We start from the raw sequence: 46,893 nt of genomic DNA, 5'->3' as shown, positions 1-46,893 counted from the left end.
CGCGAACCCGCCCTACAGCTGGCTCACACCCCCATCACCAACTGGTCCCCTCTCCTCCATGGGAGGAGGGTTAGGGAGAGGAGGTCGCCGCCACTGTCGAGGTCGCGGGCAACCTCCTCCCCTCGCCCTCCTCCCACTGGAGGAGGGAAATCAGGTTTGTTGGCGTAGGGGCCAGGCTCACGAGAGCAAGCTCGTCGCCGGCGACCCCGCCCCGCGCGTGAGCGAGGCCTAGAACCCGCTTTCCCGGATCACCACGGCGGCGGCGCTGCGCCAGGCGCGGGCGAGCAGGCTGCGCGCTTCGCCCGCGACCATCACCGTGCCGGGCACGACTTGGGCGGGCGCGGGCAGCGGCGTGGCCGGGCTGAGCTCGACGCGGTAGACCGGGGTGCGCGGGACCAGGCCGAAGCCCGCGATCTGGGCGGCGCTGTCGCCGGCCTGGCGGGTCTGCGTCTATCCGCCGCCGTACGCCGCGGCGAGGTAGGGCAGGTCCAGGCGGCGGGCGTTGACCGTCTCGCGCGCGGTGACCGTGACGTCGAGCGGCGGGCGCGCCGAGTACTGCGGCCGAAGCGGCCGTGCGCGCCCACCGCGAAGCGGCTGAGGTCCGCGCCGCGGACGTAGCCGCGCAGGCGCGCCGGCTGGTCGCCGACGACCCGGCCGACGGCTGGGTCACGGCGATCCACTGCCCGGCCCGCAGCTCCGGCGGCACGTCTCTCAGCCGGCCCGCCTTGGGCGCGCGCACGGTCAGGCGCGCCTGCTGGGCCTGCAGGCCGGCCAGCCGGGTGCGGTCGGCGGCGAGCTCCTCTTCCAGCACGCTCAGCCGGTCCAGGGCCTCCGCGCTCGCCGCCTGGCGGCGCAGCAAGCCCTCCGCCATGGCGATCCGGCGCCCGGTCTGGCGCAGCGCGTGGGTCAGGTCGGGGGAGTCGACCTATACAGCACCTCGCCGTCCGCCACGCGCCGGCCGTCGGCGGCGTTGACCGCGACGATGCGCGCGGCCACCGGCGGGTAGAGCGCGCTGTGCTGGCCGGCCTCGAGCACGGCCGGCACCGAGACCCGGGCGACTTCCAGGGCCAGGCCAGCAGGCCGATCAGGCCGGCCAGCACGGCCAGCGTCGCGAGGCTGTTGCGGTTGAGGCGCATGGCGTGTCTCCGTCGCCACCACTGGCGAGTTCCTCGGCGATCGGGCGGCCGATGAACCAGGCGAGTTCGACGATCATCAGGAACAGGCCCAGCACCTTGAAGAACGGTGATAGACCAGAAGCGCGATGCCCAGGAACAGCAGAAAGCGCCAGATCCAGGTGCTGTACGCGTACACCAGGGCAGCGCGCATTCGTGCCACATCCGATCCGGCGGCGGCTCGCCCAGCCCGAACAACAGGCTCGCGCAGCCGCCACGGCCGAGCGCGAAGCCCCGGGTCTGCAGGTTCTCACGCCCAGCCAGTCGGACAGCAGGTAATAGCCGTCGAAGCATGAACGGGTTGAGGTTGACCAGCAGGGTCATCGTCCAGGTCACGGTCGCCAGCAGGAAGGCGGCGGACCGGATCGGCCCGTCGGGCAGGAACGACCAGGCGAAGGTCACCAGGAGCACCAGCAGGACCTCCGCCAGCGTGCCCGCCGCGCCGATCAGCAGCCGCTACCGGCGGGAGACCAGCCGCCAGGCGTCCGTGGTGTCGGTGTAGAGCACCGGATAGAACACCAGGAACGCGATCCCCATGGTGCGCACCCGGCAGCCGTACGCCTTGGCCATGTAGCCGTGCGCCAGCTCGTGCAGCGCCTTGGTCGCCGCAGGGTGGCGGCGAACGCCGACGCGCCCTGCCAGGTCAGGAAGCTCATGAAGGTGTGGGTGAAGGTCTCCCACTGCCGCAGCGCCAGCAGCACGCCCAGCGCGCCCCAGCACCAGGCAGATCCGGCCGCCAGAAGCCGCGCGTCATCAGCCGCACCAGGTGCAGCGTGGCGCCCAGGACCGCGTCGGGGCGGACCAGCGGCACCCGGAAGAACAGGTAGCGGTGCAGCAGCCACTGCCACGGCCGGGTCCGCCGCCGGTCGAGGCGCGCCAGGTGGTCGGCGAGGCCCTGCGGGCCCGCCGCCTCGATCAGCTGGTTGGCGGCCAGGAAGCGCAGCAGCTGCTCCAGCTGGCGCGCGGTGACCGGCGCGCTCTGCGCAGCCCGGTTGGCGCGCGCCAGCACCGCCTCCGGCGCGCCCAGCGCCCAGTTGGACAGCAGCCGGAAGGCGCTGTCGCCGATCCGGTAGAAGCTGTTCAGGACGGGATCGTGGATCGTCCAGCAGGGGCTGCCGTCGGCGGCCCGCGGCGCCTCCAGCAGCTCCAGGTCGGCGCGCAGCGGCGGCAGCCGTTCGGGCAGCTCGCCGGCCGCCGCGCCGGCGCCGGGCAGGGTCAGCGCGGGCGCGCTCACAGGCCGACCACGCTGCCGCACGGCGCTGACCGGCCGGCGGAACAGGTAGAGCGCCAGCGGCACCTCCGGCCCGAACAGCTTCGCCGTGCCCTTGAGGCCCGGCCGGCGGGGCGCCGCGTCGGCGGCGAAGTCGGCGTAGACCCGGTAGGCGAGCACGTCGTCCGGGGTCGTCGTCGCCTCGTAGCTCGCCCGGGTCAGGGTCGCGGGCACCCGCTCCAGCGGTGCCACGTCCAGGAACAGCGCGACCCGGGCGCCGGGGTCCAGCTGCACCGCCTCGGCCACCGGCAGGTCGATCCGCAGGCGGGTGTCGCCCAGGTCGGCCACCTGCATCAGCCCGTTCGCCGGCGCGCCGGGCGGCCGATCCAGTCGTTCGGGTCGGTGGAGATCGCCACCCCGGCCTGCTCGGCCGTGACGACCACGCGCGACAGCCGCTCCTACCGCCTGCGCCAGCTCGGCCGGCGCGCAGGTCGCGCTTGGTCTCCAAGCACCTGGCAGCTTGGCCGTCTCCTCGCGGTCGGCGAACGCGCCCCGGCTCGCCCGCCGGAGCTCCGCCTCGGCGATCGCCAGCGCCCGGCGCGCGACCGCCGGCGTGGCTCTCCAGGTCGGTGGCGCCGCAGGCGAACAGCCGCTGCCCGGCCTCGACCGGCTGGTTCGGCTCGACCTGGACGTCGGCGATCACCCCGTCCATCGGCGCGGCGACCACCCGCGGGTTGGCGGCGACCACCTCCGCCGGGGCCAGCGCGCTCTGCGGCACCGGGATGCGCGAGCGCGCGCGACCAGGCCGACCGCCGCCGCGCCGGCCGCGATCCGCGGCCAGCGGCGCTTGCGCCGGCACCGCCTTGCGCCCAGGCGAGCGCGCGCCAGGCGTCGGGCGTAGCAGTCCGCCAGCCGCTCGGCGAGCACGGCGTCGCTCTCGCTCCACTCCGCCGGCCGGCTCAGCCACGGCGCGCCCAGCAGCTCGCCGTCGGGCGCGATCAGCGGGACGTCGAGCCCGTGGCCGATCTGCCATTCCGTCCAGCCCGGCCGCAGGCCCTCCGGCAGGTCGTCCGCGGTCAGCCGCCGGACGGTGCGCGCCTCCGCCCCGCGGGCGAGCGCGGCCAGCGCCGTCTCGTGCCAGCGCAGGAAGGGGGCGTCGCGCTCCAGGACGGACACGCCGGAGATCGCCCGGACGCGCGGGCTGGTGCCGCTCACCGCCGGCCGCCAGCACGGCCTGGCGATAGCTCGGCCGCCGGCGGGTCTCGTTGACCGCGACGTAGGTGAGCGCGTCGACGCTCTCGGCGCGCCGGGCGGCGCGCTCCAGCTGCAGGAAGGTGGGAAAAGCCGCGGAGCTTGGGATCGGGTTGCGGCATCGGGTCTCGCGACCGGCCGGCCGCGGCGGCGGCTGCCGCCAGCGTCGGGATTGGGTCAGCCGTTGGGCGGGTCGAACCGGGCGGTGCCGCTCATCCCCGGCAGCAGGGCGGCCGGCGTTTCGCCGACCAGCTGGCCGCGCAGCGGCACGGTCTGGCTGACCGGGTCGATCCGCGCGCCGATCGTGGCGACTTCGGCCTGACGGGTTGCGCCGGGCTCGTCGATCTCGAGCTCGAAGCGCGTCCCCGGCGCCAGCCAGGGCCAGCCAGCTGGACGGCACGATCAGGCGCACCCGCAGGCCGCCGCTGGCGATCACGCTCATCAGCTCCTGGCTCCTTGCCGACCGTCTCGATGTCCACCGGCCGACCGGCCGCCCGGCCGTCGTAGGGCGCGCGGATCCGGCAGCGCTCGACGTAGAGCGAGCGGGTGCGCACCTGCGCGTTTGCCTTGGCGACGTCCGCCTCGGCCAGGGCGACGTCGAGCTCGGCCGATCGAGTTCAGCTGCGCCAGCTGCCGGGCGTCGGCGAGCACGCGCCGCGCGCGGGTCAACTCCGCCACCGCGCCGCGGCCAGCTCGGCCTGGTGGAAGCTGCAGCTCCAAGCCGGACCAGCAGGTCGCCCTTGGCGAAGCGCTCGCCGGAGTCGACCGGGAGCTCCAGGATCCGGCCGCCGATCTCGCTCGACAGCACCGCCTCCGCCCTGGGCTCGATCAGCGCGCGCGCCTCGTGCGGGGCGAGCCCGCCGTCCGGCCCGACCTTGCCGCCCTCGGGGGCGAGCAGGGACTTCAGCTGCGGCTCAGCGTCCAGCGCGCGGCTGCCGCGCGGCCCGCGCCGTCGGGGGCCGCGCCGTCGGGGGCCGCGCCGTCGGCTGCGTCCTGCGCCGCCGCGGGGCCGGTCCCGGCGCACAGCAGCGCGGGCCGCCAGGGCGAGCCCTGCCGCGATGCGCGCGCCGCGCCCGGCCGGGCGGTTGATCGTTTGCAGGCCCATCGCCCGTCTCCGACTCCATCGCGCCTTGCCGCCGACCGCCCGCCGCCCCGGCGGCGCCGGTGTAGGCACCGCGCGGCGGCGGGTCCCCCTCTCCTCCCAGCGGAGGAAGAGGGGACCCGCGTAGCCGGTCGTCGCCCGCCGCCCCGGCGGCGCCGGGTGTGGCACCGCGTCGCGGCGGGTTCCCCTCCCGCCATCTGGGGGCGCGGGACCGGGAGAGGTGGCGTGCACGCCGTCGAGGTCCCGCGGCCCACCTCCTCTCCCTAACCCTCTCCTCCCAGTGGAGGAGAGGGGGACCGCGTCGCCCGGTCGTCGTCCACCGCCCCGCCGTGCGCCGGGTTCGGCACCGCGTGGCGGCGGGTCCCCTCTCGCCATCGGGGGAGAGGGCCAGGGAGAGGTGGCGTGCACGCCGTCGAGGTCCGCGGCCGGACCTCCTCACCCCTGGCCTTCTCCTCCCAGCGGAGGAGAGGGGGACCCGCGTCGTCCGCCGCCCCGGCGGCGCCGGGTGTGGCACCGCGTGGCGGCGGGTTCCCTCTCCGCCATCGGGGGCGCGGGACAGGGCGAGGTGGCGTGCACGCCTGTCGAGGTCTGCGGCCACCTCCCTCACCTGAGCCCTCTCCTCCCAGCGGAGGAGAGGGGACCCGTGTCGCCGTTCGGTCTGTCGTCCGCCGCCCTGGCGGTGCCGGGCGTGGCACCGCGTGGCGGCGGGTCCCCTCCTGCCATTGGGGTGGGGACCGGGGAGAGGTGGCGTGCACGGCCGTCGAAGGTCCGCGGCGACCTCCTCACCTTAAGCCCTCTTCGCCCAGCGGAGGAGAGGGGACCCGTGTCGCCGGCGGTTCGGGCGGCAGATCCGCGGCGTGTCCGGCGTCGCCAGCTAGAAGACGCCCGCTAGAAGATGCCCAGGACCTTGTCGTCAGCCGTCTCCGGCAGGCCCTGCTCCGCGCCCACCTGCAGCATGGTGGAGCGCATGAACAGATCGCCCGTCTGCCAGCCCTTCAGGGTGGTCTGGATCGCCTCGGCCAGGGTGCCGACGGAGGCCTCCTCGATCGTCTCCGGCAGCGGGTCGGCGCCGACCGTGACGTAGATCTGCCCCGAGCGCGTTCTGCGCCCGGGCGAAGGCGAGGTCGCGGCGCAGGTCGGCGACCAGGGCGTTGAGTTCGCCGCGGATCACCGCCAGCCGGCCGTTCGACTGCGCGCGCTCGCTGCGGCGCAGCTGCTCCAGGATGTCGCCCTCGACCGTCGCGACCGCCTGGTTGGTCTGGTACAGGTCGTCCGCCTGGCGGTAGGCGGTGTAGGCGACGTACAGCTGGCTCAGCACCGCCATGGACAGCGCCTGGCGCCGGGCGATCGCGACCTTCTCCTGGCTCTCCGCCTGCTCCAGGCGGGCCGGCGCGGACAGCAGGTTGATCAGGTTCCAGCTGACCCGCACGCCGTAGTCCGCCCAGTTCTGGTTCACCAGGAACTCGTCGGAGTCGTAGTGCAGGCCGGTGAACACCTCCAGGCCGGGCAGGAAGCGGACCAGCGCCTTGCGCGTCTCGGTCGCCGACACCCGGGCCTGGAGTCCTCCTCGCGCAGCTCCGGCCGGTAGGCGAGCGCGATCTGCTCCAGTTCCTGCGGGCTCAGCGCCAATTCGCCCAGGGCGATCTCGCTCGCCGGCATCGCCAGCTCGAAGTCGCGGTCCGGCGGCAGGTTCATCAGCGTCGCCAGTCTCCACCTTCGCCAGCGCCAGGTCCTGGCGCAGGGTCTGCAGCTGGCGCTTGGCGTCCAGCACGGTGCGCTGGTAGCTGAGCGCGTCCAGCGGCGACTGCAGGCGCAGCTGCTCGATCCGCTGGGAGTTCCTGGCGCGCGCCTTCCACCCGCTCCAATAGCGGCCCGACCCGCGCCTGCAGGCGCTGGGCGGCGACCGCCCGCCAGTAGGCGGCAGCGGACGTCCTGGATGATGCCGTGGATCACCTTGCGCCGGCGCTCGTAGGCGATCATCGCCCGGTCGGCCTGCTGCTGCGCGGTGAAGTAGTTCACGCCGAAGTCGAGCACGTTCCACGCCAGGTTCAGGTCGGCGGTGAAGACGTCCCGCTCCGTCGAGGTCGAGGGGGCGAGCGACTGCCGGCCGGTCTCGACGTTCTGGACGACGAGGCGTTCTCGTTGGAGCGGCCGCGGTAGCCCGATTCCGGCGACCAGGCTGGGCAGCAGGTCGTAGCGCGCGACGTCGAGCTGGTGCTGGCTCACGGCCTGGCTCATCACCTCGACCCGGTGGTCGAGGTTGTACATGATCGCCCGGGCCATCGCCTCGTACAGCGTGACCGGCCCGTCGATCGGCTCCTGCTCGGAGAACATCGCCTGCAGGTCGCCCTGGATCGCGCGCCTCCGTCTCGGCCTGCGTCAGCGGCGCCGGCTGGATCGCGCACGCGCCCAGCATCAGCCCCGCCAGCACCGCGGCCACGCCGCCGCGCAACCGCCGCCGGCGCCCCGCCGCCTCAATCCCCACTCGTTTCACAGCTTTCCTAGGCCCCCGATTCCGGCGTGTCAAGCGTAACACCTGCTTGTGCCACTTTCTCGCCCCAGAAGCAAATCAAGCTTTGACCGCAAGTTGCAGTTTTCGCGAATGAATTGCTGCAACACGGCGCCGCGGCCTGACCGGCCGCGCGTGTGCGGCGCCCGCCGGCGCGCGCGTGATAAGCGAAGCGGACGCCAGGGCCGGACTGGACCCGAGGCCGGGCTGGACCCGAAGCGGGGAGTGCACCCGAAGCGGGGCAGGACCCGAAGCGCGAGTGGAGCAGGGAGGGCACAGAGAGCACAGAGAGAGCGCGAGAGAGCGAACGGCGCGCCGCGCGCGCGTGCCGGTTCAAGACGCGCTGCGTATGTGCCAAGTCCAGGCGCGCTTCGCGCGCGAGCCCGGTCCAGGCGCGCTTCGCGCGCGAGCCCGGTCCAGGCGCGCTTCGCGCGCGAGCCCGGTCCAGGCGCGCTTCGCGTGCGAGCCAGGTCCAGGCGCGCCTTGGGCGCGGGGCAGTTTCACCGCATGCGCATGGCCCGATCGCCCGCCTGGATCGCGCGGTCGATCTCCGTGCCCGCTGTGTTCTCGGTGGGGCCCTGTCCAGATCCGCGCGGCCGCCGCTAGAGCACAATCGATGAAAGCCGAACCGGCCTTCCATCGTCGAATTTTGCTCTGAACTCCTTGAAGAGAGGGCAAGATGCTGAAACGCTGAGTCCACGTTTCAGCATCTTGCCCTGAGGCACTGCCCCGCCGGCCGGTGGCCGAACGGGTAGGTCTCGGCCGGGTTCGGGGCGGACGCCGCCCCCGCGGCGCGGGGGCCGCGGGCGGGCGGCGGGGCGGCGCGCAGCCGCATGGGGCTACGTCCGCGCGCCCGCGCCCGCCTGAACCGCGGCCGCGCCGGCAACCCCCCGGTCCGGCCCGGCCGCGGTGTGCCGGCTTATGCGCGCTCGACCACCGCCACGGCTGGCGGCCAGCAGGCGGGCGTCGCGGTCGAACGCGTCGGCGCGCTGGCGCAGCTGCTGGGCGAAGTCGCCCGCCCGGTGCCCGGCGGGCAGACCGCCGTCCGGCGCCGGCGCGCCGCCCGCCCAGAGGTCGCCACCGTCCGCCAGGCCCGTCGGCCAGGCCGTCGGCCTCGGCGAGCGCGGCGATCGCCTGCTCGATCCAGAGGTCGCGGGTCGCCTGGCGCAGCCCGGCCAGGGTGGCCTCGCGCTCGGCGGGTGCGGCTGCCGGCGCCGCGGCGAGGGCGGTCGGCCCGGCGTCCGCCGGCGCGGTGCCGGCCAGCGCGGACGTCCCGGCCGGGGCATCCCCGCTCACGGCCGCGCTCTGCAGCAGGTCTCCAGGTCGAGCGGACGCCACTCGCCGTTCTGGAAGATCAGCGTCTCGCCGCCGATCGCCTCGATGTCGGCCAGGATGCCCCGGGTCGTCGAATCGCCGAGGGCTGTCTGCAGCGTCTCGCTGGGCTCGCCGGACAGGTTGGCCGCGGCCGCGCGGAACGTCTGGGCGAGTGGCGAGTTGCCCCGGTCGAAGGTGCCCAGGATCGCCTCGAACGCCCGGCCGCTGACGACGCCGCTGTTGGCGACCAGGACGTTCTCCCCGCCGATCTCGATCACCGTGACCCGGACCGGCCCGCGGTCCAGGGTGGTGACGGTGGGGGTCACCGGATCGTCGTCGTCGTCCCCGTCGCTGGGCGGCGGCACCGGATCGTCGTCGCCTTCGGCCGCCTCGACGCTCAGCTCGAAGCTGGCGGTCGCCGTGGCGCCCGCGCCGTCCTGGGCCGTCACCCGCAGGCTGAGCGTGCCGGTGTCGCCGTCGCCGGGCGTGCCGGAGAAGGTCCGCGTGGCGGCGTCGAAGCTGAGCCACGCGGGCAGGGAGGCGCCGCTGGCGGAGCGTGGCCGACAGCGCAGCAGGGTCGCTCCGGCGTCCGGATCGGCGAAGGTGTTCGCGGGCAGCTGGTAGCTGAACGCATCGCCCGCCGTGGCGGTCTGGTCGACCGGCGCGCTCGCCACCGTCGGCGCCGCTGTTCGGTCACGGTCAGGTCGAAGGTGGTCGTCGCCGTGGTGTTCGACGGGTCGGCGGCCGTCACCTGCAGGCTGATCGGTACCGACCTCGCCCTCGCCCGGCGTGCCGGAGAAGGTTCGGGTCGCCGCGTCGAACGTCAGCCAGCTTGGCAGGGCGCCGCCGCCGGCCGAAGTCGCCGTATAGGTCGAGGCAGTCGCCGCTGTCGACGTCGGCGAAGGTGCCGGCCGGCAGTTCCGGTAGCTGAAGGACCTGTCCGCGGCCGTCGTCTGGTCGGCCGGGGCGTTCGCCACCGTGGGCGCGTCGTTGACGGCCGCGATGTCGATCTGGGCGCTGCCCAGCGCGACGTTGGTGCCGCCGCCGGAGCCGGTGTTGCCCTGGTCGTTGAGCGTGAAGGTGAGCGTCGCCGCGCCGGTGCCGTTGGCGTTGGCCGCGGAGGTGTACTGCACCGCCGTGGCGTCGCCCAGGAAGGCGTTCAGGTTGGCCGCGCTGCCGGTCAGGGTGAGCGTGCCGGTGCCGGTACCGCCCACCGTCACCCCGCCGCCGCCGGCTCGCCGAGAGCGTGCCCGCGTCGACGCGCGAGGGTGAGGACGATCGGGTTGGCCCCGGCGTCGACGTCGGCCAGGGCGAGCCCGGTCAGGTCGATGTTGGCGGCGACGTCCTCGGTCGCGGTGATCGTGGCCGGCACACCGGTTCCGGTCGGCGTCGTTGACGGCCGCCACCTGCACGGTGACGTCGGCGGGATCGCCGGCGCCCGCCGTGGTGCCGTCGTCGACCGTGACGCGGATCGTCCGGTCGCCGCCCGTGGGCGTGTCGCCGGCGGCGTTGTCGTAGCCGATCGCCGCGATCAGCGTGGCGACGGTCGTGGGTGTCGCGCCGGCGTCGAGGCTGATCGTCAGGCCCTCGCTGGTCACCGCCGGTCGCGCCCGCCTGGATCGTCCCCACGGCCGTGCCGCCGACCGAGACGGTGCTGCCCGCGGTCTGGCCGGCGGACAGGGTCACCGTGCCGCTGGTGTCGATCACCAGCCGGTCTTCCGCCTGCTGGCCGGCCTGGTAGGTGACGGCCAGGCTGCCGCCGTTGAAGTTGGCGCTGTCGCTGTCGCTCAGCGCCACCGCGGTGCCGCCTGTCGAGCGCCACCGGGCCGCCCTGCTGGCTGTAGCCGACCGTGTCGCCGTCGAGGTTGGCCAGCGTCGGCCGGTCGACGACGGTGACCGCGATGGTGTCGCTGTCGGTGTTCGGGCCGCCGGTCGAGGCCGAGCCGTCGCTCGTGGTGACCGTGATCGTCTGCGCGCCGGCGGCGTTCACCGCGGGCGTGTAGGTCAGGCTGGCCAGCGTGGCGTTCACATCCGTGAGCGTACCGGCGATCTGCACGCTGTTCGTGCCCGTGCCGGTCACGCTTGCCACGCCGCTGGCGGTCGCCTGGAAGGTTCCGGCCCCGCCCGGCACGCTCACCGTGGTGGTCACGCCGGCGCTGTCGGCGTCCGCGAGCCCAGATCGCCGGGGAGGGCGAGCGCCTGCCCGTCGGTGGCGGTCTGCGCCCCCGGCACGGTGTTCACCGGGACGGCGTCGACAGCGACGGTCAAGCCGGCGGCGGTGGAGGTGGCGGCATTGCTGCCGGCGTCGGTCACCGTCAGGTCGAAGGTGTGGCTGCCAGCGGCCGTCGAGGCGTACCGCAGCGCCTGGATGACTGTCGCGACACGGGCCGCGGTGGCGTCGGCGTCGAAGGTGATCACCAGGTTGTTGCTGCCCTGGCCGTCGGTGGTGACGTCGCCGATGTCGGTCCCGTCGACGTAGATGTTGTCCGCGGCGGCGATGGTGCCGTCGGCGTCGCCGGTGGTCGTGCCGGCGCTAACCCCGGTCCCGGCCGAGCCGCTCACCGAGAAGTCGCCGGCCAGGCCGGAGGTGCGCGCGACCGTCAGGTTGCCGCCGTCGAAATTGGCCGAATCCGGATCGCCGACGCTGGCGGCGGCGCCCTGGTCGATCGCCACGACCGCGCCGGTGGCGGCGGTCACGCTGTCGCCGTCCAGGTTGGAGATCACCGGCGGGTTGGGCGTGCCGGTGATCGAGAAGGTGGCCGTGGTGACCGCGTCGTCCGGCGCCGTGTTCGCGTCGCCGTCGTTCAGGGTCAGCTCGGTAGTTCGCGGGTGGTGAGAGCCGCTCGACACGTCGGCGCTTAGTGCGCGCAGGAGGATCTGGACGCGCGCGTTGGTCGCTTGGTTGTTGAAGGTGATGACCAGATCGTTGCCCGCCTGGCCGGCCTCGGTGCCGTCGACCGTGCCGATGGCGACGAAGCCGCTGACCCCGCCGTCGTCCACTTCGATCGTCGCGCCGGCGCCGATCCCGGCAAGGAGCCGTTCCGATCGAGGGCCTGCACGTTCGCCGCGTCGACGCCGACCGAGACCGCGCTGGGCATTGGCGCCGCCGGTGTTCGCGATCCGCAGCGTGCCGCCGTCGGTAGTCGCCGCTGCTCCGGGTCGGTGACGGTGGCGTCGTCGAACCCGCTCAGGGGCAGCAACCCGCCGCCGGCGACGACCTCGTTGTCCTCGCCCGCGAACGCCGCCGATCACGGGCGGGTCGTTGACCGCCAGTACCGTCACGGTGAGCGTCGCGGTGTCGGTGGTGCTGCCGTCCGAGCAGGGTGTAGGTGACTCGCCGTCGCCCGGCTGCCGGTCAAGAGGTCGTCGAAGTCGCCGTTCGGGTCGAAGGTCGTAGGATCCGTTCGGCGTTGATCGTGAACGTGCCGCCGTTGGTGCCGGTCACCGAACTGCCGACGCCCGTGCCGCCGGTCACGGCCCCGGTCGGGTGCACGCCGACGACGTTCAGGCTCGCGTTCGTGTCGGCGTCGGTGTCGTTGAGGTCGATCACGCCGGCCGCGGCGTTGCGGCTGATCGCCGTGTCCTCGTCGGTCGTGTCGGTGTCGTCGTTGGCGACCGGCGGGTTGTCGTTGACCAGCGTCACCGCGACAGACGCGCTCTGCCCGGTCAGCACGTTGCCGGCCGTGTCGGTGATGGTGAAGGCGAAGCTGCCCGAGGCCGTCTCGGTGTCGTCGTGACGGAACGCCACGTTACCGGCGTTGATGTCGGCCTGCGTGAACGTCTGGCCGTTCGAGCAGGTCGCCGCCGTTCAGCACCACGGTACCGTTGGTGGTGCCGTTCAGGGTGTAGAGAAGGTTGGTATCGGTGTCGATCGCGTCGATGAACGCGAGGTCGGTGCTCGTCACCGTCACGCTGGCGCCCTCGTCGACCGCGACGCCCGTGTTGGCGCCGACGGTGGGCGCAGCCGGTGTCGAGGGTGGCGGTGTCGGTGACGGCGCCGGCGGCGTTGCCGGCCGGATCGGTCAGGACGACGAATAGGTGAGCGTGCCGTCGGCGCAGGCCGGAGACGTCGATGCCGGTGATCTGCTGGGTGGCGCTGGAGACCGTGCCGGTCGCGGTGACCGAGCCGCCGCCGCCGGAGCTGGTGACGGTGAGGTCGTAGGTGGCCCCGACCTCCGCGCCGGCGAAGGTGAAGCTGGTGCTGCTGGCCTCGGCCGCGTTGATCAGGCCGTCGTCGGCGCTGATCGTCTGGCCGCTGGGCGCGGTGGTGTCGAGGGTGGCGGTGTCGGTGACGGCGCCGGCAGCGTTGCCGGCCGGGTCGGTCAGGACAGACGAATAGGTGAGCGTGCCGTCGGGCAGGCCGGAGACGTCGATGCCGGTGATCTGCTCGGTGGCGCTGGTGATTGTGCCGGTTGCGGTGGCAGAGCCGCCGCCGCCGGAGCTGGTGACGGTGAGGTCGTAGGTGGCCCCGACCTCCGCGCCGGCGAAGGTGAAGCTGGTGCTGCTGGCCTCGGCCGCGTTGATCAGGCCGTCGTCGGCGCTGATCGTCTGGCCGCTGGGCGCGGTGGTGTCGATCGTCACGGACAGATCGAGGAGGCGCCGGAGACGTTGTTGGCAGCGTCTTCGACTTGCCCGGATGTTGCGCGTGCCTTCGGCGAGCGTGCTCGAGGTGATCGACCAGGTGCCGCCGGTAACGGTGACCGAACCCACGCTCTTCGCCGCTGTCGAGCACCCCGTCGCTGTCGGCATCGTCGAACAGGGTGACGATGGCGCCGCTCGCCGCTGCCGGTAAAGGTAGGCGTGGTGACGTTGGTGATGTCGTCGGTATCGGGAATCGCCGCGGTCATCCGACGTGACGCATGTCCGGCGTCGAGGGCGCGGCCGGCGCCACGTCGTCGACGACGGTGACGGTAAACGCCTCCTCGTAGGTGGCCGACTGGCCGTCGGTCACGCGCACGCGCACGAACTGGTCCCGGCGGCGAGCGCCGCGGCGTCGTTGGCGCGCAGGTCGGCGCCGGAGATGTTGAACGACCCGTTGTTCGTGTCGCCAGCGCCGGTCACCAGCGTGAAGGTGGCGGTGTCGCCGGTATCCGGGTCCACGGCGCCGAGCGCTGCCCACGACCGCGTCCGTCCCGCCGGACTGGTTCACGCTATTGGACGACAACGTGATGTCGGTCGGCGCGTCGTTGACCGAGGTCGCGGTGACGACCGTGGTCGCTGTTCGCCGTGCCGCCGAGGCTGCCGTCGTTCGGGGTCAGGGTGAAGGTGGTCTGGACCGTGCTGGCTCGGCGCGACCTGGTTGGTCGTCGGCGTGAACACCAGCGCCTGCAGCCGGCTGGTCAACTCCGCCGCTGTGCTGCCCGCCACCGTGTAGTTGCCGCTGGCGTGTGCCGGTCAGCCCGGTGCCGCTCAGCGTGCCGTTGGCGCCGGTGTAGGTGATCGCGATCGGTGCCGCCGTCGCCCTCCGGATCGCTGAAGCTGAGCGGCGAGAAGGGCGTGGTCGTCGCGGTGTCGTCGATCGTCGGAGTTGCCGCCGTGCCGGCGATCGCCGGCGCCTCGTTCACGTCGGTGACGGTGACGGTGATCGTCTGGTCGTCGAGCTGGCCGGTGCCGTCCGGTCGCGCGGACCGTGATGGCTGTAGGACTGGCGTGGTCGTGGTCGATCGTCGCGCGTCGTCGCACGGTGATCGCGCCGTGTTCGTGCTGTCGATCGGCGAACGCTCCGCCCGTGTCGCCGGCTGACGACGCGTAGGTCAGCGTGCCCTCGTCCGTCCGCGCCGCCGACGTTGGCGTTGACGTCGATCACCGCGCTGCCGTTGCCGGCGGTTTCGGCCGCCGAATCGATGGCGCGTCGCTGGCGGACGTGACGGTCATGGCGACCTCGTCGACGTCGGTGACCGTGATCGCGATCGCCGTCCTCGACGGTGAAGGCGAAGTGAATCGCTCGGTTGCCTCCGAGCCGTCGTCGGCCGTCACCGCGGATTGCGTAGCTGTCGCTGGCGTCGGCGTCGGCCTGCGTGATTCAGGTATGGGGCGAGCCGGGTTGGACCTGATTTCGCCGTCCAGCGTCGTCCATCGATGCCGAAGCCGCCGCTGCCGTCGACGAACAGCGCGCCGTTGGCCATCGGTCAGGTCGACGGCGTAGGTGAGCGCCGCGTCCGCCGTCGCCGGATCGTCCGCGTCGACGTCCGGCGCCACCGTGGATGATCTTGCCGTGTTCGACTCCCTCGCTGAGCACTGGCCGTCGCCGAGCTGGTGAAGCCCGGTCGGCGGTGTTGCCGCTCGTAAAGTTGTCGCCGGTGGATTCGAACAAGCAGAAGTCGTAGGGGGAGGTTCCAGGGACCGCATGGACTGTCAGCGTGCCGCTGGTTGTTTGTTTGCCTGCGAAGTCCCCAAATTCACGGAGCTCCCCAAACGGGTCACCGGAGAAGCTGGTACTAGCTGACCCGCGCTACCAGTCGCCGGGTCGGCGGCTGTTACCGGTCAGCGTGGCGCCGTCGCTCGCACGGATGGCGGTCAGCCCCAGTGGCGACCATGCAGTGCCATCGATGAACTCCTTGAGGCCTGTACACCGGTCAATTCCCCCGAGCTGACGTGCGGTCCATCGACAGTCGACCGTGATCAAGACCCATCCGCCCATCGGTCGTATTGCTGACGCGGCCGCGTGCCGCTTCGCCAAAATCGCCAAGACCGCCTGGAACTTCGTCTCCAGCGCCCGTTATCGAGATCCGGCGCAAAAGCCGGTACCGCAGATGGTGAAGTCACCGAAAGTCCCGAGCTCCTGACTGACCCGCCTTCGCGCCGTTCGATCGGTCCAAGTTCGCCAGCGATCAGGCCGTGGTCGTTTACAGTCTGGCCAGGCAACGAGTTGGAATTCTGGTCGAGCACGCCATCAGACGCTCGAGTGAAAGCACGACGCCGCCAACGGCTGCGACCGCCTGGCTGGTTTCGATCTGTCCGGTCTCGAGGCTTCCAGCGTCCATCCACCGCCCAGTTGTCGGCGCCCGCCCAGGTGCAGGTCGGCTCGAGCGCGGCGACGTCCGCGCCGGTCGCTGTCGCGAGCGCGTCCAGGAAGGCCGCACCCTCGCCGTCGGCGCCGACGTAACAGCCGTACAAGAGCATGCGGCGTCGGCGCCCAAGGCGCTTTCGATAAAGCTGCCAAGTTCGGCCCGGTGAGTTTCAAGGCTATCGGCGTCAAGCTCACACTGCCGAGCGTGAAGAACGCGCCGGCGCCGCCGTGGCCCAGGACGTGCACCGACTGGACGTCGCTGCGGCGCGCCAGCGATGTCGGCCATCGACGCGCATGCCGTCGCTCGTTCGCCCCCACCAGCACGAGCTGCGCGGACGGGGTCGACGCCGTCGGCCAGCGTCTGCCACCCCTCCACCCCGGTGTCGACGAACACGACGGCGGACCGCGCATACGCCGCCGCCGCCGTCCGCCGAGGGCCTGGCCGCGGCCAGGTCGTCCGCCGGCCTTGCGGTCGGCGGTGCCGCGTCGCCGCCGGTCAGGTCGCCGCCGGGCCCGGCTCGGCGCCGTCGTCGCCGTAGCGCCTCGGCGCCCGGTGGCCGCGGCCGCCGCGTCCCAGCAGCAGGCGCGGTTTCCAGCGCGAGCGCCGAACAGCGGGTCCGCGGCTTCGGCCGGCGCGGTTGCGGCCGCCGCGTTCTGGTTTTCCCCGCGTGGTCCCGCCGCGCGCATCCTGGGTCGAACACCAGCGCGAAGATCGTCCTGGTCATCGCCGTATCAACCCAAATGCGCACACACCCCGGCGCCAGGCGACGCCTCTTCAAGCCCACCGGAGACAATACGCCGGCCGGACCAGAAATAAAATCCTTTATTGTGTCGGATGAAAATCCCGTGGACGTAGGCGAACTCGGAGTGGATTTTATGACTCCGCCCATAAGATATACGGCCCCAAGGGTATCGGAGCTTTGTACATCAAAAAGAACACCCCCTTCTGCCCGATGATACACGGGGGCCACCAGGAAAAAGGAAGAAGAGCTGGAACAGAAAACAGCCTTGGTATTATTGCATTTGCCAAAGCGATAGAGATGAGAAAAGCAGAAATGGATGAGGAAGCGAAACGACTGATTAGGTTTAAATCGATACTCAGAGAGGGGATCAAGGATAACATCCCCGACATTAAATTCATCGGCCATCCCACTGAATCTATCCCCGGGACTCTGAATGTTTCTTTCGCAGGAGTAGAAGGTGAATCAATTATGCTGTACCTGGATCTTGAAGGGATTGCTGTTTCAACGGGGTCGGCGTGTTCTTCCGGTTCACTCGGAGCTTCACATGTCATCCTCGCGACCGGGGTCCCTGAAGAATTTGCCAATGGATCGATCAGGATAAGTCTGGGCAGAGGGACAACCAAAAAAGATATCGAATACACTTTAGAAGCTTTTACCAAGATCATTCCAAAATTGAGAAAGATTTCTTCTCGCTATTAAAATGGAGAATTAAAATGAAAGATTTAAACTGGGTTTACACAGAAAATGTAAAAGACCACTTCATGAATCCTCGGAATGTATTAGAAGACCTCGACTCCTATGAACATGACGGATACGGAAAAACCGGGAACGTTAAATGCGGCGATGAGATGCTTTTCGTGATCAAGGTTGACAGCGAAAAACAGATTATCACAGACTGCAAGTGGAAAACTTACGGCTGCGCGAGCGCTATTGCCACTACTTCTAAATTATCGGAGCTTGTAATCGGAATGTCACTGGAAGACGCGTACAAAATTTCTCCGAAAGATATCGTTGAAGAGCTGGGAGGGCTTCCAGACAACAAAATCCACTGCTCTGTTATCGGAGACAAGGCACTCAGGGCTGCGATAGACGATTACTACCGCCGCAATAACATGGAAGATAAAATAGAAAAAGAGGAAACCAGAATCGTATGTGAATGTATGAACGTTTCAGAACACGAGATAGAGGATGCTGTTCTGGAGGGAGCCCGGAGTTATCAAAGAATTCAGGAAATGACAAAAGCGGGAACGGTTTGCGGCGAATGCAAGGATGATGTGATAAAAGTTATGAATAAATATTTGAGGCTCCATTTTGACTCACCCGGAACTTAGAATATTCAACTTTTTTTAATAAAACAAATTTGATGGAACAAATTAATATATTATAACTACAAAAAAAAGGAGGTGAAAACAAATGAGGAAATTCAAATTATGCAGCGAGGGAAAATGCTGTCCCGAAGTAACCGTAAGGGACGATCAAGTTATTATAACTGACGATTTCGGCGGCAAGGTAACATTGACAAGAGAGCAGTTCCGTATCCTGAGAGACATCTCTAAGTAAATCTGCTATGAAACGGGTGAACTGGTTTCCTAACCGATTCACCCGTTATTTTTTATGCGTAATAATTATAAAATAATAAACTTCCCGCATTCTCCACAGAGACGGGAGTAACAACAAGTTGAGCAGTTCTGCTTTCAGCAGATCGGCCTTAATGCTTCCCCTTTATGATATTTTCAAAACACCGGCTTGCTGTTTTTCACGCCCTGCTTTCGGGATAAATAATATTTTTTAACTTTAATAGAACCGGAATAATATGTTATAATGTTTGATTAGGTAAAAGAAAGCTGCGCTTAAAAATAACAGCACTGGATATCATGAAACTCAAACATCTTGCGATTATTTGCGCGGCTGCTTTTCTACTCGCCGGAAACGCGCTCGCAAAGGAATTATCGAAGAATTTTCAATTTAGTAAGCCTCAAATAGTCCGGGTTTCGAATGGGGTTATACTGAAACTGGATGGATGCGGAAGAACATCCGAACCGGGAAAGCCCGTAATCCCTGTTTACAGAGCCTGTTTTCTGCTGCCCCCCGGCGAGACCCTTTCAGAGATCATTATAGAGTCTGAGGAATATACCCTGCTGAATGATTCTCTCCGGATTGCCCCCGCCCCCTATCAAAAACCAATCGGCTTCAGCTCATATAAAGTACCCGGGAAAGACAAAAGTGTCTACGCTTTGAACACACTCTACCCCGAAGAGAAGGGAAAATTCGTAACAGAACAGATAATTTCAGGCATCCACCTTGTTTTTGTAAATATATACCCCTGCAGAATAATACCATCGACAGGGTCGGTATCGTACACAAACTCTGTACGCGTCACAGTGGAAACAAAATTTATAAACAAACCTCAACCTGTTCATCCTCAAAGGGCTGTTTCCACCGCCCGCGATAAAATTTCTCGATTTATCGATAATAAAGAGGATCTAACAGTCGAGACAAAAGCAATACAGTCGGAGGGCGTTTACGGGGATGAAATCCGCTTCCCCTATATAATTATCACATCAAATGAGCTAAGTGAATATTTCCAGCCTCTGGCAGACCTGAAAACGGATATGGGATTAAAAGCGAATATCGTCACTTTAGACTGGATACATTCGTCATTTGTCGGAATCGACACCCAGGAGAAGATAAGAAACTTCATCTCGCACGCTTATTTCAACTGGGAGGCTGAATATATCCTGCTTGGCGGCGATGATGAATTGATCCCTCACCGGGGTCTGTACGTCAACGCGGGCAGTGAAATCGAGCCCGACATTCCATCCGATCTCTATTACGCGGCTCTTGACGGCAACTGGAATTCTGACGGAGATCAATACTACGGCGAACCGGGAGAAGAAGACCTCATACCTGAAGTCACCCTCGGCAGACTGCCTGTTAACAATCAAGCGGATATTGAAAACTTTATCGCTAAACTGATCGCCTATACTCTCCAACCGCAATCAGAACAATGCATAAAGTCGCTTATGCTTGGAGAGCTTCTCTGGTCTGAAGACAGTGTTGACACATGGGGCGGGGATTATAAAAATGAAGTGCTTAGCGGGTCGAACAATTTTGACCTTGAAACAGCCGGTCTATCAGAGAATTTTAATTGTCAGACACTGTATGATAAGGACCTTCCTCTGCCGTGGAATGAAACAGATTTGATACCACTCTTTAACGGCGGAGTAAATCTGGTTAATCACCTCGGCCACACCGGGCTTCATAATGCCATGCATATCACAGAGAACACCATCACACTACTTGAAAACAACGGCACAGAAGCAATACCCTCTGTCATATATTCTCAGGGATGTTATACTTCGGCTTTTGACAACAGAGACTATGTCGGAACGACATACTCAGAGGACGCGATCGCCGAGCAATTCATCACTTCGAACGGAGGCGCCGTTGCTTTTATCGGCAATACCAGATTCGGCTGGAACGCCCCGGGATCAACATGCGGAGTTTCCCAGTTTTTCGACAGACAATTCTTTGACGCTCTTTTTGGTGAATCCATAAAGACAATCGGCCGCGCTTTTGACAAATCCCGTATCGACAATATTCCATATATCACTTATCCCCTCTTCCGCTATGTTATGTACGAAATGTGCTTACTTGGCGATCCGGCTATGATGATTTGGACATCTGAACCCTCAGAACTCAGCGTGCTTTACGACTCAACGGTTCCCCCTGGAAACAACAACATCACTATCGAAACAAGATCCGGATTCAATCCCGTAAGCGGTTCTTTCGTATCGATTTACAAAACCGGTTCGAATCTATACGAAACCGCCTTCACGGATAAAAACGGAATAGCCGTTCTCTCTCCTTCTATATCCGACACGGGGTTTGTTCAGCTTAGAGTAAAATCTGCTGATCATTACCTCTACCGCGACTCGATTCTTATTGATCAAACGCCGGATGCCCTGGCAGAACTTGAAGGTATCCATATTGACGACAACTCACTCGGAGAGAGCTTTGGAGACGGAGACGGTATTGTTGAAAGCGGTGAAAGGATCAGTATAGGGATTACCGTTTCAAATCAGGGGTCATCAGCCATCAACGATTGTCACGTCACCCTCAGCTGTAATGCACCCTTTACATGGAATATTGACAGTCTAAGCGACACATTTTCTCTTCCGGAACGAACCTGTATAATTCTTGAAAAGGAGTTTCTAATCGAATTCTCCACGGATGTTCAAGACGGTTACACGGTCGAATTGGACTTTAATATCTCCTCTTCAGACAGAGAATGGAATTCACGCCGTCTCCTCACGGTAAGTTCCCCAGTTATAAAGCTTGAAAGTTGGGCTACAAGCGACACTCTTCTTGGAAACGGCAACGGATGCGTTGAAGCCTGGGAATTCATCAATCTTACGAGCTTCTGGACAAATAAAGGGAGCGTGGATATTCCGCCCTCTGTTCTCACTCTTTCTATGCCGGACCTTGAAAACGCAAGACCGTATAAAGACAGAACAGAACTTCCATCCATCCCAACGGGATCGACCGTTACTTCGAACAACAGTCTTTCCTTCTTTGTAAAACCCGAAGCGCCCCCCTTCTTTGAATTCCCGATAATCCTCAAACTTGAAAAAGAAAACTTCGCCTCTCACAGCGAAACATTGCTCGTCACGACATGCGGCCACATGATTGATGACCCCGTTGATTCTGTCAGTTTCTTCGATCATAGGGCTATCGTAGGTGTTGACGGCTGGCACATTAGCGGCAGTGAATCCTATTCCTCGCCAAATAGCTGGAAATGCGGGGCAGCAACGCCGGAAGATTATCCGAATATGATGGAAGCGGTTCTTGTCTCCCCGCCCCTCTGTCTTGGCGAGAATTCACAACTCAGTTTCCGCCATAAAATCGATGCGGAAGCCGAATCGGTTTATCCCTACTGGGCCGAGGACGGAGGAATTGTAGAAATAACAACGGACGGAGGAGATTCCTGGACGGCTATTTCTCCTGTTTATAACTACCCCTGCAGGGCGAGCGGTTCAAACACAATATTCTTAGATCCATACCAGAGATGCTATTCAGGCCGGACCGGCTGGGAATACCAGGAGTTCGATCTTTCCGCCTTCAGCGGCCAGGTTATGATCAGATTCCATTTCGCGAGTAATGAACAGTACGGATTCGAGGGGTGGTATATAGACGATATAAACATCTCAACTGAAAGATATACAGACATTGACGACGGGGAGGAACATCCGCCGATTCTTGCCAACAGCCTATACCCCGCCTACCCTAATCCATTTAACCCGACGACCGTCATTCCTTTCGAAGTTGCTGAAAAATCGCCTGTGACTATGAGGATTTACGACGTATCGGGGCGTTCAATCCGGACATTGGTCAACAAGATTCTTCCCGAGGGGAAACATCAAACCGTATGGGACGGAAAAGACAAGACCGGCAGAAACGCTGCCAGTAATATATATTTCTGCAGATTACAAATCGGTTCATTTACCTCTACGGAGCGGCTTATTCTACTTCGCTGACTACCCGGGGTTAATCATAATTTCTATTAAATTATTGCGCGCGCCGACAATCTGTTGTATTGATGGATATACAGACGGGCAAAGAGTGTATCTGACTCGTTCTTATTATAATAACTATACTTGAAACGAATTGAAGTAAATGAAAGAGATAAAAACAGCCGTTTTAGGATCCACGGGGCTGGTGGGACAGACATTCATATGGCTGCTTTCCAGACACAAATGGTTTTCCCCCGTCCTGCTTACAGCCTCTGATTCAAAAGCGGGTATACCGTATGAATCAGGAGTAGTGGCGTGAAAATACAGAGATAAAATAATATCTCGTTGTGAATCTTCAAAATTATCAGAACTCGGAATAAAAATCGCCTTCAGTGCCCTTCCTTCGGAAATAGCCGCTTCCGTGGAACCGGAACTTAGAGAGAGGGGGATCGCCGTTTTCTCAAATGCCGGCGCGATGAGATATTTCGAAGATGTACCCATCCTTATACCGGAAGTAAACTCAGGGGAGATCGAATTAATATCCGAACAGGGATATCCGGAAAAGGGTTTTGTTGTAACCAACGCCAATTGCTCGACAACCGGACTTGCGGTCGCGCTCGCGCCGCTTAGAAAATTCGGCATCCTGAAGGTGTTTGTTTCAACTTACCAGGCGCTTTCCGGAGCCGGATCTGGCGCCCTCAATTCCGGCAGGCTGCGCCGCAACGCCCTTCCCTGGATAGAAGGGGAAGAAGAAAAGATCAAGAAAGAGCTTACAAAGATACTTCGGATAGATGCTGATATTATGCCCTTCTGCGTTCGCGTGGACGTACCTTTCGGACACCTCGAAACTGTCTGGGTTGAGTTCGAAACCAAACCGGATACGGCAGAGATCGTAAAGGCATGGAACAACTTTTCTTTTAATGAATTCGACCTTCCCAGCATGCCTGACAGACCCGTAAAATATCTGGGAGACCGGATTCCGCCGGAGTCAAAAATGAGTTTCGAAGGAAATCCCCCGGGCATGCAGGTTTTTACGGGAAGGCTTAAAGAAGAAGGCGGTCTTACGGGTTTCGTGCTGCTATCGAACAACCTCGTAAAGGGCGCGGCTGGAGGATCTATTCAGAATGCCGAACTGTTTATCGAAAAATATGGAGAGAATATATGAAGAGAACTGTCGTTAAATTCGGTGGCTCAAACCTTAAATCCAGAGAAGATATTTTAAAAGTAATTAACGCGATAAAGAATTACAGGGAACCTATTATAATAGTTGTCTCCGCTCTTTACGGTGTCACAAACCGGTTGATCAAAAGTGTAACCAGTGTAAAGCAGGACAAAAAAGCTATTAATGTTATCCTTAAAGATCTTAATAATTCACACAGACGAATTATAGAAGAATATATCAAGGATAAGGATATAAGGGAAGATACCCTTTTAAAGCTGGATTATAGGATAGAAAAACTCGGCAAGTATCTTCTCGGGATTCACTGCCTTGAAGACATTCCGAATTGCGCTGAAGATATGCTCCTCAGCTACGGTGAAAGACTCTCATCTTTGCTTTTAGGGTCAATCCTTAAGTACATGGATATAGATTGCCGGGAACTGCTTCCGGAAAATATTGGACTCGTTACTGACGGAGAATATGGGAATGCCACTATTGATCTGGAGCAGTCAAAGAAGAATATCAAGAATATTTTTTCTAAGAATACAACTTATATAATCCCCGGTTTCTACGGCATCTCAACCGAGTATAGGATCACCACTCTAGGCCGAGGCGGAAGTGACTATTCAGCATCGGCTATAGCTTACTGCGTCAATGCTTCTTCGGTTGATATCTGGAAAGATGTCTCCGGATTTCTCAGGCGCGGATCCGGATATTGTCAAACACCCGGTCGGCATAAAAGAACTGAGCTACAATGAAGCCGCTGAATTGTCATATTTCGGAGCAAAGATATTTCACCCTCTAACCTTCGAGCCGCTGCTCGACAATAAAATACCCGTTAAAGTATTCGATATAAACAACCAGAAGGGCAAAAGATCCCCCCTTACCGTTATAAGCAGTAAATCCATTATAAAGAGGACTGTAGTAAAAAGTGTCGCCTGTATCGACAATATAGGAGTAATAAGACTGGGAAATCCCGGCATTGGAATAAAAAGTAATATTCTAAGTAAAGCAATAGATCAAATAGCCGAACTTGGAGTAAATATAAAAACCATGATTTCATCAATGACTTCCATGAATATCCTCGTCTCCAAATCCGATCTCAATAAGTGCTGCGGAAAGATTAAATCCCTTAAACTTCCCACAATCGATACGATAGAATGTTACGATGACAGTTCTCTGATCGCACTTGTCGGAGAAGGAATGGACAAAAGACGCGGTATAGCGGTAAGAGCTCTGAGAGCGGTTTCAGAAAAAAAAATAAACATACAGCTCATAGCTTCCGGAACATCCAGAGTCGCGATATATTTCCTCATTGACAGCAGGGACAGAGCTAAGACAATCAGGGCGATACACGGCGAATTTTTCGGAAAAAAATAGTTTACTTTTCTTCAATGAAATCTAACAGCTTCGGGCCGGCTTCCTTCGCGGCTCTATATCCGAGATCAATTATTTCCTCGGCTTTGTCAAAATCGAAATTCTTATATCTTCCGACTTGGGGATTTATCAAGAAATGCGGCCCCGCGAACTGTGTCTTAAAATCCATAATCCTTGAAGAAACAATAGCAAGACTTTCCGTTATTACATTATAAAATTTCATTCCGCCAAGATCTAATCGATTTAAATCAGGATGAGGTAATTTATTATAGAGTTCAGCAAGAGGACCGGGAACCTTCTCGAGCATCTCTCCGAACCAATCATCCATTTTTTCGACAAATGAACTCTCCTGGACCTCCGGCGACCTATTTTCACCTTGCAGAGAACGGCAGGTATTCACGCCTATAACAAGATCTGCCCCCAGCTCAAAAGCAATATCCATTGGAACAGGATTTACAAGCTCCCCGTCAACAAAAAGTCTCCCCAAAATTTCGACCGGAGGAAAAACCCCCGGTATACTACTTGAAGCACTGACTGCGGTTACTACTTTTCCCTTCTTGAAGACAAATTCCCGGCCGCTGTTTATATCAGCCGCAACACAGGCGAAAGGAATATTCAGGTCTTCAATTCGCTTATGCCCCAGATCTTCATTCAGGAATTTAGAAATCCTGCTCCAGTCAAATATACTTCTAACGGAAAAAGAAACCTTCAGATATTTGAGAATATCTGTCCATTTTATACCGAGAACTATATCTTTTAACTGCTCGGGTGTAAATCCGGCGCAGTAATAGGCTCCTATAATAGACCCCATAGAACATCCCGAAACATACGATATCTCCACATTATTTTCCTTCAGCCACAGAAGAACACCTATCTCGCTTAAACCTCTGGAACCACCGGAGCCGAGCGAAAGCCCAATCTTTTTTCCCATCTTCGAAAAACCTCCGCGGAAGAAATAATATTCCGCCACTGCTCTAAGTTATCTGCTGAAAATTAGAGTTCCCAGTTCTCTCTTTATTTCATTGTTACTCATATTCGCAAAGCCCTCAATAAACGAAATAATTTTTGTATTCCGCGATGGTATCCACAAACGCGAGTTTCACTTATTCAATTTTCCGTCTATCATCCAGTCCGATAAGCCCCGGGAATTTTACAACAAAAATGAGAAAAAGTAATATTGGAAGAAGGAGGAGCACAACGAGCGCCGGGTTGTTTGAAGCAAGCCGGGGATCTATTAATATCGATACAACAACTCCGGCAATTGCGCCTCCCAGGTGAGCTTCATGCCCTATATTCCCGAACCTGGATTTAATCCCGTAAATCGATATCAGGACAAACCCGATACCGAAGAGCCATGAAGGTATTCCTATCGGGAGAAAAAGTAAATAGATCGAACTGTCTGGAAAAAGCAGGATACTCGAAAATATCACTCCGCACACAGCCCCCGAAGCCCCGAGAGCCCTGTATTCGGGATCCCTTCTATGTATAAAAAGGGCCAGCAGGTTTCCCGCTGTCAAGCTTACGAAATAGATTATTATATACTTTCCAAAACCGAATACTGTTCCTACGCCAATACTGAATGAATAGAGAGCAAACATATTAAATAACAGGTGCCCCCACCCGGCGTGAAGAAACCCCGATGTCAGTATTCTAAAAATCTGTCGATCCCGCAGCACTTTCCTTACCCAGAATATATGCTTGTCGAAAAAGAGTCTTGATCTAAAACCCCTGTATGAAAAAATACAGTTAGCTATAATAAGCATTACTGTAAATGCTTCATTAGCCTGTTCCATATACTCTCCTCACTTATCAACAACCATCTGAATTGTTATCGGAGAAAAAAAATAATATATTTACTAACACAAATCACTGAATAAATATATTTCCTTCCGATATATTCTTTAATTCGGCGTTACAGCTCTTAAGATTTGGTTCGGGCACAGTTCCTGTTATAGCTATTATATCAGTAAAATCCTTTTTCTCAATTTTCCCCCCCGCCCCTTTAATTATCATCGCCACCTTCTCGTAGAGATTATAAGGTACTTTAATAGAAAAGGAAGTTCGGCAAACGAACTTAACTACGGGAAGTTCATCTATCGCCCTTTTCGCGGATTCTGAATAGGCGCTCACAAGTCCCCCGGTGCCCAGCTTGGTACCGCCAAAATACCTAACTACTGTGACTAGAACATTGAATATACCACTTCCTTTGACAACGTCCATAACGGGCTTTCCCGCCGTTCCGGAGGGTTCTCCGTCATCACTCATACCACCCGCTTCAGTATGAGGATCGCCTGATATAAAAGCGTACACTACATGGCTGCATTGAGGATGTTCTTCCCTCTTATTTTTTATCTTTGCCCTGGCATCTTCTGAGGACGATACAGAAACCGCCTCTGCTATAAACCTGGACCTCTTTCTTACGATCTCAGCTCTGCCGACACCGTCGGGGATCAGATAATTCTCATTCACTATAAGTAATCACCAACCATCCAGGCTTTACTAATGATTTAATTCTGAATATTCATTTCCTGAATACTCATAAGCATATACAAGACTGTCATAAGCTGAAGCTAGAGTCATCGAAATAAGCGGGGTAATTACAATATTGTATACAAACAGGGTAACCATCCCGATTTGCTGATGTCCGGAAAGAACTGGAAAGGCCGCCATAAAATACAGTCCACCCGTAATTATGTATAAAACGGCAAGCTGCCATCTGTGTCCCTCGGTAATAGCGCTGCTTGATTCAAAAGAACTTACAGGTGGCTTTTTCTTATCCAGAACCACGAGGATAGAAAGACCATACCTGACCATAATATAGATCCCCGGGATTATAAAAAAGATCGCGCCTGCAAATGTAAAAACGGAAAGAAGTACAGAGACAATCCATACATCCCTGAACCTGCCGAAAGCGTCAAGTATTACAGCTGTTGTCACCTTCTGGCCTCTTACAATTCTCAGGCAGTAGTTGAGCCAGCCGGCCGATAAAACAAACCCCGCGGACAGCTGAAGCAAAAGGGTTAAAAATACCCCGCCGGGCATAAACCCTACCAGGTATAAAAGGATCTGATAACCTAGTAAAACAACTACTCCCCTGTAAACATCCGAAGCTCTTTTTGTGATTGTATTCAGTGCGAATGAAAACCATCCGTCAACTGATAAAGGGTAACCCTCCCGCATTGCTCTCTGCTCCCGTATTTAATTAATAGCTGAGCCCTCCCCGCAGCCATTTATTTACCGGCATAATACAGCTACGAATCCTATAACAGCTTTAGGGGTTGAACAACAATAATCTCTGATTCCGCTTAACAATTATTACGCGCTTACCCTCAGTGACCGTCTCAGCAGTAAAAACAGACCGGCCAAGATTAAAATTTCCCCGGCGGCAAACGTGTACCAACTGAAACTTGAGGGGATAAACCCTGAAACGGCCAGTCTGAATTCGCTGTTTTCCGCTATGTTCAAAAAATCTCTCCAGAATCCGCCCCGGACTATAATAAGCAGATAATCTTTCATAAATGACCATAATATCATAAAGGCGCCGGAAATAACAAACAACCACTCCAGACCGGTCATCCTGACTCTATACCCTCTATCCTGAGGATAAATAATACAAATTGTCATAAATATCATTGTTATTGAGCAAATAACAGGAGCCAGCACGGGACCGGTCCATGTTACCGGAATCAGAAAAAGAATGTCCCATGTAAGAATGGAAGGGGGCCATCCAATTAACATTTTGAGAAACAAATAATAAAATATATCCCATACCGCGAAAATATATAAAAACCACGCCAGCCGTTTAAGGGCGTCTCGGGCCGATAAAAAGGCTACGGAGACAATCATCAGGATCGTTGAAAACTCCCTTAATAACTCAATCGAAAGCATCTTGGAGGAAAACAGCTTCAATGGAAATTCAAACCCTTCGGGGTAGTAGATTCTCCTGAGATATATAACTACTATTGCCTCAAAAGCTCCCATGGCTACAGCAAAAACGGCCAGTATAAGAAACTTTTTACCGGAATCAGTGAGTTTTTGTTCCATTTTTCCTGTCTCCTTATTTTTTGAATTTAACATAAAATTTCCTGTTCTTGAAATTTTTTCCCTCTGAGCAACTCATTTTTTTCAACTCAGGTAAATTAAAAAAATATAATCTCAGAATAAACTATATTTAACATGAAACCGGGATAAAAGAAACTCGGGGGCAACCCGTCTCTTAACAATAAAGCCGTAACTTTGATTACTTCGGAAGCTTAACTCTTAACGAGTAAATGTATAATCTGAAAAGCAGAGATTGTATATAGTGGTTCTTTATCAGATTAAACTCCATAAGAAAGTGTTCTTTCTTCTTTCTTTGTAAAATAAATTCAAATTTCCCGCATCTATCCCGCACCCCAAGAATATTCCGAGCCGCGTGAGCTCCGCTCACAAACGCCGTTGATATTCCCTCTCCGGTAAGTGGGAAAGCAAGCCCCGCGGCGTCTCCGCATAGATAGATATTATCGAATTTAAAACCGCTGTAGAGGCAATTTACGGGGAACGCCTTTAATTGTTTCCCCCTGTAATCCAACCCGTATTCGTCAAGCATATCGCAAAGAACTTTCCTTGAATTGGAATAAGAAACACGGTCAGGGTCGTAATAAACCCCGCAGGATGTAAACTTGGAATGGGGGAAAATCCAGCAATATCCCAGGCCCAGTTTTTCAGGATTCAAATACCACAAGACCCTGTCGAAAACAAAAGGGATTCTATAATGAGCTCCAATATAATACCTGTTTTCAAGACCGAGAAACTTCCTGGTTAACGATTGAGAGCCGTCCGCTCCGACAAGAAAATCAAAACCAGCCCTTTCTCCGTCTGAAGTAACAATATATCCACCTCTTTCATGGTATTGATTCTCATCGATTGAATTAGTATCGGCACCTTTTACAATCCGGACTACTCTCGTGCCGGTTTTAACCTTTACGTTACTATAACCCTCGAGCAATCCAAGCTGAAACTCCCCAAGAGCAGTCCTGTCAATTATCCTCAGGGGATCATCGGGTTCAATAACAAACCTTTTTCCGTTCAGAACTACGTGATGCCTGGTAAAAGAAACAGCTTCCCTCAGAAGATCATCGGGTATGTCAAAAATCGATGTAATACCGCCCGCGCATTCCTTCGGCCCCACTACTTGAGATTTTTCGTAAATGGCTACTTTAAGGTCCGTTCCTCCGAGAAGTTCAGCACATTTAAGCCCGGCGGGACCGGCTCCTAATATTATAACATCAAAATGCTCCACAAAAGACCCCTTTTGCTTCCAGCCGCTTCATTCCCTCAGATCAGCTTACTCCGATCTAAATAAATATTTATCATTATGTCATAAAGAAAATCCTCCGTCATCGGTTGTATCTTTGAGCCTGTGGATTTTCCTGTCCAGCCACCCGATTCTTACTTTTTCCCTGTTGTCAAAACCGGGGACATAGGGTTTAATATCGAGAAGAGGTGTTCCCTCGGGACTCTTAAATTCTGAATGAATAACCCCTATAGGTTTGAATACTATTTGCACCCCCAAAGAAAAATCGTATAGCTCAGCATAGAAACAAAACTGTTTTAAGACGGACTTAAGCCGGCTTGCAGCGCTATCTCCTGATAAGCCAAAGGATCAGAGAAAGAAGAACACTCAGCAGCACCATTGTTGTTATCGGAATAATAATCCTGACGCCCGGCCTGTTAATAACAATATCCCCCGGAAACCTAACTATTGGTATCCTGCTGATCCAAGGCCATAAAATGCCGGCTCCAATTATTACCAGACCGGTGTAAATTAGCACTTTTCGCATTGTTAACTCCGTCTGAAACCGCCTTTTGCGTCAACATAAAACACTCCGCGGCAATTCTGCCTATTAATAATATACCCTGCAGCTGAATTTTACAAGCGGGATAGGAAATTGGAGTTCCCCCAATTTTTAACATTCCTTTGTATATCCGGCTATTGGTATTTCAAAACCCTCTCGGAAGACGAGCGGGCATGGTTTTCCCATTTCCCCCAAGGAAATGGGAAAGAGCGAGTCTGAGAGCGGGAGACGCTATTTCCTCGCAGGGGAAATAGACGGCGTTTTTGACAATACCAATAGCCGGATAGAAACTAAATATCAATTGCACTTATCAATATGGGTAATTACTTGATAGTTATGCCGTTACTAAAATATTGCCCTGATTTCGAGGAATGTCCTGGGATAGGAAATGGTTTTGATGCGCCGCGGTTTTTATAGATTTTTTTAAAATTCGGCGGTCGGCATTTTTAAATTCACGGTAGAACTGGAATTGCCAAACTGTCAGGTGATATCTCCCTAAAAAATTTCGCTTGATTTCACACTTGTCTGTTATATTTTTTAAACTCAGTCCCTTGCTATAATAACCTCGGAAGAGAGAGGGGTATAAAATATGCCGACATACCATTACGCCTGCGATAAATGCGGTAATGAATTTGAGGTTTTCCAGAATATTTCCGATACTCCAAAAAAACGCTGCCCCAAATGCCGAGGCAAAATATATAGAGTTATCCATCCTGTTAACCATATCCTTAAAGGTTCAGGATTCTATAAAACAGACTACAGAGATGAAGATTTCTCAAAAAAGGAAAAAGAGGAAAAAGAGCAGGGAGCTGGAAAAAGAAAAGAAGAAAAGGGATCTGAAGAATCAGCTAAAGAAGCAGCTAAAGAGACTAAACCGGATAATTCAACAAAGAAAACTGAATTAAAATAAAAAAAGCCCCCCGGCAGGGAGGCTTCAGAGCTTTATAATTTTTCTCGAGACAATCAATCGATAAGCGCGGCTTATTAAACCCCGCTAGAATTGATACAACAAGGAAAGAACATAAACGCGAATCCTTTGTTATTTTATATCCTCTATTGTGGCCGCGAGAATCTCTAACGCCTTATCAATTTCTTCCTCACTTACGTTGAGCGGAGGACGGAATCTTATCGTAGACGGTCCGCATTTTAGAATAAACAGACCTTTCTCGAACAGCTTATCAACCACCTTATCTCTCGTCTCGCCGTCTTTAAGATCAAAAGCGCAAAACAGCCCGAGTCCCCTCGCGTTTAAGATTACATTCGGGTTTTCAGACTGAACCTTTTCTAAACCCTTCTGAAGCAAAGTACCCATTTTAGAAGCATTTTCCACAAGTTTATCTTGTTCTATGACTTCCAAAATCCTTTTGGCTCTGTACATATCCACAATGTTACCGCCCCAAGTAGAATTAATTCTGCCGGAAACCTTAAAAACTCCGTCAACTTCATTAAGCCGGTTGCCGGCCATTATTCCACACACCTGAGTCTTTTTTCCAAAAGCAAGAATATCGGGGTTTACGCCATAATGCTGATGCGCCCACATTTTCCCTGTAATACCAAGTCCGGTCTGAACTTCGTCGAAGATCAAAATTATCTCATTATCATCAGCGATCCTTCTGAGTTGCTGAAAGAACTCTCGGCGGAAATGATTGTCCCCGCCTTCGCCCTGTATCGGCTCGATAATAATAGCTGCTATATCATCGGCGTCATCGGCCACAAACTTCTCGATTGAATCGATTGCCCGTTTTTCCGCGGCTTTAATCTCATCAATATTCTCTTCGAGGGGGAATTTGACTTTCGGATTCTCAACCCGGGGCCAATCGAATTTAGGAAAGAATCTTATTTTAGTAGGATCGGTATTCGTAAGGGACATCGTATATCCTGTACGGCCGTGGAAAGCCTCCTTGAAGTGAATTACCTTCTGGCCTATTTCTCCTTCGATCCCCTTTTCTTTATTCTTCTGAACTTTCCAGTCAAAAGCCGCCTTTAGAGCATTTTCCACGGCAAGTGCACCGCCGCTTACAAAGAAGAGGTTAGGGAGATAATCAGGAGCCGCTATTTCTGAAAATGTCTCTACGAACTCCGCCATTTGCGTAGTATATAAATCAGAGTTAGAAACCTTATTTACCGCAACTTTAGTCAGTTCATTTAAAAAATCATCCTCAAAAAGCCCAGGATGATTATGACCAATAGCGCCGGAGGCAAAAAATGTGAAAAAATCAAGATACTCTTTACCGTCAAGTGAGTTCACCAGCCAGCTTCCATGACTCTTATCAAGATCAAAAACTATGGGATAGCCGTCGATCAGCATATGCTTATCTAGCACATCGTGTACCTCTTCAGGTGAAACCCTCTTACCTTTACCGTAGCTTGTATCACTCATCTGACACCTCTCAATTATAATTTATTGAAGCACAACGATTTATGGGCTCACGCTACACTGCCTGCAATTAAGCATTGCAAATATATAAACTTTACCTGAATTTATCAACCCTATTTACTTTATTTTAGTGAAAAGTGCTCAGTAGAATGATACTTTATGTAAAAAAAGGGAAAAAGGACGAAATGTTTTAACTTACTTAAAAAATTCCGTCCTTTTAACCCAGATGAGGTGACCTTAATGCCACTTCACGCTCCCAAAACAATCCTGCCCCTCCTCAGAACTTAAAACCGCTTGAATCTTTCCCGTCTGTCCTCCGGCCAGAAATGCCTTGTTTTTACAATCCGGGATTCATCGTCAAACACAAATTCAATTCCAAGTTTATAGTATTTCCAGTGTTCTCTAACACGCCCGTAACCATACACTCTGTAGCGATGTCTGGGGAAACCGTGCTTATGGTAAACATCGAGTTTATCATTTGTCCATTGTTTTATGAGATACTGGTGACGCATAAGTCTGCGTCCCCTCACCCCCCGGATGACAGCAGCTTCTGAGGCGGAAACCATCAGGGCTAACAGGGCTAACATTGCCAAGCCAAAAATAACTCGCCTGACCATCATAATCACTTCCTTTCCCGTTGCAAATCCAAAGTTGTTGCATCATCGACCCTGCTGTGCTTTATTATACCATAAAATTGACTATGATTTCAAGTATGATGACAAAATTCCGAAAGGTTTCCTGTTATGCCATATAATTCCTCAAAGGGTCAAATACCTCTGCCTGTTGTAAGATCTCTACTCGTCCTGCTCTTCGTATTCTGGTCTAATTCCTTTACGGCTATTATGCATCTTCGGGAACTTTTCGCTCCTTCCGGACTGCTGCTTGCCCGTTTCTTTCCCGTTTCCCTAATTTGCACAGCTTACCTGGCTTTCAGCAGAGAAAGGAGAAGAATAACCCTCGAAATCCTGAAGAAATTCCCCGTAAGGATAATCGCTATGGGAGGATTTGGAATTGCCGGATACAATATCTTCCTCTATCTGGGACAAAGCGAAATCAAACCCGGCGCGGCAGCCCTTATAACGACTCTTTCTCCCCTCTTTACTATGATCTTTTCTGTTATCCTGCTTAAGGTGAAAGTCCCTCTAAAGAGAATTATCGGTGTCGTAATAGCATTTGCCGGTCTGTACTTCGTTGTCATGTGGGGAGGAATCGGTCTTGGAAATGTAACTGATATTTCCAACGCGGAAATGACGTACGCGCTGATTACCGGGCTTGCCCCTGTATCCTGGTCATTATACACAATAATCGGAAAATCACTAACCAAACATTATACGCCTTCAATGATAAGCAGCCTTTCACTTGTAATAGGAACTATCCCTTTTATTTTTGCGGCTGACAGTGATTTCTTCGGAGCTGTAGCGGAAATGAACTCAACACACTGGCTCGCGCTTGCCCACCTGAGCGTTCTTTGTACAATAGCCGGGTACTGGATATGGAACACGGGACTAAAGTATCTGCCGGCTACGTCAGTTGCCTCGTTTATTTATCTTAACCCCCCTATGGCCGCGATATTCGGCTGGTTCTTATACGGCGAAGAGATCACTCTTTTCTTTATCACGGGCAGCGCGGTAATCCTGACGGGGCTCTGGCTGGCACAGAAAAACGGTAACTGAAGATGAAATATAATAACATTCAGCACAATAAAAAAATCATTGCTTCCGCGAAGAGGTATGATATAGGGTATTACAAACGCGATTACTTGAGTTTAAGCCGGATCTCATTATTATAAGCTGAAGGGGTATAAATGACGGCAGGCAAGGTTTTAAAGCGGGATCAATGGGGATCTAATATCGGTTTTATTCTAGCCGCGGCAGGTTCCGCCATAGGCCTTGGGAATATATGGAGATTTCCATACGTAGTGGGAGAGAATGGCGGAGGAGCTTTCCTCATTATATATCTCATCTGTATACTGCTTTTGGGACTGCCTGTTATGCTCGGGGAACTCACTCTCGGAAGATACAGCCGCAAAAATCCAGTTGGAGCATTTGAATCAATCAAACCCCGAACTCCTTGGAAGATCGTCGGCTTTCTTGGTGTCATCACCGGAATATGCATTCTCTCATACTATTCCGTTATCGCGGGATATACTCTGGGATACATCGGAAAAACGCTCGCCGGCAATCATGCTGACTTTGAGTCGTTCTCATCAAATCCCCTCCCCGCAATTTCACTATTTATCATCTTTACGGTAATTACTGTACTTGTAGTACAGGGTGGAATCAAAAACGGAATCGAAAGATGGGCAAAGATTCTAATGCCCATCCTGCTTTTTCTCATGATCGCTCTTATAATACGTTCTGTAACACTGGAGGGCGCGGGTAAAGGTCTCGTTTTCTACTTCAAACCCGATTTCAGCAAAGTTACAGGACAGACGGTTCTCGCGGCTATGGGACAGGCTTTCTTTTCACTCAGTCTCGGAATGGGCTGTATGATAACATACGGCAGCTACCTTTCGGAGAATTCCAATCTGTTACTTAACGGCACCTCTGTCGCCCTATTTGACACACTTATAGCTGTTATGGCGGGGCTTTTGATATTTCCAGCCCTCTTCGCTTCCGGCATGGATCCGGCAGCGGGGCCCAGCCTTGTTTTCGAGGTTCTCCCGAAGATATTTTCATCTATTCCCGGTGGAAGTTTCATAGGCGCCTCCTTCTTTCTGCTCCTGTCTATAGCGGCGTTAACGTCGACGATATCCCTTCTCGAAGTTGCTACAGCATATTTTGTCGATGAAAAGGGATGGGTCAGAAAAAAAGCCGTGTGGGTTATAGCCCTTATCGTTCTAATACTCGGCCTGCCCTCAGCTCTTTCACAGGGAATAGTTCCCCGGTTAAATTATCTTCCCTTTATACATATGGGGTTTCTTGACCTTATGGATTGGATTTTCGGTAACATTATGCTGGCGGTGGGAGCGCTGTTTCTTTCAATATTTATAGCCTGGGTTTGGAAAACAGAAAACGCGATAAATGAAATAAGAAAGAGCGGAACTAAATTCAAATTTACGGGGGTAATATTCAGCATACTTATCAAGTTTTTCTGCCCGGCTGTTATTTTGGCATTGATCTTTTTCTTAGTTACTAAATAGATATGTCAGTTTGAATCTTTGTATTAGATAAAACAGAATAAGGGGTATAAAATATGGACGCGGTCAAAGGTTTCATTGATATCATATACCGGTATATCTGGGAATTTCCAAGTTCTTTCCCATACTTTCTTGTTCTATTGCTCGGAACCGGTATCTTTTTGACAATACGAATGCGCTTTATTCAGGTGCGTAAGATCAGACACAGCCTCAAGGTAATAGCCGGAAAATACGACAATCCCGAAGATTCCGGTGAGATAAACCATTTTCAGGCCCTCTCGGCAGCGCTCTCAGCAACGATTGGCATAGGCAATATCGCCGGTGTGGCAACCGCAATCCACTACGGCGGGCCGGGAGCGTTATTCTGGATGTGGGTTACAGCCATCCTGGGTACAGCATCAAAATTCACTGAATGTACTTTGAGCACACATTTCAGGAAGGTAAACCCCGACGGTGTAGTCTCCGGCGGGCCTATGTACTACATTGAAAAGGGTATGGGCGGCAAATGGAAATTCCTGGCGATTATCTTCGCCGTGTGCGCTGTTATTTCATCATTTGGAAGTGGTAACAGCGTACAGGCCTTTACCGTAGCGGACTCCTTTAGAAGTGATTTTGGAATACCAACATGGATTACCGGCTCTGTAATGGCTACATTAATAGGGCTGGTTATCATAGGGGGAATTCGGCGAATCGGAAAAGTCGCTAGCAAGCTTGTTCCATTTATGGCGACTATGTATTTTACCGGAGCCATTATTATCCTATTTATGCACGCCGGAAGTATTCCGGGGGCATTTACGACAATTTTTTACGACGCGTTCAACGCAAAGGCCGGTGTTGGCGGTTTCTTCGGTTCAAGCTTTATGTTCATGCTTATATGGGGAGTAAAGCGCGGGATATTCTCCAACGAAGCGGGGCAGGGAAGCGCTCCTATAGCTCACGCTGCGGCTAAGACCAGCGAACCCGCCCGCGAGGGGCTTGTAGCTATGCTGGGACCTTATATTGATACAATTCTGGTTTGTACTCTAACCGGTCTTACAATTGTAACTCTCGGAGTGTGGAAAGACAAAATGCTCGAAACGATTCCATTTGTTGAACAATCTCAGATTACTATAATGAAAGACAGCGGCAAGATTCACCCTGACGGCATCATTCTGGAAAAGGATATAGCAGATGAGGGCTATTACAAAGTAACTGACGGAAAGGCTGAAGGGGTTATTTTTGTCAGAAACAACAGCACAATCGATTCTCCCCTGCTCTTAAAGGGGAACAATGAATTCAACGGATTAATCGAAAAGAAAGCCGGCGGTGCTATTCATTTCATCGACAGCAGCGAGGCGATTATCGACGGCCACGAAATTCAACTGACGGGCAAGGCTCTTCAAAACGGATCTCCCCTTACAGCCTGGGCGTTTAAAAAGGGAATGTCTCCCCTCTTTGGTGGCGGCAATTATATCGTTACAATCGCCGTCTTTTTATTCGCTCTTTCAACAGCTATTTCATGGTCATATTACGGAGACAGAAGTGTAGAGTATCTATTCGGAACAAAGGCCATCTTGCCTTATAGAATAATATTCTGTGTAATTCACTTTCTGGGAGCGATATTCTCTCTTGAATTGGTTTGGGCTTTCGGAGATACCGCCCTTGGGCTTATGGCGATACCAAACCTCATAGCTATTCTTGTTCTTTCAGGAAAAGCCAAAAAGATTGCCGGTGACTATTTTTCACGTTTCTAAGATATTCAACGTCAGCACTCTTGACAGTTAATACTTCTGCCGGCTCTATAAAGTAAAATTTCTATTTCTTCAAAACGCGCTATTAATTATTTGATATGAGAAGAAACATGTTGAAAAATAAAATTTATAAGATAAACACGAAAAAAGTAAACAATAAATGTTTTCCGTGTTTGACAGAATAAGAATATTTAGGTATACTTTTAGTAGAGTCCCTGCTGAAATGGTGAGAGGATGGTTCTGAAAAGAATCGCGGGCTCATAATTTGTTTGAGTTTTCAGAATAATCCGGCTCCACGTTTCGCGCGGGGGCTTTCATTAATATTAAAGGAAGACGAATTTCCCTCGCGGAAAAGCCTTAAACTATTCACTCCACTCGCTTACCCTGCCGTTAACAAAAATTATTGTAGATTTATTCAGTTTATCACGGGGATCTATGTAAACCCACTGAACCGCGTTATCCTCTGATGTCTGACTCTCTTTGACAATCTCATCGGGAGGCCCCCATGATTCAAGCGCGGCCTCCTCGCTCATACCTTCTAAGAGCTGATGATTAAAGATCGCTTCGGCAATCTCTTTACCATACTGCCACAGATTCTCCCTATATCTTTTCGTTGGTTTATCGAACCATAAGAGTTCGTTAATAGCTTTCTCGTAGCTTTCCTTTGTAATTGGTCTTTCCAACTCTAAAGCGTGTCTGTATTTGTGATTATTAGGCGCTCTAACACCAATAGCTCCACTCCAGTGCATGTCAAGCTCGACGATCTCCACCTTTGTATCCTGCTCTAGAACACCATTTTGCCCGATATCGACAAAATAGGTTTTTGTCCATGCAGTCCTGCCTTTATATTTATCCTCCAGATAATCCATGTCCTGTATGGGGATATCTTTCTTTACAAGATTTGCAGCTTTACATCCCGCAAGAACAAGCATAAAACAACAAATTAGAATGGAAAATCCTTTTACTTTCACGCGAAGTCCTCCTTATTGATTATCAACTATCCTCAATACTAAAATAGAAACGGATATTAACTAAATCAAGTTATTTCTAGGCCACATCTTTAAGATGCTGTAAAACCATTTTATCGCATGAGAACTCAACATCAATAGCGACAAAATCCAGTCTGAACTTGCAAATACCCGTACTCTTTTCTTCCTTCGTGATATAATTCAGCGCGGCTTTTCTGATATTTAAGACTTTCCAGTAAGGTAAAGATTCTATTGCCCTTCCGTAAGTGAAATTTTTCCTTGTCTTCACTTCTATAAACACAAGGCAGTTATTATCTCTTGCTATCAAATCAATCTCTAGGTGTCGGGCCCTGTAATTTCTTTCAAGGATTTCATACCCTCTAAGTTTCAGATAATCCGCCGCGATCTTTTCACCTAAAACTCCGTCATTGATTCTTCCCGCCGTCATAATCACCTCCACACAAATCAAATCGAACATTTGAAACTCTTTCTGTGAATCTTTGTAAAACCCTTTTCTTTAAGTACAGTTCTGTGTTCTTTTGTCCCGTACCCTTTGTTATTTAAAAATTTATATTCGGGATATATTAGCCCAAACTCTCTCATAATTCTGTCACGCGTAACTTTCGCCACTATAGACGCGGCAGCTATAACAAAACTCTTCCCGTCACCTCCCGGAATTGCCTGAGCTCGAATTTCGATATCAGGTGTATCCCGGCCGTCGACGATCACAAATTGAGGAGATATCGTCAACCCCTCAACTGCTTCTTTCATCGCCTTTAATGTAGCGTTAAGTATATTTACCCTGTCAATTACCTCAGGTTTCACTATCCCGACATTAAAGCACTCGCACCTGTCGATTATCAATTCATAAAGCTCTTCTCTCCTGTTTTCCTTCAGGAGTTTGCTGTCTCTTACATCAAATAAGTCTTCATGAAAATCACACACAAGAGCCGCGGCCACTACAGGACCCGCCAGAGCTCCGCGTCCAGCTTCATCCACCCCAGCCATGGTACCCCGAACACCGCGTTTTATATCTTTGTCAAACAAAGATAATTCATTAAAGGAACTGCTGCCGCCGGGGTTATTACTCATTTCTTACTTCTTCTTTTCCTTCACTCTAGCTGCTTTTCCTCTCAAATCACGGAGATAGTAAAGCTTTGACCTCTTAACGTGCCCTCTTCGTATAACCTCCAAAGATGTCAGGTTAGGTGAATGAAGAGGAAATACGCGCTCGACACCTATCCCCTGACTTACTTTACGCACAGTAAAAGTCGCACTCCCACCGGCTCCGCGGCGCTGTATAACTATGCCCTGAAACTTCTGGTTTCTAATACTGTCGCCTTCTCTAACTTTGATTTTCAGGCTGATTGTATCGCCAACTTTAAACTCCGGCAATTCATCTCTCATCTGTCCGGCAGATATATGGTTTAATATATCCATTCTTCCTCCTTATCATTTATCAAGTTCAAACTAATTATCCTAAAAAATAAAAAACCTAATTTTTTGATATTTATTATACTTTTCAGGTGAAAATCAATATCAAATTATCATTTATACCTTTTTTCTGAATTTTTCGCGGTAACGTGCCGTTCTATCTCTGGCGGATTGTTCTCTCCATTCTCTTATTCTTTTATGATTACCCGAAAGTAGTACTTCGGGAACCTGAAGCCCCCTGTATTCCGGCGGTCTTGTATAATAAGCGCTATCTATAAAATCTTCTCCCTCAAGGGAAGAGAATGAATCGGTATCCCTCGACATAGCGTCACCCAAAACACCCGGGATATATCGTATTACTGTATCGGCAACGATCATTGCCGGCAATTCTCCTCCACTGAGGATAAAATTACCGATTGATATTCTGTCAGTTACAACGAGTTCGCTGACACGTTCATCCAACCCTTTATAACGGCCGCATATAAAAATAACCTTCTTCTTTCCGGCCAGTCTGCTTGCTGTTTCCTGATTGTGGACCCTTCCGTAAGGTGATAGCAGGACAACAGCGGTATCATTTGAATCGTTCCCGCTCACAGCATCCTCTACTGCTTCGACAATGGGTGGAACCATAAGAATCATTCCGGGACCGCCTCCGTAGGGATAGTCATCAACAGAACCGTGCTTATCGACGGCATAATCCCTCAGGTTCACAACAGTATAGTCGGCCAGGCCTTCTTTGGATGCTATTTTGAAAACCCCCGTATTCAGGACACCTTCGAACATCTCGGGGAATATTGTTATAAAGAACACATTAATCATAATTTCATTTTACCATTCAAGTTCAAGCAATCCTTCAGGAGGATCAATCTCGATTTTATCGTTTTTATAATCTACGTCTGTTACAATACCGGAGACAAAAGGAATAATATAATTCTTTTCCCCTTCTACTATAAGCCGATCCTGTCCTCCGGAGCTTAAGAAGTTGACAACAATTCCCAATAAATCGCCATTCTTCATAAATATTCTTTTACCTAACGTCCGGCTTAGAAGTGTCTGGTCCGGATAAGACTCTGAATCGAGTTCTTCCATTGCTAATTCGAGTCTTTTGCCAACCGCCGTTTCCGCATCTTCTATGGACTGAAGAAAATCCAGCTTAATCACATATGTCCCGCCCTTTTTCCTGAATTTCTCGACATTTACCGATCTGCGAAATATATCGGTAACCAGATACAGTTTTCCAAATTTAAGAGCGCCCGGCCAGAAATCAGGTCCCGGCAAAAGCTTTATTTCACCTCTTAACCCAACTGTATTAACGATATCTCCAAGATTCGCGAATTCTTCCATTACAGCCGTCCCATACTCTCTTATTCTCTTATCTCCAGAAGTACCTTTTTCCCCATGCGCGTGGACGCGGCATTTACCAGAGCCCTGAGAGCCTTGGCAGTTTGGCCATTCTTTCCAATAATCTTACCGACATCATCCTTCGCCACGGAAATAACAACAATAACGGCATTATTCCGTTTCTCTTCAGTTATCGATATTTCCTTTGGTTCATCCACAAGCATAGCCGCAAGATCATGAACCATGGTTTTAATATTATCAACACTCATAACACTTCATCTTCCTTTTAAAAAGATCCTATCAAAATTGTTCAGGGAAGAAAGAGATTAATCCTCTTTTGTTTCCTCTTCAGAAGATTTATCGGATTCATCTGAGGAATCAGTTTTCTCATCTTTGCTTTCTTTCTCCTCAACCTTCTTCTTCACATTTTCCTTTTCGTTCTTTTCTTCCTTTTTCCCCTCAGCGGCCGATTCTTCCTTCTTTTCAGCTTCCGGGGATTCTTCTACTTGCGCCTTTTCCTCCGCTTTCCCCTCAGGGGCCGATTCTTCCTTCTTTTCAGCTTCCGGGGATTCTTCTACTTGCGCCTTTTCTTCCGCTTTTTCTTCAGCGGGCTTTGCTTCAACTTTCTCTATCTTTTCTGTTTTAGGCTTTTTGCGGGGTTGTTTTTTTCTTCTCTCCTCGATCACACTATCAAGTTCGGTGATCTTAACACCCTCTTTGAGAAGTCTCCATTTTTCGAAAACCCCTATTCGCTTGAACAAACTCGATACATTCTCAGAACATTGAGCGCCTTTATCGAGCCAGCTATAAACTTTGTCATAATCAATATTTATATCTTCCGGCTCGGTCATTGGATCATAATATCCCAACATTTCTATGAACCGTCCGTCTCTGGCTCTTCTTGAATCAGCGGCCACAAAACGATAGAAAGGCTTCTTTTTCTTGCCCATCCTTTTCAATCTTATCTTTACAGACAAATCCAACCTCCATTAAAACTGAAAAAATTAGTTCAAGGGAAACCCTAAGGGATTCCCTCCTTTTGTCAACTTTGAAAAACGTTTTACCATTTTTTTCATCTGAGCGAATTGTTTCAACAAACTATTGACTTCTCTCGGGCTGCTTCCACTGCCCTCGGCAATTCTTTTTCGACGTGATCCATTTATGATGTCAGCCGAACGTCTTTCTTCCAGGGTCATCGAGTTTATTATTGCCTCTATCCTTTTTATCCGGTTCTCATCAATATCGTCCGGCGATACTCCACACTTCATACCCGGAACCATGGCGGCAAGCTGTTCAATAGAACCCATCTTTTTAAGACCCTGAAGTTGGTCGAGGAAATCCTCCAGGGTAAAAGCGTTCTTCCTGAATTTACGTTCCAGCTCCTCCGCCTTTTTCTCATCCATAGCCTCCTGAGCTTTTTCGGCCAGGGACAGAATATCACCCATTCCAAGTATTCTGCCGGCCATCCTGTCAGGATAAAACCTTTCCAGATCCGCTACTTTCTCCCCCACAGTAACAAATTTAACTGGCACGCCTGTAACAGCCTTAACAGAAAGAGCGGCTCCGCCTCGGGCGTCTCCATCCAATTTGCTCAACACAATACCGGTGAAATCAATTTCTCTTTTAAACTCTCCGGCCACATTAACGGCTTCCTGCCCGGCCATGCTGTCAAGTACCAGCAGCGTTTCTGTGGGTTTTAAAACATTCTTTACAGCTTTGAGTTCATTCATCATCTCTCTGTCAATATGAAGTCTGCCTGCCGTATCGACAATCAGAGTATCAAACAGTTCCTTTTTCGCTTTCTTTACGGCGTCTCCGGCAATCTTTTCAGCCGGAATATCCACTCCCGGAGCGTAAACGGGAATTCCGGTCTGCTCTGCAAGGACACGAATCTGCTCCACAGCGGCAGGACGGTGAATATCGGCTGCAACAAGTAGAATTTTTCTTCCCTTTTTTTTCAAAGAAGCCCCGAGTTTGGCTGTAAAACTGGTTTTACCCGCCCCCTGAAGTCCGCAAACCATCACGCACGCGGGGGCTCCGGACAAATGAAAAGAAGAGACTTCACCGCCTAAGACTCTTACAAGTTCTTCGCGCACAATCTTGATTATCTGCTGATCGGGAGTAAGACTGTCAAGCACCTTTCGTCCCAGCGATCTTTCTCCCACTCGTTTAACTAACTCTTTGACAACTTTATAGTTAACGTCAGCTTCAAGAAGGGCTCTTCGAACCTGCTTCATCGCTTCCTGAATATCTTTCTCTCTTATTTTGCCGCGTCCTCGCAACTGCTTGAAAACACGCGCAAACTTATCGGTCAAACTCTGAAACAAACCGTTCTCCTATCAGTGCTGTAAATAGCTAAAATAACAGGATTATATTCTGTTAGCAAGTATAAATCAAACAGGTGAAAGGTATATATTATCCCCTGATAGACAGTATTGATGTATTATAATCTTTACTTTTAAAAATGGCGGTTCCAGCTACGAGGATCTGCCCCCCGTTTTCCCTTACAGAGGCGGCATTGGAACCTTTTATCCCTCCGTCAACTTCAATTACATAGCGCAAGCCGCTTTTTTCTCTGTAATCCGACACTTCCTTTAATTTTACAAGAACTTCATCAATAAGACCTTTCCCCCCAAAACCCGGATAAACAGTCATAACGAGCAGGAGATCAACACAGTCAAGCAGGTGTTTGAAAGCGGAGAAAGGGGTGTCAGGATTTACTGCCAGACCTGCCCGGCAACCAAGATCCCGTATCATCTTGACAACTTCCCGGTGACCGGACTCTAAAACTTCGAAATGGAACGTAACCGCACTGCTTCCCGCTTTTATAAAGCGCTCTATATATTTTTCGGGATCCGTTATCATCAGGTGTGTTAAAATCGGAACGGTCGCGAGTTTTGATATCGCCGTAACAATCATGGGACCAAATGTGATATTGGGAACAAAATGACCATCCATAACATCAATATGAAGAAAATCAGCGCCCGCTTCCTCAACACGGCGTATTTCACTTTCCAGAACGCTGAAGTCAGCTGCAAGAATAGACGGCGCTACGGCAACACCGCCCTTATCATTTAACAGTTGATACAGTGATTTCAACAGTTTCCCCTTCTTTTATAAACGAACCCGCGGGCGGCTTTTGAGCAAGAATCGCGTCCGGAAAATCCGCTTTCGCCCTCCGGTTGGTAACACGTCCTATCTCGAACCCGGATCTTTCCAGTCTATCCTTTACAAAAGGCATATCCATCCCAACAAGATCGGGCATGAGAAAGGTCCTTGGAATCCCATATATCATTAACAGCAGATCAACCTGTGATCCAACAGGAACTTCAGATCCGGTGCTTGGAGAAGATGCGATAACAGAATTCCTGCTGTCTTGATAAGAAAAAATCCTGGATACTTTACCTCTTCTTATGCCCGCTCCCTGCAATGTGAGCCATGCCTGCCTCAGGGACTGGCCTTCAAGATCAGGCACAACAGTCATTTCCCGCCCTTTGCTCACTACTACCTGAATCGTCCTTCTTTCCTTTAAGCCTTCGCCCGGCCCGGGAACCTGACTTATAACAGTCCCTTCAGACACACTCGGTGAATGTTCTTTCGCTGTTATCTTGATTCTGTATCCGGAATCTCTGCACTTCGATCTTGCAGATTCCACAGAAAGCCCTCTGACTTCAGGAATCAGCACTACATCCCTTCTGCCAACAAGTTTAGGCTTGATGAACGAATTAAAAACTATTATTCCGACCAGAAAAGCTGCAACAACCGCGAAACTGTAGAATAATATTTTTCTGAATAATCCTTTTTCTCTTTGCTTACTCATCTGATAAAAACTTCCCTCGATCTTTCCGCCGGTATAATAATTATAATAAATTTGTTCACTCAGGTCCGCGGAATCTTTCCCCTCTCTTCATGTCAAACCCCCTTAAGCAGGGCTCAGCTTCCAGAGACCGTCTTCCTTCTATCTGGAGTTTCTTTATCTCGAGAGCTCCCTTTCCGCAAGAGACAACGAGCCGATCTGAACACTGAAGAACAGTCCCCGGGGGGCAAGGCCTCTTAATCAAATCACAGGGCCAGGCATCTTTTACTTTTATGTACTTACCACGGAAGTACGAGAAACTGCCGGGCCAGGGATTCATCCCTCTTATATGATTGTAGACTTTTATAGCGTCTTTATCCCAGGGTATAAGCCCGTCTATTTTCTTAAGCGGGGGGGCAAAACTTTTCCCTTCCTCCCTCTGGGGCACAGGTTCTATCCTGCCGGCATCTATTCCGGAAAGAGTATCAATAAGCAAGGACGCGCCCGCGCCGGCAAGTCTGTCAAAAAGCTCACCAGCTGTTTCCTCAGGGTCAATTCCTACAACTTCCTGAAGATAAACAGGCCCCGCGTCAACTTTTTTCTCCATCGAGATAGTTGTTACTCCTGTAAAAGAATCCCCGTTTACAACAGCTCTGTTAATAGGACTCGCTCCCCTGTAAGAAGGAAGCAGAGAAGCGTGGAGATTCACACACCCCCTCGAGGGCATCTCAAGAACACTTTCGGGAAATATCAACCCAAACGCGACTACAACAAAAAAATCAGGCTTCAGACCGACAAGATCATTCTTAATATCACTGTCATTAAAACTGCTTATAGCCCTTACCGGAACATCGTTCTCTTCAGCCAACCTCTTTACCGGAGTTGAAACGAGTTTCTTCCCTCTTCCGGATACTCTGTCCGGTTGAGTTACAACAAGCGCCGGTCTGTAATCGGACCTCAGAAGCCGTTCCAGTGTTGGAAGAGAGAAATCAGGTGAACCGAAAAAAACAACCATTTTATCCCTTACTGGCGCTTTTCCGGGAAAGTTTCCTCAATTTACCCCGGATCATAGCTTTCTTGGCAAAAGAAAGGTGATCTATAAACAGTATCTTATTAATATGATCAACCTCATGCTGGATTATTCTGGCCGGAAGGTTATAAAACCTGCATCTTTGTTCTTTCCCCTCTAATGTCTGATACTTAACCTCCACTTCCAATGCCCTCTGAACATCCCCCCTTATATCAGGGATACTGAGGCAGCCCTCCTCCATCTTCTCAGATTCATCGGAAGAAGCGATTATCTCCGGATTAACCATTGCTTGAATCTTAGGTGAATTCTCAGGATCAGTATAAAAAACAATTATCCTTTTACATATACCAACCTGCGGAGCGGCAAGACCGACACCCCGCTCGGAAATCATTATGCTTTTCATTCTTCCGGCAAAATCTTCAAGTTCAAGACCAAAGTCCACTACAGCCTCGGCTCTGGTTCTTAATACCTCAGCGCCGTATGTTTTTATTTCCATAGATTTCATGAATTTGCCCTCCTTATCTCGACTACTTATAAGACAGGGGGTTATATTCTGGGTTATTCTTCCTTCTTCTCCAATACAGTAGCAACGGCAGTTTTAACAAGCTCCACCTTTACGTCATCTGAAATTTTTATGACGATAATATGATCTTTAACATCGACTACTTTTCCATGAAGCCCTCCATTGGTAACTATCCTGTCGCCTCTGCTTAGCTTCGAGACCATATCCCTGTGTTCTTTCTGCTTCTTCTGCTGAGGTCTGATAAGGATGAAGTAAAAAATTACGAAGATGGCTACAATTGGCAGAAGATTTACCAAAAGAGATCCGCCGCCTTCACTTCCTCCCGCGCCAGCACTGTACAAGAACATCAGATAGGACAT

47 protein-coding genes and 1 pseudogene are annotated in these 46,893 nt (G+C 53.7%); 12 read left to right on the top strand and 36 right to left on the bottom strand.

Translation table 11 applies throughout. The features are described from left to right. Positions 1 to 1,824: 1,824 nt before the first annotated feature. The 10 genes from U5O15_11095 to U5O15_11050 all read right to left on the bottom strand — a co-directional run bounded on the left by U5O15_11095 (position 1,825) and on the right by U5O15_11050 (position 13,658). Complete coding sequence (locus U5O15_11095; protein MDZ7861186.1) at positions 1,825 to 2,730, bottom strand: hypothetical protein; 906 nt, start codon at positions 2,728 to 2,730, stop codon at positions 1,825 to 1,827. Positions 2,731 to 3,081: 351 nt separating this feature from the next. Beyond that, entirely contained in the window at positions 3,082 to 3,597 is a 516-nt protein-coding gene (locus U5O15_11090; protein MDZ7861185.1) for a hypothetical protein, read from the bottom strand. A 2,051-nt stretch (positions 3,598 to 5,648) separates the two neighbouring features. Then, on the bottom strand, positions 5,649 to 6,284 hold the full coding sequence (locus U5O15_11085) for a TolC family protein (GenBank protein MDZ7861184.1): 636 nt from the start codon (positions 6,282 to 6,284) through the stop codon (positions 5,649 to 5,651). Then, positions 6,188 to 7,069 (bottom strand): TolC family protein, encoded by an 882-nt coding sequence (locus U5O15_11080; GenBank protein ID MDZ7861183.1) that lies wholly within the window; start codon positions 7,067 to 7,069, stop codon positions 6,188 to 6,190. The genes U5O15_11085 and U5O15_11080 overlap by 97 nt, the downstream gene beginning before the upstream one ends. Positions 7,070 to 8,536: 1,467 nt before the next feature. Further along, on the bottom strand, positions 8,537 to 10,156 hold the full coding sequence (locus tag U5O15_11075; protein ID MDZ7861182.1) for a putative Ig domain-containing protein: 1,620 nt from the start codon (positions 10,154 to 10,156) through the stop codon (positions 8,537 to 8,539). After that, positions 10,153 to 10,707: a hypothetical protein gene (locus tag U5O15_11070; GenBank protein MDZ7861181.1), complete on the bottom strand. Its 555-nt coding sequence runs from the start codon at positions 10,705 to 10,707 to the stop codon at positions 10,153 to 10,155. The genes U5O15_11075 and U5O15_11070 overlap by 4 nt, the downstream gene beginning before the upstream one ends. Beyond that, positions 10,704 to 11,840 (bottom strand): hypothetical protein, encoded by a 1,137-nt coding sequence (locus U5O15_11065; GenBank protein MDZ7861180.1) that lies wholly within the window; start codon positions 11,838 to 11,840, stop codon positions 10,704 to 10,706. Before U5O15_11065 ends, U5O15_11070 begins: the two co-directional genes overlap by 4 nt. Before the next feature lie 73 nt (positions 11,841 to 11,913). Next, positions 11,914 to 12,306, bottom strand: coding sequence for a hypothetical protein (locus tag U5O15_11060; GenBank protein ID MDZ7861179.1), 393 nt, complete (start codon positions 12,304 to 12,306; stop codon positions 11,914 to 11,916). Beyond that, positions 12,225 to 13,268: a hypothetical protein gene (locus U5O15_11055; GenBank protein ID MDZ7861178.1), complete on the bottom strand. Its 1,044-nt coding sequence runs from the start codon at positions 13,266 to 13,268 to the stop codon at positions 12,225 to 12,227. Before U5O15_11055 ends, U5O15_11060 begins: the two co-directional genes overlap by 82 nt. A 237-nt stretch (positions 13,269 to 13,505) precedes the next feature. Beyond that, entirely contained in the window at positions 13,506 to 13,658 is a 153-nt protein-coding gene (locus U5O15_11050; GenBank protein ID MDZ7861177.1) for a hypothetical protein, read from the bottom strand. Positions 13,659 to 14,006: 348 nt separating this feature from the next. On the opposite strand from U5O15_11050, the gene U5O15_11045 reads away from it, so the two are divergent. Beyond that, positions 14,007 to 14,300 (top strand): hypothetical protein, encoded by a 294-nt coding sequence (locus U5O15_11045; protein MDZ7861176.1) that lies wholly within the window; start codon positions 14,007 to 14,009, stop codon positions 14,298 to 14,300. A gap of 60 nt (positions 14,301 to 14,360) precedes the next feature. Here U5O15_11045 and U5O15_11040 read toward each other — a convergent pair whose 3' ends face one another. Next, the gene (locus U5O15_11040) at positions 14,361 to 14,756 is read right to left on the bottom strand and encodes a hypothetical protein (GenBank protein ID MDZ7861175.1); all 396 of its coding nucleotides are present in this window, start codon (positions 14,754 to 14,756) and stop codon (positions 14,361 to 14,363) included. A 1,731-nt stretch (positions 14,757 to 16,487) separates the two neighbouring features. On the opposite strand from U5O15_11040, the gene U5O15_11035 reads away from it, so the two are divergent. From U5O15_11035 to U5O15_11005, 7 genes and pseudogenes are all read left to right on the top strand, one after another. Next, complete coding sequence (locus U5O15_11035) at positions 16,488 to 17,009, top strand: aminotransferase class V-fold PLP-dependent enzyme (protein ID MDZ7861174.1); 522 nt, start codon at positions 16,488 to 16,490, stop codon at positions 17,007 to 17,009. A gap of 14 nt (positions 17,010 to 17,023) precedes the next feature. Next, positions 17,024 to 17,641, top strand: a complete 618-nt coding sequence (locus U5O15_11030; GenBank protein ID MDZ7861173.1) for an iron-sulfur cluster assembly scaffold protein — start codon at positions 17,024 to 17,026, stop codon at positions 17,639 to 17,641. An 82-nt stretch (positions 17,642 to 17,723) separates the two neighbouring features. Beyond that, positions 17,724 to 17,870: a hypothetical protein gene (locus U5O15_11025; protein MDZ7861172.1), complete on the top strand. Its 147-nt coding sequence runs from the start codon at positions 17,724 to 17,726 to the stop codon at positions 17,868 to 17,870. Positions 17,871 to 18,184: 314 nt separating this feature from the next. After that, entirely contained in the window at positions 18,185 to 21,847 is a 3,663-nt protein-coding gene (locus U5O15_11020) for a C25 family cysteine peptidase (GenBank protein MDZ7861171.1), read from the top strand. A 139-nt stretch (positions 21,848 to 21,986) separates the two neighbouring features. After that, positions 21,987 to 22,988, top strand: a pseudogene (locus U5O15_11015) (aspartate-semialdehyde dehydrogenase). Further along, on the top strand, positions 22,985 to 23,740 hold the full coding sequence (locus U5O15_11010; protein ID MDZ7861170.1) for a hypothetical protein: 756 nt from the start codon (positions 22,985 to 22,987) through the stop codon (positions 23,738 to 23,740). Before U5O15_11015 ends, U5O15_11010 begins: the two are co-directional and overlap by 4 nt. Next, positions 23,664 to 24,362 carry a hypothetical protein gene (locus tag U5O15_11005; GenBank protein ID MDZ7861169.1) on the top strand — a complete coding sequence of 233 codons (699 nt, stop codon included), beginning with the start codon at positions 23,664 to 23,666 and terminating at the stop codon, positions 24,360 to 24,362. The genes U5O15_11010 and U5O15_11005 overlap by 77 nt, the downstream gene beginning before the upstream one ends. A gap of 1 nt (position 24,363) precedes the next feature. Here U5O15_11005 and U5O15_11000 read toward each other — a convergent pair whose 3' ends face one another. The 9 genes from U5O15_11000 to U5O15_10960 all read right to left on the bottom strand — a co-directional run bounded on the left by U5O15_11000 (position 24,364) and on the right by U5O15_10960 (position 30,503). After that, positions 24,364 to 25,290 (bottom strand): patatin-like phospholipase family protein, encoded by a 927-nt coding sequence (locus tag U5O15_11000; protein ID MDZ7861168.1) that lies wholly within the window; start codon positions 25,288 to 25,290, stop codon positions 24,364 to 24,366. A gap of 172 nt (positions 25,291 to 25,462) precedes the next feature. Beyond that, entirely contained in the window at positions 25,463 to 26,152 is a 690-nt protein-coding gene (locus U5O15_10995) for a rhomboid family intramembrane serine protease (protein ID MDZ7861167.1), read from the bottom strand. Positions 26,153 to 26,225: 73 nt separating this feature from the next. Next, positions 26,226 to 26,828: a YigZ family protein gene (locus U5O15_10990; protein ID MDZ7861166.1), complete on the bottom strand. Its 603-nt coding sequence runs from the start codon at positions 26,826 to 26,828 to the stop codon at positions 26,226 to 26,228. Between the two features lie 30 nt (positions 26,829 to 26,858). Then, on the bottom strand, positions 26,859 to 27,539 hold the full coding sequence (locus U5O15_10985) for a hypothetical protein (GenBank protein MDZ7861165.1): 681 nt from the start codon (positions 27,537 to 27,539) through the stop codon (positions 26,859 to 26,861). A gap of 135 nt (positions 27,540 to 27,674) precedes the next feature. Next, positions 27,675 to 28,403 carry a hypothetical protein gene (locus U5O15_10980; protein MDZ7861164.1) on the bottom strand — a complete coding sequence of 243 codons (729 nt, stop codon included), beginning with the start codon at positions 28,401 to 28,403 and terminating at the stop codon, positions 27,675 to 27,677. Positions 28,404 to 28,599: 196 nt separating this feature from the next. Next, entirely contained in the window at positions 28,600 to 29,640 is a 1,041-nt protein-coding gene (locus U5O15_10975) for an NAD(P)/FAD-dependent oxidoreductase (protein MDZ7861163.1), read from the bottom strand. Between the two features lie 78 nt (positions 29,641 to 29,718). Next, positions 29,719 to 29,907: a hypothetical protein gene (locus U5O15_10970; protein MDZ7861162.1), complete on the bottom strand. Its 189-nt coding sequence runs from the start codon at positions 29,905 to 29,907 to the stop codon at positions 29,719 to 29,721. A gap of 73 nt (positions 29,908 to 29,980) precedes the next feature. Next, positions 29,981 to 30,181: a DUF2905 domain-containing protein gene (locus tag U5O15_10965; protein MDZ7861161.1), complete on the bottom strand. Its 201-nt coding sequence runs from the start codon at positions 30,179 to 30,181 to the stop codon at positions 29,981 to 29,983. Positions 30,182 to 30,341: 160 nt separating this feature from the next. Beyond that, a complete protein-coding gene (locus tag U5O15_10960) occupies positions 30,342 to 30,503 on the bottom strand; it encodes a hypothetical protein (protein ID MDZ7861160.1) in 162 nt (53 codons plus the stop codon). A 282-nt stretch (positions 30,504 to 30,785) separates the two neighbouring features. On the opposite strand from U5O15_10960, the gene U5O15_10955 reads away from it, so the two are divergent. After that, the gene (locus tag U5O15_10955; GenBank protein ID MDZ7861159.1) at positions 30,786 to 31,106 is read left to right on the top strand and encodes an FmdB family zinc ribbon protein; all 321 of its coding nucleotides are present in this window, start codon (positions 30,786 to 30,788) and stop codon (positions 31,104 to 31,106) included. A gap of 129 nt (positions 31,107 to 31,235) precedes the next feature. On the opposite strand, the gene lat is transcribed toward U5O15_10955, so the two are convergent. After that, complete coding sequence (gene lat / locus U5O15_10950) at positions 31,236 to 32,576, bottom strand: L-lysine 6-transaminase (GenBank protein ID MDZ7861158.1); 1,341 nt, start codon at positions 32,574 to 32,576, stop codon at positions 31,236 to 31,238. A gap of 281 nt (positions 32,577 to 32,857) precedes the next feature. Continuing rightward, a complete protein-coding gene (locus U5O15_10945) occupies positions 32,858 to 33,193 on the bottom strand; it encodes a hypothetical protein (GenBank protein MDZ7861157.1) in 336 nt (111 codons plus the stop codon). A 123-nt stretch (positions 33,194 to 33,316) separates the two neighbouring features. Between U5O15_10945 and U5O15_10940 the strand changes: the two genes are divergently transcribed. The 3 genes from U5O15_10940 to U5O15_10930 all read left to right on the top strand — a co-directional run bounded on the left by U5O15_10940 (position 33,317) and on the right by U5O15_10930 (position 37,445). Beyond that, positions 33,317 to 34,246 carry a DMT family transporter gene (locus U5O15_10940; GenBank protein ID MDZ7861156.1) on the top strand — a complete coding sequence of 310 codons (930 nt, stop codon included), beginning with the start codon at positions 33,317 to 33,319 and terminating at the stop codon, positions 34,244 to 34,246. A 131-nt stretch (positions 34,247 to 34,377) separates the two neighbouring features. Next, a complete protein-coding gene (locus U5O15_10935) occupies positions 34,378 to 35,715 on the top strand; it encodes a sodium-dependent transporter (protein ID MDZ7861155.1) in 1,338 nt (445 codons plus the stop codon). Between the two features lie 53 nt (positions 35,716 to 35,768). Then, positions 35,769 to 37,445 carry a sodium:alanine symporter family protein gene (locus tag U5O15_10930; protein ID MDZ7861154.1) on the top strand — a complete coding sequence of 559 codons (1,677 nt, stop codon included), beginning with the start codon at positions 35,769 to 35,771 and terminating at the stop codon, positions 37,443 to 37,445. Positions 37,446 to 37,804: 359 nt separating this feature from the next. On the opposite strand, the gene U5O15_10925 is transcribed toward U5O15_10930, so the two are convergent. From U5O15_10925 to yajC, 14 genes are all read right to left on the bottom strand, one after another. Beyond that, a complete protein-coding gene (locus U5O15_10925) occupies positions 37,805 to 38,413 on the bottom strand; it encodes a hypothetical protein (protein MDZ7861153.1) in 609 nt (202 codons plus the stop codon). 76 nt (positions 38,414 to 38,489) lie between these two features. Next, on the bottom strand, positions 38,490 to 38,888 hold the full coding sequence (locus tag U5O15_10920) for a YraN family protein (GenBank protein MDZ7861152.1): 399 nt from the start codon (positions 38,886 to 38,888) through the stop codon (positions 38,490 to 38,492). After that, positions 38,876 to 39,502, bottom strand: a complete 627-nt coding sequence (locus U5O15_10915) for a ribonuclease HII (GenBank protein MDZ7861151.1) — start codon at positions 39,500 to 39,502, stop codon at positions 38,876 to 38,878. The genes U5O15_10920 and U5O15_10915 overlap by 13 nt, the downstream gene beginning before the upstream one ends. 3 nt (positions 39,503 to 39,505) lie before the next feature. After that, positions 39,506 to 39,850 (bottom strand): 50S ribosomal protein L19, encoded by a 345-nt coding sequence (gene rplS / locus U5O15_10910; GenBank protein ID MDZ7861150.1) that lies wholly within the window; start codon positions 39,848 to 39,850, stop codon positions 39,506 to 39,508. A gap of 111 nt (positions 39,851 to 39,961) precedes the next feature. Continuing rightward, positions 39,962 to 40,663: a tRNA (guanosine(37)-N1)-methyltransferase TrmD gene (trmD, locus tag U5O15_10905; protein ID MDZ7861149.1), complete on the bottom strand. Its 702-nt coding sequence runs from the start codon at positions 40,661 to 40,663 to the stop codon at positions 39,962 to 39,964. Positions 40,664 to 40,672: 9 nt separating this feature from the next. Then, positions 40,673 to 41,188: a ribosome maturation factor RimM gene (gene rimM / locus U5O15_10900; GenBank protein MDZ7861148.1), complete on the bottom strand. Its 516-nt coding sequence runs from the start codon at positions 41,186 to 41,188 to the stop codon at positions 40,673 to 40,675. Positions 41,189 to 41,208: 20 nt separating this feature from the next. After that, positions 41,209 to 41,454 carry a KH domain-containing protein gene (locus tag U5O15_10895; GenBank protein ID MDZ7861147.1) on the bottom strand — a complete coding sequence of 82 codons (246 nt, stop codon included), beginning with the start codon at positions 41,452 to 41,454 and terminating at the stop codon, positions 41,209 to 41,211. Between the two features lie 57 nt (positions 41,455 to 41,511). Continuing rightward, positions 41,512 to 42,162: a 30S ribosomal protein S16 gene (gene rpsP / locus U5O15_10890; GenBank protein MDZ7861146.1), complete on the bottom strand. Its 651-nt coding sequence runs from the start codon at positions 42,160 to 42,162 to the stop codon at positions 41,512 to 41,514. A 27-nt stretch (positions 42,163 to 42,189) separates the two neighbouring features. After that, positions 42,190 to 43,512: a signal recognition particle protein gene (ffh, locus tag U5O15_10885; protein ID MDZ7861145.1), complete on the bottom strand. Its 1,323-nt coding sequence runs from the start codon at positions 43,510 to 43,512 to the stop codon at positions 42,190 to 42,192. A gap of 88 nt (positions 43,513 to 43,600) precedes the next feature. Further along, a complete protein-coding gene (rpe, locus tag U5O15_10880) occupies positions 43,601 to 44,284 on the bottom strand; it encodes a ribulose-phosphate 3-epimerase (GenBank protein ID MDZ7861144.1) in 684 nt (227 codons plus the stop codon). Then, a complete protein-coding gene (locus tag U5O15_10875; GenBank protein MDZ7861143.1) occupies positions 44,256 to 45,005 on the bottom strand; it encodes a PASTA domain-containing protein in 750 nt (249 codons plus the stop codon). Before U5O15_10875 ends, rpe begins: the two co-directional genes overlap by 29 nt. Positions 45,006 to 45,060: 55 nt before the next feature. Continuing rightward, positions 45,061 to 45,996 carry a methionyl-tRNA formyltransferase gene (gene fmt / locus U5O15_10870; protein MDZ7861142.1) on the bottom strand — a complete coding sequence of 312 codons (936 nt, stop codon included), beginning with the start codon at positions 45,994 to 45,996 and terminating at the stop codon, positions 45,061 to 45,063. Position 45,997: 1 nt separating this feature from the next. Next, positions 45,998 to 46,516, bottom strand: a complete 519-nt coding sequence (gene def / locus U5O15_10865) for a peptide deformylase (GenBank protein ID MDZ7861141.1) — start codon at positions 46,514 to 46,516, stop codon at positions 45,998 to 46,000. Between the two features lie 53 nt (positions 46,517 to 46,569). Continuing rightward, a complete protein-coding gene (gene yajC / locus U5O15_10860; protein ID MDZ7861140.1) occupies positions 46,570 to 46,893 on the bottom strand; it encodes a preprotein translocase subunit YajC in 324 nt (107 codons plus the stop codon).

The organism is Candidatus Krumholzibacteriota bacterium, from assembly GCA_034520215.1.
Lineage (GTDB): Bacteria > Krumholzibacteriota > Krumholzibacteriia > Krumholzibacteriales > WJIX01 > JAGHBT01.
The sequence above is the reverse complement of the archived record's forward strand: the minus strand, read 5'-3'. Positions and strand labels throughout refer to the sequence as shown.

Coding starts and splice junctions, on each gene's coding strand:
- U5O15_11080 (MDZ7861183.1), bottom strand. CDS start 7,069: ATGTTCTCCGAGCAGGAGCCGATCGACGGGCCGGTCACGCTGTACGAG.
- U5O15_11030 (MDZ7861173.1), top strand. CDS start 17,024: ATGAAAGATTTAAACTGGGTTTACACAGAAAATGTAAAAGACCACTTC.
- U5O15_11025 (MDZ7861172.1), top strand. CDS start 17,724: ATGAGGAAATTCAAATTATGCAGCGAGGGAAAATGCTGTCCCGAAGTA.
- U5O15_11020 (MDZ7861171.1), top strand. CDS start 18,185: ATGAAACTCAAACATCTTGCGATTATTTGCGCGGCTGCTTTTCTACTC.
- U5O15_11010 (MDZ7861170.1), top strand. CDS start 22,985: ATGAAGAGAACTGTCGTTAAATTCGGTGGCTCAAACCTTAAATCCAGA.
- U5O15_11005 (MDZ7861169.1), top strand. CDS start 23,664: ATGTCTCCGGATTTCTCAGGCGCGGATCCGGATATTGTCAAACACCCG.
- U5O15_11000 (MDZ7861168.1), bottom strand. CDS start 25,290: ATGGGAAAAAAGATTGGGCTTTCGCTCGGCTCCGGTGGTTCCAGAGGT.
- U5O15_10995 (MDZ7861167.1), bottom strand. CDS start 26,152: ATGGAACAGGCTAATGAAGCATTTACAGTAATGCTTATTATAGCTAAC.
- U5O15_10985 (MDZ7861165.1), bottom strand. CDS start 27,539: ATGCGGGAGGGTTACCCTTTATCAGTTGACGGATGGTTTTCATTCGCA.
- U5O15_10980 (MDZ7861164.1), bottom strand. CDS start 28,403: ATGGAACAAAAACTCACTGATTCCGGTAAAAAGTTTCTTATACTGGCC.
- U5O15_10965 (MDZ7861161.1), bottom strand. CDS start 30,181: ATGCGAAAAGTGCTAATTTACACCGGTCTGGTAATAATTGGAGCCGGC.
- U5O15_10955 (MDZ7861159.1), top strand. CDS start 30,786: ATGCCGACATACCATTACGCCTGCGATAAATGCGGTAATGAATTTGAG.
- lat (MDZ7861158.1), bottom strand. CDS start 32,576: ATGAGTGATACAAGCTACGGTAAAGGTAAGAGGGTTTCACCTGAAGAG.
- U5O15_10945 (MDZ7861157.1), bottom strand. CDS start 33,193: ATGATGGTCAGGCGAGTTATTTTTGGCTTGGCAATGTTAGCCCTGTTA.
- U5O15_10940 (MDZ7861156.1), top strand. CDS start 33,317: ATGCCATATAATTCCTCAAAGGGTCAAATACCTCTGCCTGTTGTAAGA.
- U5O15_10935 (MDZ7861155.1), top strand. CDS start 34,378: ATGACGGCAGGCAAGGTTTTAAAGCGGGATCAATGGGGATCTAATATC.
- U5O15_10930 (MDZ7861154.1), top strand. CDS start 35,769: ATGGACGCGGTCAAAGGTTTCATTGATATCATATACCGGTATATCTGG.
- U5O15_10920 (MDZ7861152.1), bottom strand. CDS start 38,888: ATGTTCGATTTGATTTGTGTGGAGGTGATTATGACGGCGGGAAGAATC.
- U5O15_10915 (MDZ7861151.1), bottom strand. CDS start 39,502: ATGAGTAATAACCCCGGCGGCAGCAGTTCCTTTAATGAATTATCTTTG.
- rplS (MDZ7861150.1), bottom strand. CDS start 39,850: ATGGATATATTAAACCATATATCTGCCGGACAGATGAGAGATGAATTG.
- trmD (MDZ7861149.1), bottom strand. CDS start 40,663: ATGATTAATGTGTTCTTTATAACAATATTCCCCGAGATGTTCGAAGGT.
- rimM (MDZ7861148.1), bottom strand. CDS start 41,188: ATGGAAGAATTCGCGAATCTTGGAGATATCGTTAATACAGTTGGGTTA.
- U5O15_10895 (MDZ7861147.1), bottom strand. CDS start 41,454: ATGAGTGTTGATAATATTAAAACCATGGTTCATGATCTTGCGGCTATG.
- U5O15_10875 (MDZ7861143.1), bottom strand. CDS start 45,005: ATGAGTAAGCAAAGAGAAAAAGGATTATTCAGAAAAATATTATTCTAC.
- fmt (MDZ7861142.1), bottom strand. CDS start 45,996: ATGGTTGTTTTTTTCGGTTCACCTGATTTCTCTCTTCCAACACTGGAA.
- def (MDZ7861141.1), bottom strand. CDS start 46,516: ATGAAATCTATGGAAATAAAAACATACGGCGCTGAGGTATTAAGAACC.
- yajC (MDZ7861140.1), bottom strand. CDS start 46,893: ATGTCCTATCTGATGTTCTTGTACAGTGCTGGCGCGGGAGGAAGTGAA.